Raw genomic sequence first — 57,671 nt, 5'->3', positions numbered from 1 at the left:
GTGGATGAGTACAACAATCTGATTGCTTCGGCTAAGATCGAATTCCAAGGTAAAACCTATAACCTTTCACAAATGCTCCCTCATAACCAATCAACGGACCGGGAGACCCGCAAAGCCGCTCAAAAAGCCATGCTTGGTTTCTTTGAGGCAAACGAAGAAAGCTTCGACCGCATCTACGATGAACTGGTCAAGGTCCGCCATGAGATTGCCAAAACGCTCGGTTTTAAAGACTACGTTGAGTATGGCTACAAGATGATGAACCGCTTCGACTACAACCGTGACATGGTTAAGGTCTACCGTGACGAAATCCGAAAACACGTTGTCCCAGCTGTTCAGAATCTGCGCAAACGCCAAGCTAAGCGCCTTGGCTTAGATGAACTGAAGTTCTACGATATCCCCTTGGAATTTTTAGATGGCAATGCCACACCACAAGGTGATCCAGAATTTATCGTGTCAAAAGCCCAAAAGATGTACCGTGAGCTCTCACCCGAAACAGGTGAATTCTTCGACTTCATGATGGAGCACGAACTCTTGGACCTGGTCGCAAAAGAAGGAAAAGACTCTGGAGGCTACTGTACCTATATTGCAGATTACAAGAGTCCCTTCATCTTCTCGAATTTTAACGGGACAAGCGGTGACATCGATGTCTTGACCCACGAAGCCGGTCACGCCTTTCAAGTTTACCGTTCCCGCTGGATCCAAAGTCCAGAAGTCATTTGGCCAACCTATGAATCCTGTGAAATCCACTCCATGTCCATGGAATTCATCACCTGGCCTTGGATGGAAAATTTCTTTAAGGAACAAGTTGATAAATACAAGTTCAGCCATTTGGCGTCAACCCTTCTCTTCTTGCCATACGGGGTCTTGGTAGACCATTTCCAACACGAAGTATACGAAAACCCAGATATGACCCCAGCAGAAAGAAAGGCCACTTGGAGACAGTTAGCGGACCTCTACCTGCCAGATCGTGATGAAAGCGAATCCGACTTCCTCATGCGAGGCGGCTTCTGGTTCCGTCAAGGCCATATTTTTGCTAGTCCGTTTTACTATATCGACTACACACTGGCTCAAGTTTGTGCCCTCCAATTCTGGAAACGAACACAGGTTGACCAGGACCAAACAGCTTGGCAAGATTACCTCCATATCTGTGACTTGGGCGGAACAAAATCCTTCCTTCAGATTGTCGAAGCTGCCAACCTCCAATCTCCATTTAAAGAAGGAGCCTTGGAATCCACTATCACAGCAGCAACAACTTGGCTCGACCAGGTGGATGACAACAAACTCTAGGCAAAAGAAAAACTCACTGGGCTACAAACCAGTGAGTTTTTTTCATTAACTTTTAATCCGATTGAGGTATTCTTGGTAACTTTCGGTCTCCATCAGGTGTTTGGCATTTTCAACCCGTTCCTTACTAGGTGGCTTGGTCCCCTCTAGTGGATAAGGGCGATTCAATTCCCGCCACTTGAATTCTCCAAGATTGTGGTATGGCAAGACTTCAAAGCGTTCAACATTCTTCAAAGTCTTCACAAATTCCCCCAAGTTTTTTAAATCTTCGTCGTAGTCTGTCAAGTTTGGCACCAAGACATGGCGAATCCAGACAGGTTTTCCGATGTCAGACAAATAACGGGCACATTCTAAAATGGTTTTATTGCTATGTCCTGTTACGACACGGTGCTGGTCAGGATTGATTTCCTTAATATCCAGTAAAACAAGATCAGTCACTTCCATCAAGCGGGAATATTTCTCTAAATAACGTGGTGTGGAGCGGAAGGTCAAGGCACAGGTATCCAAAGTCGTATGGATTCCTTTTTCCTTGGCTAGGGTAAACAGGGCAATCAAAAAATCAATCTGAATGGTCGCTTCCCCACCAGATACTGTAATGCCACCTTCTTTTCCCCAAAACATGCGGTAGCGAAGGGCTTCGTTCAAGACATCTTCAGCTGTTCGCTCTGTCGCATTTGGATTGACCAGTTCCCAAGTATCTGGATTATGGCAATATTGGCAGCGCATATGGCAGCCCTGCATAAATACAACAAAGCGAATTCCTGGACCATCTACTGCTCCAAAACTCTCTGTCGAGTGAATTAAACCGGTTACATTTTTGTAATCTATTTCTTGCATATCCAACACTTCCTTTATATCCCTATTATACAAAAAAATCCCATAAAAAACTAGAGCAAGAGCTAGCTCTACAAAAGAAAAATAGGATATGCTAATCCTATTTTCTATTCTTTTTCTTCTATTTCTTCTTCCAACGGCGACATCAAAACTTTTAATTTGGTAATTCGACCATTTTTAACCTTATCATTCATCATGATCAAGTGGAATGGGCCACTATCTAGTTCATAGGTCTCTTTTTCATCTTGTTTTGGAATCGTTCCGACACCTGTTAGATAGAATCCTGCAATAGTATCGACATCATCACTTTCTAGATTTGTCTCAAAGTAATCATTGAATTCATTTAAGGTCATGGTTCCAGAAACAATATAAGTGTTCTCCCCAATTTCATGAACAAATTGCTCGGCCTTGTCTGTCTCATCATCAATTTCACCAACGATTTCTTCTAGTAAATCCTCCAGCGTTGCCAAACCGGCCACTCCACCATATTCATCTAAGAGGATAGCCATTTGGTTTTGTGTATTGCGCAATTCTCGTAAAAGGTCGTCTACGAAAATCGTTTCGGGAACAAACAATGGTTTTTGCAAAATTTTCCGAAGCGGAATATTGTCAAAACCATTTCGAAAACCAGCATCTAAGAGGCGTTTTGTGTGCAAAATACCAATAATAGTATCACGATCGTCATCATAAACTGGAATCCGAGAGAAATTCTGACGTAGGATTTCTTGGATATTGCTTTGAATATCATCATTGATGTCAATCATGAAAGCATCTGTACGAGGCACCATCACCTCACGCGCCAGCATTTCATCCAAGGCAAAAATCCCTTGCAACATGCCAATTTCTTCGGCATCAAGTGTTTCTTCACTCTTGGTCAAGATGTATTCAATCTCATCGCGGGTCATCTGTTCATCTGCATCGTCAAACTTCATTGGCGTTATCCGACTCAAAAGATTGGTTGAGGCTGATAGGAGCCAAACAAAGGGGCTGACAATTCTTCCCAAACCATTAATAACAGGTGCAGAAAGAATGGCGAGGTTTTCCTTCATGTTCATGGCAATACGTTTTGGATACAATTCACCCAAAACGATGGAAATATAGGTCAAAAAGGCGAGTGCTAACCAGTAACCAACCGTCTGTGCCGTTGCATCATTTCCCATCCATTTTGCCAAAACGGCACCTAAATCAGTTGCTAAACTTGCCCCTGATAAAATTCCAATAAAGGTAATACCAACCTGAATCGTCGACAAGAAATGATTGGGATTTTCCAATACCTTTACCAAGCGAATGTAACGCTTGTCGCCTTCTTCAGCCTTTTGCTCCACACGGGAACGGTTCAACGATACCAAAGCCATTTCAGAAGCTGAGAAAAAGGCGTTTAAGAATGTAAGTCCAAAAAGGACGATTAGTTTAATATAAATGGTCTGACTACCGGGGTCTTCCATGATGATCTCCTCTATTAATTTAAAATAACACTCCTATTATATCATACTTTGTGGTAAAATAATGAAAATACCTTAATAGAAAGAGAAAAGTTATGGTTTTATCCCTTAAAAATATTACCTATCGCCGTCAAGGTAGAAATATTCTGGACACGATCAATTGGGAATGCAAGGAAAATCAACGCTGGGCTATTTTAGGTTTAAATGGTGCAGGGAAATCAACACTACTTCGGATTTTAACTGCTGAATTTTGGAAATCATCTGGAGAGATTGAAGTCTTAGGAGTCCAATTTGGCAAGGGAGACATTCCAAGTCTTCGTCAGAAAATCGGAATTGTGAGTTCTTTTTTAACAGAGCGGTTTCCAACTGATCTTCTAGCTGAACAAATCGTCTTGACTGGAAAGTACAAATCTTCCATTCTCTATCGGGAATATGGTCAAGTTGAACTAGATGAGGCTATCTCGATGCTGAAAAGCATTGATGGTGGTCATTTGATTGGCCGTCCTTACTCCAGTCTCTCACAAGGCGAAAGGCAGCTCCTTCTCATCGCTCGTAGTTTAATGGAAAAGCCTGAGCTCTTGATTTTAGACGAAGCGACTGTTGGCCTTGATTTATTGGCACGAGAAAAATTGCTCAAGCATATCCATCATATTTGCCAGTTACCAGATGCCCCCGCCATTGTCCATGTCACCCACCACGCTGAAGAAATTACGGCTGATTTTACCCATGTCCTTCTTTTAAAGGACGGAAAAGTGCTTGGAAGCGGACCTAAAGAAAAAATCTTAACCGAGGATATTCTTGGTGATTTCTACGGCAACCAAGTGGAGTTGATTTCCCTTGGCGACGACCGCATCTTCATCAAACCGAAATTATAAAAAGAAACCAGATGCTAAGATGACATTATCCTTAGCATCTGGTTTTTTGATTGGCTATCCTATCCAACTAATTTTTCAATCATAATCAAAAATGGTGGGGTATGGATTTGGTTTAAGGGTTGGTAGAGCATGGTGGCATAGTCTTCTTGGGGAAGTTTTTGGACAAATTCAAGAACAGCGTCCTTTTCCATGTCTCCACCTTCATGTCCATAATAAACCATGATGGACACGCGCCCGCCAACTTCCAACAAACCTAAGATTTTTGTCAAGGCTTCAATGGTCGTATGCGGTTTGGTAATCAGACTCTTGTCTGCACTGGGTAAATAGCCTAGGTTAAAAATCGCTGCCCGTATGGGTTCTGTCACAAAGGTATCAACTGTTTCGTGGCCAGACAAATGCAATTCAACATTGAACAGGTCTTCTGTCTCCAAGCGTTGGGCTGTTTTTTGCAAGGCCTGTTCCTGTACATCAAAGGCGTAAACCTTTTTGGCCAGGCGAGCCAGAAATGCTGTGTCGTTGCCATTTCCCATGGTCGCATCCACCACAATGGCTTGATCATCTATGACCTCTGCTAAAAAATCATGCGAGAGGTGAATGGGACGTTTGATCATGGTGTCTCCCTTTCTTCATCTAATTCTAAAAGATGGCCTAATTTCCCGTAATGAAGAATCCGCAAGTATTCTCCCCAAATTCGCGAGCGACCTAATTCGGTTTCCATCCAGTTTTCTCTTGATAAAGAGATGCCTTTGTAGGTCGCATCAAACGGATAAGGGACATAGTTTAGGTGTGTTGGCAAATGCTTGGCCAAGGTGCGCCCTTGTCGCCCCACCACATGGCTTTTGCAGACAAAAAGCACTGACTCGATAGAATCAAAATCAAACACTTCCTTGGCAAACAAGACGTTTTCCAAGGTATTGGTTGAACGGTTTTCATAGACAATCTGGTCTTCAGGAATCCCAGCAGCCAAGAGATAATCTTTCATAACCTCTGCTTCTGGTCGATTATTATGGATCCACTTTGGATTTGGTGTTCCAGTTGGGCTAATCCCTCCCGTCAAGATGATTCGTTTGGCTAAGCCCTTTTGATAAGCTTCAATGGCTTTTTCCCAATGCCCTGAATGCGTTCCGCCAAACACAAAGAGGGCATCACAAGGTCTTGCATCTTCCTTTTCTCCAAAGGTGACTGCGGTCAGAAATTCTATTTCTTCCTGCGTCAACTCTGGCACTTCTGGTGTTTTGGAGATAATGGGTTTCATCATGTGCTCCTCTTACTTTTGTTCGTCAATTTCCAAGGGGCATTTACAGCCTTGGACACTGCCGCGTCTTTCCATTTCCTTGTCGATGGCGTTTAAGACTTCCCATTTATTGAGACTCCACATGGGGCCAATCAACATGTCCCTCGGTGCATCGCCTGTAATGCGGTGAATGACAATGTGCTTGGGAATGATTTCCAACTGGTCACAGATAATGTTGACATACTCTTTTTGACTCAGTAATTGCAGGCGGCCTTCATGGTAGTCCCGTTGCATACGGGTATTGGTCATGAGATGCAGGAGATGGAGTTTAATACCATCGATGTCGTTATCGGTGACACAGCGGCGGACATTTTCCAACATCATCTCATGTGTCTCTCCTGGCAGACCATTGATCAAATGGGACACAATCTCGGCTTTTGGGACCAACTGACGAACCCGCTTGACCGTCTCCACATAGAGTTCATAGGAATGAGCACGGTTAATGAGTTGAGAAGTTTCTTCATAGGTGGTTTGAAGCCCCAACTCAATCGTCACATGCATTCGCTCGGTGAGTTCTGCCAAGTAAGCTAAGGTTTCATCTGGTAGACAATCTGGACGAGTCCCAATATTGATGCCAACGACGCCTGGCTCATTGATGGCTTGTTCATACCGATCCCGAATGACTGCAACATCTTCGTGGGTATTGGTAAAATTTTGGAAATAGACCAAGTATTTTTGGACTTCTGGCCACTTGCGGTGCATAAAATCAATTTCATAGTAAAACTGATCCCGAATCGGAGCATCTGGCGCTACAATGGCATCCCCTGATCCAGAGACCGTACAAAAGGTACAGCCACCATGGGCCACAGTTCCATCTCGATTAGGACAGTCAAATCCAGCATCGATAGGAACTTTAAAAATCTTTTCGCCAAATAGCTTTCGGTAATAATCGTTTAAGGTATTGTATCGTTTCATCTGTATCATTATAACAAAATTTAGGATTTACTTGTTCTTTTCCTAAAGCTTTTTCGAATAAAGAAGTATGAGAATTTTATTATTATTTTTAATGGGAGCCAGTATCGGATCCTTTCTTGGGCTCGTGATTGACCGTTTCCCTCATACTTCCATTGTGTTTCCAGCTAGTCACTGCAATCATTGCAAAAAACAGCTTAAGGCTTGGCATTTGATTCCAGTTTTTTCCCAACTCTACCACCACTCTCGCTGTGCCTATTGCCAGAAGAAAATTCCTATTTGGTATGGTGTTTTTGAGACGATTTGTGGGATTTTATGTCTCTTAGTTGGAAATGGGATTCTCTCTTTTTCAACCTATCTTGTTCTCTTGTGTGGTTTAACCTTAGCTGTCTATGACATCAAACACAAGGAATACCCTATCCTGGTTTGGTTGGCCTTTTTAGTAGGCATTCTTTTTTGCACAGGTTTCTCTTCCCTTTTCTTTGTCTTTTTTACCTTAGCGGTACTAGCCCAACTCCTTCCTTTAAAAATTGGCTCAGGGGACTTTCTTTACTTGGCCCTCATCGCCCTTTCCTTAAACTTGGTCGATTTGTTGTGGATCATCCAAATCAGCTCCCTGTTTGGCATTCTGTTTATTCTCCTTACAAAAAAACAAAGCCAAACCATCCCCTTTATCCCCTTTTTACTCCTTGCCCTTGTCATCTACTTTCCTCTAGCGAACTTTTTATCCTAAACTTTTTCTTGAAAAACTGCCATTACAACCGCTTAAAACCTCTATACCCCATATTTTTAGATAAACAAATTGCAGGAATGTCCAAATGGATATTCCTGCAATTTTCGTTTCTTAAGAGAGTTTTGTCTGATTTTTGTTTTCTAAACAATCTTTCAAGAATAATACTAGATTTTCTATATCTTTTACGGCAAAATCGTTTTTCAAAAGATAAGTCGGATATGATGGTTCACTCGAAAGCACACTTGTGGTAATCATGCAATCATACTCTTTTTTCTCCTCATAGGGAAGAAGTTCAATCATTTGATTGTTCTCTAAGCGCTTTTGTAATAGGAGCACCAGCAACTCTCTCTCCAGTATACAATCACCTGTATGAAGAGCGACCTTTAACGGATGGTGTTTTTCTCTCACCAAGAAAATCAATAATTGCAAGACCTTCCATTGCATTTCAAGCCATTGGTCTTTGGAACTCCCTTCAGGAAGAAGTTGCCTAGTTATGGTTTGGAGTTGAGGAGTAGCATATTCAGCAATCGGGTGCTGTTGAACCTGGTAAGACCACTGGTGTCTCAGTATGCTGCCTTTGAAAAAATACTGTCCAGCCAGCAACTGACCAAGCACATAAATAATCTGTTCATGCCGCTTCTTGTCAATAATACCTTCTTTTTTTATCAGGCGAATGCTATTTGTAATCGCATCAGAAATCGGTCCTCCAAATCCAAAAATGTATTCAATGGTTTGAATAGGAAGTACAAATTGACTAGCCATAAAGGCAAATAAAGCCTGGGCTTCCCCCTCATCAAATTCCATGGCATATTGACTAAAATGGTGAAGGGTCGCACGTTCCAATCGCTGATAAAATACATTTTTCTGGTAAGGCAGCATGGCATCGTTTAAGTGTAGAAAGTCCTTCTTCTTATTGCTAAAATGTTGCTGGGACACCCAGAGCCAAAGCGCTAAATCCTGCTTTTTTTGAGAAGATAAGGGTGCTCCACACAAGCGTTCCAATAATAGGATCATTCTTTTGTGTTCCAGTTTTTCGATTAGATCTTGTTTTTCTCGAGTCGATAAGACTATCTTTTTCAAACGGTAATAAACATAGCGTTTTTGTAATTCCGGCCCCATCAGGCTCCCTTGGGAAATGGCCAAATCAAACTCTGCTAGTATCTGATTTAAGCTTGCTAAGTGGCGGTTCAAGGTTGCCTCACTAACCATCAACTTCAAAGCGAGCTGAGGTATGGAAAAATGAGAATGCTGATACAGGTAACCGAGTATTTGCCATTTCACTGAGTTTTCTAAAAAAACAACAACCAACTCTTCCCATGCCAATTGATTTCCAAGGGCTAATTCGGCCTCTTGTCCGTCTGAAATAATTGAACAGGCCAGTTGTTTCTCCGTCATCTTGTCATTTAAAGCGTCAATGTATTTTAAGAGAGTGACCTTGGAACAGTTCAAATCTTCCATAATCTGTTTGAGATGAAGAGGCTTGTCAAATCGATGTAGATAGGCAATCAATTCATATTGTGCCTGCTCTGCTTTTTCCATTAAAAGAGTGATGTGCATGTCCCTGTCCTCTTTTCAACAATTAACCGACTCGCCTCATGCAAATGATAGTAAACATCCATCTGCCCAATGGTTAAGAGAAAGTCTTGCCGAGCCATCTCTTGATCACTGATTCCCTGGCTCATGGCCATCGCAATCAGCTGAATACATGGGCTGATATCCACTTTAGAAACTGCTTGGGCTCCTAAAAAGTAGCCAGTTTCTGTATCCACAATCAATTTTAAGCGAATGGTCGTCGCATCTAACAGTGACACTGGCTCCTCATAAAGAAGCGTCGTCACATCTTGATACAAGTCCGCCTGTTCCTGTGTCAACCCAACACTGGCACGATACAAGCCAAAATGGGAACTCCCCATCATTTTGGTCGACAAGAGTTTAGGTTGTAAAACGCCATGTAAGGCATACGCAGCCTGTTCCCCAGAACGAATCGCATGACTAATCAGTGGGAAATAACCCATTGATGCTACTTGGTGTTGCAAGATTAGGTCTCCAATGGCATAAATAGTGGGAATACTGGTTTGGCATTGATCATTGACCATTATTGTACCATCTGAATGCCGCTCTACTACCTCTTCTAGCAACTGGCTATTGGGACGAAAATTCACAGCTAACAAAACAGCATCCGCTTGGTATTGACCTTGGTGCGTATGGACAGCAACTTGCTGGCCAACTTGGGTCATCTGTGTGACTCGTTGTCGCATTTCAAGCCTGACCCCAGCAGTTTTCATGGCCTCTACTAGCGGTTGCACCATCTCTTCGTCTGTTTGTTTAAAATCAAGACGATCCGTTGCTTCCAACAAGGTGACCTGTTTGCCTTTTTGCGAAAGAGTGTAGCTCGCATCAATCCCAATCGGTCCGCCTCCAATGACGATGACCTGCTCTGCTTTTTCCAGCAAGGATAGCGAACGTTGGCTATTTGAAAAATCCTTGGTCGTCACCACCAGTTCACAGTCCATGCCTTCAATATAATCAGACTGCGGTCTGGATCCCATTGCACAGACTAGTTTGTCATAAGTTAAAAACTCGCGCTGTTCTTGACAAACCACCACCAAACGCTGATGAGTGGCTTCGATTTTCTCGACACTTGTCTGCAAACGAAGATCAATCTTCCAGTCTCGTAAGTCTTTCTCAGAGTACAAAACGCCCTCATCAATAGACTGTGTCTGACCTTGCAAATACCAGTTTAAGCTATTTGGAACATAGCCCAACTGACGCCCACTTTCAATCAGGACAATTTCGATTTCCTTGTTTAGTTTTCGCAATTGTTTTGCACAAGACAGGCCCGCAAAAGACCCACCGATAATGACTACACGCATTGATTTTTTCTCCATTCTCTGGCTTTATTATACCATAAAGCCATGCAAAAAAATGAGTCGCCACTGCGAAACTCATTTTTCTTTATCAGTCTCTTTTTAAGACAAGCGTTCCTTGAAATCAAGGTAGCCAAAGGACTTGACCAGGGTCAAGTTGTTTTGAGCATCCGCGGCCATAATTGAAGCCAGCGGCATGCCGTTAAAGGTATTGGTCTTGACCATAGAGTAGATGGCCATGTCGCAGAAAATCAAACGGCTGCCAATTTCCAAAGGTTGGTCAAAGCTATACTCCCCAATGTGGTCCCCTGCTAGGCAAGTCGGGCCACCCAGGCGATAGGTATAAGCCTTCTCATTAGCCTCTCCAGTGCCGATGATATGCGGACGGTAGGGCATCTCAAGCACATCTGGCATGTGGCAGGTCGCTGACGTGTCAAGGATAGCATTGAAGACGCCACGGTTTTCCGTGATATCCAATACTTGAGCGACCAAGTAGCCAGCATTTAAAGCGATGGCTTCTCCTGGCTCGATGTAGACTTCAACACCATAGGTTTCCTTGATGCGTTTGACTTCTGAAACCAAGAGGTCCACATCATAATCCTCACGGCTGATGTGATGACCACCTCCAAAGTTGAGCCATTTCATTTGTGACAAGTACTTTCCAAACTTGGCTTCGACAGCCTTGAGGGTCGTCACCAAATCATCAGAGTTTTGCTCACAGAGGGTATGGAAATGCAGGCCATCCAGCCCTGATAAATCTTCGCCCTCAAATTGGCTATCTAGAATTCCTAAGCGAGAACCTGGCGAACACGGGTCATAGATGGCATGGTCGTCTTGGGTCGAACACTCTGGATTGACCCTAAGACCAGCCGATTTGCCACTGGCTAGGACCTGATCCTTGTAACGATGCCACTGGCTAAAGGAATTAAAGACCAAGTGATCACAGATCGGAAGTAACTCCTCGATTTCCTCTGGGCGATAGGCTGGGGAGAAGACATGGGTCTCTCCGCCAAATTCTTCGTAGCCTAGTCTTGCTTCGTGAATGCCACTGGCTGTTGTCCCGTCAAGGTACTCAGCGATTAGGGGGTAAAAGTGAAACATGGAAAAGGCTTTTTGCGCCAAGAGAATCTTGCAGCCAGTTTCTTCTTTAACTCGGGCCAAGATTTCCAAGTTTTTGCGGAGCAAGTTTTCTTCAACCACAAAGGCTGGGGTCGGGACCTTGTCAACCGACCATTTAATTGTCGCCTCTGTCATCTAGTCCACCAAGACAGGGTTAAAGTCTTCTTGCCATGGCAAGCCCCACTCGTTCAAGGCTTCCATGAATGGATCTGGATCCAACTCTTCCACGTTGAAGACGCCTGGTTTTTGCCACTGGCCATTTAACACCAACATGGCACCAATCATGGCTGGTACACCTGTGGTGTATGAGATGGCTTGTGAACCAACTTCAGCGTAACATTCTTGGTGGTCACAGACATTGTAGACATAGTAGGTCACGTCCTTACCGTCTTTCTTCCCTTGGAAGATACAGCCGATATTGGTTTTCCCAACGGTTCTTGGCCCCAAGCTAGCTGGGTCTGGGAGCACCGCTTTTAAGAATTGGAGTGGAATGATTTCCTTGCCTTCATACATGATTGGCTCGATCGAGGTCATGCCGACATTTTCCAAGCACTTGAGGTGGGTCAAGTAGGATTGACCAAAGGTCATGAAGAAGCGGATACGCTTGATGCCCTTGATGTTTTGAGCCAGAGATTCCAACTCTTCATGGTACAGGAGGTACATGTCCTTCTCGCCCACTTGGTCAAAGTCATAAACACGTTTGATTTCCATTGGCTGGGTCTCAACCCACTCACCATTTTCCCAGTAACGGCCATTGGCAGAGACTTCGCGGATATTGATTTCAGGGTTGAAGTTGGTTGCAAACGGGTAGCCATGATCGCCACCGTTACAGTCCAAGATATCGATGTAGTTGATTTCATCGAAGTAGTGTTTTTGAGCATAGGCTGAGAAGACACCCGTCACCCCTGGGTCAAAACCAGATCCGAGGATAGCAGTAATCCCTGCTTCTTCAAAGCGTTTTTTATAGTCCCATTGCCACTTGTATTCAAACTTAGCTGTGTCTTCAGGCTCGTAGTTGGCCGTGTCAAGGTAGTGAGTCTTGGTCGCCAAGCAAGCATCCATGATGGTCAAATCTTGGTAAGGAAGGGCCAAGTTGATGACGATGTCTGGTTGGAAGTCGTTGATCAAAGCGATCAATTCGTCCACGTTGTCAGCGTCCACTTGGGCTGTTGAAATCTTGCAACCTTGGCCATCTAATTTTTCTTTCAAGGCATCGCATTTGGACTTGGTCCGTGAGGCAATACAGATTTCCTCGAATACCTTGTAGTTTTGAACACATTTGTGAACCGTTACGCTGGCAACCCCGCCAGCTCCGATAATAAGGGCTTTACTCATTTTCTTTCCTTTCTGTTCTCTCTATTTGTAGAGATAGAGCATGATTTCACGCAAAAGCTTGCAGGCCAGGGCAGTGGATTGGCCTGATTGGTCATAAATGGGGCAGAGCTCGTTCATGTCTGCTGCGACGATGTTGAGTTGGCTGATTTTTTCAATGGCAGCCATGAGCTCGGTAAAGCGAACGCCTCCGGCTTCTGGTGTGCCAGTCCCAGGAAATTCTGACGGATCCAAAACATCCAAATCAAGGGTAAAATAGACTGGCTTTCCTTTGAGCTGCTCAACCACTTCATCCAAACCGTCAAAGTTGAATTTTTGGAGATGAGTGTGCTCTTTGGCCCATTCAAATTCTTCCTTTTGACCCGAACGGATCCCGAATTGGAAGATACGGCCATCCCCCATCATATCCCAACAACGTTTGATGACACTGGCATGGGATTCACGGACACCCAGATAGTCTTCTCGGAGATCTGTATGGGCGTCAAACTGAATCAAATGCAGGTCAGGGTATTTGGCCAACATGGCCTTAACTGGACCAGCGGTGATAGAGTGCTCGCCCCCAATCATGATCGGCAGCTTGCCATCTCCTGCAATAGTCGCAACCTGCTCTTCCAATTGGCGAAGGGTCTCGACGGTATTACCAAATGGCAATTCCAAATCCCCTGCATCAAAGACTGCAATGTCTTCTAAATCCTTGTCTTGGTAGGGACTGTAAGTCTCGATACCAAAGCTTTCATTGCGAATAGCCGTGCTGGCAAAGCGGGTTCCTGGACGAAAAGAGGTCGTGCTGTCATAGGGAGCACCGAAAAGGACCATCTTGCTCTCGTCATAGCTGGCTTCACAGCCGATAAAGGTGGTTACATTAGGTTTCACTGGTTAACATCTCCTTGATATAGTTGGGCAGGTAAAAAGCCCCGCGGTGAATTTGGTCATTGTAATACTGGGTCTGGATGTCAAATTGCCCCGCCAGGCCTGTGCTCTCCTCAGGGGTAATCCCTTTGGACGAAAAACCGACCAAGAGGTAGCCTGCAGCATAGCTTGGCACGCTGGTAAAGTAGGCCGTGTTGACTGGGAATACAGCCTTGAGGCGATCACTGATGTGGCGAAGGGCCGTCACGTCTTCCTGGTAAAAACCATTGGCATGCTGGTTGATCAGGATGCCATCAGCCGTCAAGGCATTATAGCAATTGCCGTAAAATTCCCTGGTAAAAAGACTCTCGTTAAGTCCAAAAGGATTGGCCGAATCGACGATTATCAGATCATAGGCATTTTCCTTGCGGCGGACAAATTTAAGGGCGTCCTGGATATAGAGGTCGACCCGCTCATCCTGAAAGGCCAGCTTGCTTTGGGGTAGGTATTCTTGGCAGACTTCTACCGCCCGTTGGTCCAGCTCAACCACGTCGATACTCTCGATGGTTGGGTATTTTTCCAACTCAGTCAAAACACCACCATCTAAGCCACCGATGACAAGGACGGACTTAATGTCTGCCTTTGTATTCAGCGGGACATGGACCACCATTTCACTGTAAAAGGATTCGTCTTTTTCGGTTGTAATCAATTCGCCATCTAAGGCCAAAATCCGTCCGTATTCCTTGGACTCTAGTACCGCGATGTGTTGGTACTCACTGTGTTCGCTGTACACTTCTTTTTCCACATTGATGGAGAGTTTGACGCCATCTTGGTGGTATTCTGAAAACCATAAATCCATGTTTTCTTCCTTTCTTTAGGCCTGGTCGCGTTGGACCACATTGATGTGGTTAACGTCAGCATCTTCCGTTCCCATCAGGAAACAGCCCTTGTCCTTGGCATACTGGATGTGCTCGACTACCTCTGCCGTGATTAGCTCTCCTGGTGCTACAATCGGAATCCCCGGCGGGTAGCACATGACCATTTCCCCAGAGATATGGCCCTGACTATCAGCAAGCGGTAGGCTGACTTTTTCAGCAAAGAAAGCTTCTTGTGGAGAGATGATGACATCTGTCTTTGCAATGTCAAAGATGAGGAGACCTTTTTTCTCCCTCTTGAAGCGGCGACGAATTTCAGAGAGGGCACTCACCAAGCGTTCGATATCATGAATGCGGTCTCCGACTGAAATATAAGCGAGGATATTGGCTGTATCGCCAAATTCCACCTGAATATTGTACTCATCGCGCAGCAGATCGTATACTTCAATCCCTGTTAGACCGAGATCCGTCGTCTTGATACAGAGTTTGGTCGTGTCAAAATCATAAATGCCTTCGCGGTCAATGATTTCTGTCGAGTAGGCATAGTAATCGCCAATCTCATTGATCTCATCTCTGGCGTACTGGGCCAAACGCTGGACCGTGTTAAAGATGTCTTCTCCATTGATAACCAGGTTGCGGCGAGCCAAGTCCAAACTAGACATGAGCAAATAGCTGGCGCTGGTCGTCTGGGTCAGGTTGATAATCTGGCGGACATATTCAGGATTGACCTCATTGTTGACAAGGAGAAAAGACGACTGGGTCAGAGACCCCCCTGACTTGTGCATGCTGACTGCGGCCATATCAGCGCCTGCTGCCATTCCTGAAATGGGGAGACCTTTACCAAAGTAAAGGTGGGCGCCGTGTGCTTCATCTGCTAAGACCAAAAGGCCATGGCTATGAGCCAACTCGACAATACGACGAAGGTCTGAACAAATGCCATAGTAGGTAGGGTTATTGACCAAGACTGCCTTGGCATCAGGGTGTTCGAGGATCGTTTTTTCTAGCTCTGCCAATGGCATCCCTGTCGAGATTTCTAAATCAACCTGCAAGGGTGATGCCACATAAACTGGCAGGCCTCCGCACATGACCAAGGCATTGATAACGGATTTATGGACATTGCGGGGTAAGATGACCTTGTCTCCTGCCTTGATGGTCGCAAAAATCATATTTTGCACCGCACCGGTTGTCCCGTTGACCATAAAGAAGGCGTGCTTGGCACCGAAGGCCTCTGCGGCCAACTCTTCTGCTTCTTTGATGACAGATACTGGATGGCCTAAGTTATCCAACATCTTCATGGAATTGGCATCCATAGAGACAGCTTGTTCTCCTAAAAAATTGGTCAACTCTCTACTCGAGCGTCCTCGTTTATGGCCCGGCACATCAAAAGGCACGACCCGTCTTTGTTTCAGCTCTTTTAAGGCCTCTACAATCGGCATTCTGTCTTGATTTCCCACAACTTCTCCTTCCTGAACACAAAAAAACCAAGCATGGCAAGGCACACTTGGAGAATATCGGTTTTCATCTGCTAAAAAGGCGCACCTATTGGCCAGCAAGCCCGGTGTCATCATCTTATTAGTGTAGAACGTTAGAGTCTATATAGCATGTCTTACTTTTACTACTCTTACCAATCGTTTTCACAAGCGCAATGGTTGCCATTACGTTATAAAAAATTTGAGTCGATAGCAAAAGCTATCTCTTCAATGGGCGCGAAGCCCCTCTACTACATCAAACCTGTTTCTTTCACAATGGCTTGGATTTTGACTACTGCTAGTCAGCCACCGTTTATAAAAACAGCAATAAGTTTGGCAAAGTAAAACTCGCCTCTCTCGTTCGCAATCTTAACTGCATTTTTTATGGTAACAGAAAAAGGTCGCTTTCGCAACCTTTTTTTATCATTTTTTTTAAATGTTCGGAATTTCAATAATTGATTGAAACCCTACTGACACACTTTTAGTTAAAGAATGCACCAGCTGCAAGGACAGCTAATAGACCACCAATGATTGGCCCAACAACTGGAATCCAAGCATAGCCCCAGTCAGAATCTCCTTTGTGTTTCAAAGGAAGAAGGGCATGAAGCAAACGAGGACCAAAGTCACGGGCTGGGTTAATCGCATAACCTGTTGTTCCACCAAGTGACAAACCGATACTGATAACTAAGAGACCGACAGCAATTGTACCAAGACCAACTGGCATATCGTAATGACCAAAAGCCAAGATAGCTAGGACAAGAACAAATGTACCGATAATTTCACTAATCAAGTTTGATACAGTATCACGTAAAGCTGGTCCAGTTGCAAATGTTCCAAGCACACCAGCTGTATCTTCTGTCACATCATAGTGTGGTTTGAACATGAGGTAAACCAAGAGTGAACCCAACATGGCACCGATAACTTGAACTGCAATATAGGCAAGCCCTTCTCCAAGAGCTAAATCTCCTTTAAAGACAAAGGCAAGAGTAACAGCTGGGTTGAGGTGAGCTGGCCCCAATAGACCAGATACAAAGGCTGCCATGGCTACTGCTAAGCCCCATCCCATCGTAATAACAATCCATCCTGCGTTGTTGTTTTTAGTTTTATCCAATACCACACCTGCAACAACACCGTTACCAAGTAGGACAAGTAAAGCTGTCCCTAAAAATTCTCCTAAAACTGCATTTGACATTGTATTCTCCTTTTTTCTTTATTATTTCAAATGACTGAGATCATTGGCTTTCAATGCCTGATCCAGTTCTGTTGTTTTGTTTGCTGTTTCTTCTTCTGACCAACCATAGTGACGAGCCATTTCAGCAATAACTGGTTGAATGAGCTCATTCACACCATCGCGTTTGAAGAGGATATGATTGGTTCTTCGAAGGAAGAAATCCACTGGGCTCAAGGCCATTTCAAATTCCATGGCGTAATGAAGCGATAGGGTTTCTCTAAGGGATAATCCTTCTGCTTTTTCAACGGTACGGGCCAAGGCATATACTTTTGGAGCATTCGAGCCATAAAGATTTGCCAAGTAGCGAGCATCATCCATCGAAAGACCGCTAAGTGTTCCTAAATGAGCATAAGCATCGATTTCTGAATCAACATTGGCTGGATTGATTTCTCCACCAGATACAGGGTAGGTTTTCGAGTTAATCAATTTGAAATGACGATCGTGCTCTTCTGCTAGGCTTGGTATGATTTTCTCCAAGGCCCCTTCAGCCATCTTACGGAAGTCTGTAATCTTACCACCTGCAAGCGTCCAAAGGCCATTGTCGTCTCGCTCAAAGCTACTACCTCGAGAGACAGAGGACGGATCCAAGGTTTGTTCAGACGTGCTAGATTGCAAGTGGGTCACAGCTTGTTCCACATCCGAACGAGATTTATCTTTTTCCAAATAACCTTTTACCGTGTCAATCAAGCTCTCAAAACTGTCATCACTAATCTTACCGCTGTTACCGCCGTTGTAATCAGAAGCGCCATTGCCTGAAAGGAGCGGACGAAGACCAGCCCAGCTGGATTCAATATCATCCATGGTTAACCCAGCGTTTGGGAAACGGTTGTTCACCACTTTCAAGAGGTAATCCACATCTTCTTGTGTGACTTGTGGGTTGGCCAAATCACCTGTGTAATCGGTATCTGTGGTACCAAAGTAGGTCTTGTCTTCACGTGGAAGAACAAAGATCATCCGACCATCACCAAGACCAGTATCGAAGTAAACAGGTTGAGACACCTTTAATCTAGTATTGTCCACTACCAAGTGTACCCCTTTAGTTGGCCGTAATTGGTGAATCGGTTGACCGTCACGAGACAGGTTTCTGACCTCATCACTCCATGGTCCAGTTGTATTGATCACTGCACGGGCATGAATGTCGAGTTGCTCACCTGTCAACAAATCAGTTGCCAAGACACCATTTATTTTGCCTTTTTCATCATAGAGGAAGCCTTCTGCTTTCACATGACTGGCAATCAAGGCTCCGTCTCGATTGGCCCGCTTGATATTTTCAATCACAAGACGCGCATCGTTGTTACGGAAGTCAAGATAGACGCCTCCACCCAGCAAGCCTTCTTCTTTTAGGTCTGGTTGGCGTTCCAATACTTCCTTGGCTGTCAAGAGTTTGTTGGCAGCAGGAGTGTTGTTGACACCAGCAAGGAGGTCATAGAGATCCATGGCCACTTTCAAGCGGAATAAATTAAAGGTTGAGCCTTCTTCATCATAGACCGGTAGAAGCATTGGATCTGGTTTTGGAATATGGGGTGCAATTTGCTGCACAACCGCTCGTTCTGAAACAGTATCCGAAACAACTTCTACATCAAAATGCTTGAGGTAACGCAGACCACCATGCACCAACTTGGTTGAACGACTACTGGTTCCTTCTGCAAAGTCCTGCATCTCAATCAACCCCGTTTCAAGGCCACTAGCTGCAGCTTGCAAGGCGACACCTGCACCCGTAATCCCTCCTCCAATAATGAGGAGGTCTAAGGTGCATTCTTTCATTTTTTCAAGGGAGAGAGCCCTTGTCTCTTTTGAAAACTTCATAATTGCCTCTTTCTAAGAGCTTCTTGACTATTCTTCATCTTCTTCTGCAAAGACTTGGGTTGCCTTAACAGCTTTCTTCCAACCTTTGTAGAGTTTTTCTTTACGGGATTCATTCATACTTGGTGTAAAGAGTTGACCTGTTTCGTTTAGTTCTTTGATTTCTTCCAAATCTTTCCAGTAGCCAACTGACAAACCGGCTAAGAAAGCAGCACCAAGTGCGGTTGTTTCTAAGTTTTTCGCACGGGCAATATCAATTCCCAAGATGTCTGCTTGAAACTGCATAAGGAGGTTGTTCATCGCTGCTCCACCATCGACACGGAGTTGCGGAATATCAATGCCAGAATCAATCTTCATGGTGTCAATAACATCACGTACTTGGTAGGCAATGGATTGAAGCGTTGCTTTAACAAAGTCTTCCTTACTGGTTCCACGAGTGAGCCCAAAGACAGATCCTCTAGCATTTGAATTCCAATAAGGTGCACCAAGTCCCGTAAAGGCAGGTACAACATAGACTTCATCATCAGATTGAGAGGCTTCTGCTAACCCTTCTGATTCTGGAGAGGTTTCAATCATCCGAAGTCCATCACGCAACCATTGAATCGCACTTCCTGCAATAAAGATTGATCCTTCTAGGGCGTAGTAGACTTTACCATTGATACCATAACCGATAGTGGTCAAGAGATTGTTTTCAGATAGTTGCACTTCTTCACCAGTATTCATGATGATGAAGGAACCTGTACCGTAGGTATTTTTCACCATGCCTGGTTCAAAAGCTAACTGACCAAAGAGGGCTGCTTGTTGGTCACCGGCCATCCCAGAGATCGGCACTTCTCCTCCATAGAAATGGAACGGTGCTGTCTTACCATAGACTTCAGAGTTGGATTTCACTTCTGGTAACATGACTTTTGGAATATTCAACAGCTCTAAAATTTCGTCATCCCATTTGAGTTCTTTGATGTTATAGAGCATTGTTCTGGCAGCGTTTGAATAGTCCGTCACATGCACGGCTCCGTCTGTTAATTTCCAAACCAACCAAGTATCAATGGTACCAAAGAGCAATTCCCCTTTTTCAGCTCGTTCTTGTGCTCCTGGAACTTGGTCCAAAATCCAACGAACCTTCGTTGCAGAGAAATAAGCGTCAATCACAAGACCTGTCTTTTCATGGAAGAAATCAACATAGCCATCTTTTTTCAACTGATCCGCCAATGGAGCGGTTTGGCGAGATTGCCAAACAATGGCATTGTAAATCGGAAGACCTGTTTTTTTGTCCCAAACAACAGTTGTTTCCCGTTGGTTGGTAATCCCGATTGCTTCAATTTGACCTGGCTTGATGCTACTTTCAATAAAAGCACCAGCAATAACCGATTGAACAGAATTCCAAATCTGATTGGCATTGTGTTCTACCCAGCCTGCTTGTGGGAAAATTTGTGGAAATTCCTTTTGGCTGCTCGCTACTTTTTCACCTTTTTTGTTAAAGATGATGGCCCGAGAGCTGGTTGTTCCCTGGTCAATGGCCATAATGTATTTTTCTTCTGTCGACATAGTCGTCCTCCTATGAATAGTATTTTACCGCTAAATAGAAAGCGGTTTCTTTTCTTCTCTTTTATTATATACAAAACTAGAAACTTTGTCTTATCAAAAAATTTAACCGCTTACAAAAAAACTGATAATATGGAGAAAGGCAGGTTTTGAAACTTGTTTGTGATAACCATAACGTTTTGAACAAAAGTATGCTATACTATTGTCAATATAAAGGAGAAAATGATGTACCAAGACGATAGTTTCACATTACACACAGACCTTTACCAAATCAACATGATGCAGGTCTACTTTGAACAAGGAATCCACCAAAAGAATGCCGTGTTTGAAGTCTACTTTCGAAAAATCCCTTTCAAAAACGGCTATGCTGTGTTTGCCGGTCTAGAACGACTGGTCCGCTATTTAGAAAACCTACGCTTTACCGAAACCGATTTGGCCTACTTGGCCCAACAAGGTTACAAAGAAGACTTTTTAGACTACCTGAAAAATCTGAAGATGGAGTTAACGGTTAGATCCGCCAAAGAAGGAGACTTGGTGTTTGCAAATGAGCCTATCGTCCAAATTGAAGGCCCGCTTGGCCAGTGCCAATTGGTGGAGACGGCCCTGCTCAATATCATCAACTTTCAGACCCTGATTGCTACCAAGGCCGCACGGATTCGGACCGTCATTGATGACGAGCCCTTACTGGAATTTGGAACACGCCGTGCCCAGGAAATGGACGCGGCCATCTGGGGAACACGCGCAGCCGTTATCGGTGGGGCCAATGCGACCTCAAATGTCCGGGCTGGAAAACTGTTTGACATCCCTATTTCAGGTACCCATGCCCATGCCTTGGTCCAAGCCTACGGAAACGACTACGATGCCTTTATGGCCTATGCCAAGACCCATAAAAATTGTGTCTTTTTGGTCGATACCTATGATACCCTGAAAGTGGGAGTGCCAACAGCCATTCGAGTTGCCAAGGAAATGGGAGACAAGATTAACTTCTTAGGAGTTCGCCTCGACTCCGGAGACTTGGCCTACCTCTCTAAAAAAGTTCGCCAACAATTAGATGATGCTGGATTCACAGAGGCTAAAATCTATGCCTCTAACGACTTGGATGAAGACACCATTCTCAACCTAAAAATGCAAAAAGCCAAAATTGATGTCTGGGGCGTCGGAACCAAACTCATCACCGCCTATGACCAACCCGCACTCGGTGCCGTTTACAAGATTGTTTCCATTGAAAATGCGGACGGCATCATGGAAGACACCATCAAGTTGTCCAACAATGCTGAAAAAGTCTCCACCCCAGGCAAGAAGCAAGTTTGGCGCATCACTAGCCGAGAAAAAGGCAAATCCGAAGGGGACTATATTACCTTTTCAGATGCCAATGTTGCAGAGATGGAGGAAATTTTCATGTTCCATCCAACCTACACCTACATCAACAAAACCGTTTCCGATTTTGATGCCATCCCTCTCCTAGTCCCAATTTTTGACAAGGGGCATCTTGTCTACAACCTACCAAATTTGCAGGACATTCAGGCTTACGCCAAAAACGAACGCGAGAAATTATGGGATGAATACAAACGCGTCTTGAACCCGCAAGACTACCCTGTTGATTTGGCCAAGGATGTCTGGGACAATAAGATGGCCTTGATTGACCACATTCGAAAAGAAGTCAAAGAAAAAGGAGGTCAAGCATGAGTTTACAAGAAGACATCATTGCTTACCAGGGCACCAAGCCAAGCATTGACCCGCAAGAAGAAATCCGCCGCTCCATCGATCTCTTAAAAGACTATATGAAAAAACATCCCTTTCTAAAGTCTTATGTGCTGGGTATCTCAGGCGGGCAAGATTCGACGCTGGCCGGCCGGCTTGCCCAACTGGCCATGGAAGAATTACGGGCAGAAACGGGACAGGAAGACTACCAATTCATCGCCGTCCGCCTGCCTTACGGCATTCAAGCAGATGAAGTCGATGCCCAAAAAGCCCTAGACTTTATCGCAGCAGACCAAGTCCTTACCGTTAACATCAAATCCGCTGTGGATGGCCAAGTGCAAGCCCTAACAGATGCCGGATTAGCCATTTCTGATTTCAACAAGGGCAATATCAAGGCCCGCCAACGCATGATCACCCAGTATGCCATTGCCGGACAAACAGCTGGTGCTGTCATTGGTACGGACCACGCCGCTGAAAACTTAACCGGCTTTTTCACCAAGTTTGGAGATGGGGCGGCCGACATCCTTCCCCTCTTTCGCCTCAACAAGCGCCAAGGAAAACTGCTGCTGAAAACCTTGGGAGCAGACCCAGCCCTCTATGAAAAAATCCCCATTGCGGACCTAGAAGAAGAGCGGCCAGGTCTTGCTGATGAAGTGGCACTCGGAGTCAGCTACCAAGAAATTGATGATTACTTAGAAGGCAAGGCCGTTTCTATTGAAGCGCAGACAACCATTGAAAACTGGTGGAAAAAAGGCCAACACAAACGTCACCTGCCTATCACCGTTTTTGATGATTTTTGGAAATAATCAAAAACTCCCTATATCCCCTTGCTTTTTCCCGCTCCATTTTGTATACTAGTTCTTAAAAAATTTGGAGGTGAATACGATGAAAGAAATCGGTATCCAGACACTAGAAGCAGACCGCATTTTACTTAGACCCTTTCGCATAGAGGATGCTGCTGCCATGTACCGCAACTGGGCCTCCCGCACAGACAATATCCAATACGTCCCTTGGTCTGCCCACACCAGTCCAGATTTCACCGAGGAACTGATTCAGGAATGGATTGATTCCTACACTGATCCCAACAGCTACCGCTGGGGGATCGCCTTTAAAGAAAAACCAGATGAGTTGATTGGTGACTTATCCGTTGTCTCTTTGAATCCCAAAACCGAAGCTGTTGAAATTGGCTATATTTTAAGCAAGGATTATTGGGGACAAGGACTCATGACAGAAGCGCTCAAGCGAGCCTTAGCCTTTCTCTTTGATGAGGTGGAAGTCAACCGGGTTGTAATCGGTCATGCCAAAGAAAACGCCGCTTCTGGCCGTGTCATTCAAAAAGCCGGCCTCCACTACGAAGGAACCTTCCGCCAAGCTGTCCTCTTAAAGGGCACCTTGGTCGACTTAGTTTCCTATGCCATTTTAAAAGAAGATTACGACAACCAAAAACCTGCTTGAAACAATCAAGCAGGTTTTCCTTTTAGGTATTTTTGCAGAAGGAGATAGGTCCAAAAAGCCAACAACCCTCCCAAACTATTGGTCCAGAGGTCGTCGATTTCAAAGACCCGTTGGGCATCAAAGAGCCCATCCAGTAGCAACTGCGTACACTCGATAAACAGGCTCATGAAAAAGCTGTTACGTAAAACAATCTTCCAATTTCTCCAACTTGGTTTAAGAAATAAGAGCCCCAGTACCAAGGGATAGAGAAGAAAGACATTACTGACGTTTTGCAAGACGACCCAGAACAAATCGGAAAAGCTATCAATCTTATCCCCGTTGACCAAGGTGTTAAAGGGGGTGGGTAAGAGGTAAAAGCGACCGATTTGGATAATGCCAGGCGTCGGCGTTTCCTTGGGATTGGGAAAGACCCACTGGGGCAAAAAGCACATGAGGCCAATTGCTACTAGATAGAGTCGAACCAGGGCGTTCATCACTAGTTTTCCCTTCTTCCCCAATTCTCCGTTTGTCTCCAACCAGTCGGTCATCACGGTTGCAACTCCACGATACCAGCCTTGGCTTTGGCTGCCACAATCTTGGCACGCGCTGCGGCCCGGTCCCGTTTCATGGTGTTGGAACGCAATTGCCCACAGGCCGCATCGATATCGGTACCATGTTCTTGCCGCACAACACAGTTAACACCATTTTTCTTGAGGCGGTCATAGAAGGCCGCTACCCTTTCTGGCGTCGAACGGCTGTATTGGTCGTGCTCAGAAACAGGGTTATAAGGAATGAGATTGACATAGGACAATTTTCGGATTTTCTTGGTCAAATCCGCTAATTCTTGGGCTTGTTCCACCGCATCATTGACTTCATTGAGCATGATGTATTCAAAGGTTACCCGTCGATTGGTCACCTCGATGTAGTCTTCAATGGCCGCAAACAATTCTTCAATCGGGTAACGGCGGTTAATCCGCATAATGCTAGAGCGAATGTCATTATTTGGAGCATGGAGCGATACCGCAAGATTGACCTGGACGCCTTCACGGGCAAATTCGCGGATTTTTGGTGCCAAGCCAGAAGTTGATACCGTAATATGGCGGGCTCCAATCGCTAACCCCTTGTCATCATTGACCGTACGTAGGAAAGACATGACATTGTCATAATTGTCCAAAGGCTCACCAATCCCCATAACAACAATGTGACTGACACGCTCGCCCTGGTTGCGGTCATCAAAATACTTTTGCACCAACATGATTTGGGCAACGATCTCTCCGCTAGTCAAATCCCGCTGTTTGGGAATCAAACCAGAAGCACAGAAGGTACAACCAATATTGCACCCAACCTGAGTGGTCACACAGACAGACAAGCCATAGTGCTGGCGCATCAAGACAGTCTCAATCAGCATGCCATCTGGCAATTCAAAGAGGTACTTGACCGTGCCATCTTTTGATTCTTGAACAATTCGTTGTTTCAAGGGATTAAAGGCATAGGTCTCTGTCAACTTCTCAATAAATCCTTTTGACAAATTGGTCATTTCTTCAAAGGATTCAACCCGTTTTTGGTAAAGCCATTCCCAAATCTGAGTGGCCCGAAATTTCTTTTCCCCCACTTCTTGGACCCAATCGGTCAACTGCTTGCGGGTCAGGCCATAAATCGATGGTTTCATGTTTACTCCTGTTTCTGTCGTATGACAAAGCTGCGCTTCGTAGCTTGAGCTGGCTTGTCTTGCTTGGTTTTCTTCTGTTCTGCTGGTTTTGGTTTTTCAGATGGTTTTGACCTATCTAAACGACGCTTTTTCTTAAAGCTTGGACTGCTATTTTCCTTACCAGTTTCTTTCTTTCTGGTTTGGTCTTGCCCTCTGCGCTCGCCTTGCGGTTTGCGGTTGTTTCGAGAGCGATTCCGTTTGCGGCGTGGTTTTTCTTCTGGCTCAGCTGGCATTTCCTGCGGATTGTCATTTTCCAAGACAAAATAAGCACAGCCAAAGTTACAAAACTCCGTCAAATAATCGTCCAAGCGGCCAATTTTCAAATCAGACGCCACTTCCTTATCGTCCTTGTAAAATCCCTTTAACCGCAACTGCTCATTGCCCCAATCACCGACAATATAATCAAATTTTAGCATGAGTTGGGAAAAACGTTGGCCAAAAATGGTTTGGTCAAAAGCTTCCTTGTAATTGTCCACGAGGCGCAATTCAATCCCTTCTGAAACCACCTTGTCTCCAACCAAGGCAAAGGCTGGGCCAGGAAATTTATTGTAATTGTATAATTCTGGAGAAACTTCTTTCTTCATCTACGATCCTTTTCTAAAACATACTGTTCTTTTCATTATACCGCATTCTGCCCATTTTTTCTATGAAAGGACCAAATCTGAAAATTTTCAGTCACTTTAAAAACCAAGGAAATGTCATTCCTTGGTTTTTTCAAGATAGGCAATCGCATCTTTGACATTTTTAACAGGGACCACTTCAATGTCTAATCCCTCTTCTTTAACCGTTTGAACAGCCTCATCGTAATTACTGAGAGCTTCCGGATTTTCTTTCAAAATTTCTTTGTCAACAGGATTATTTGGTGCAAAGAATACCGTCGCACCTGCCTTGGCAGCTGAAATCACCTTCTTGTCGACGCCACCGATATCCCCAACAGAACCATCTTGTTCAATGGTTCCCGTTCCTGCAATATCACGACCCGCCCGCAAATCAGGATCCGCCAGCTGGGTATAAATAGCCAAGGTAAACATGAGACCCGCGCTTGGTCCGCCGATATTGGCTGTTTGGAAATCAATCGGAATATCCGTTTTGACTTCTGTATGGTCAACCAAGCCAATGCCAATCCCATTTTTCCCATTATCTAGTTTGATAATTTGACCATCAGCCGTTTCCTTTTGCCCCAGAGTCTGGTAGCCAACTGTGACGTTTGAGCCCAATTTTAACCCGCTAACATACTTGATTAAGTCCGCAGAGCTTTCAAAGGTCTTGCCATTGATACTGGTTACGGTATCGGCGATGTTTAAGACCCCCTTAAAGGTCGAATCATCTGCCACACTGAGAACGTAAACCCCAAAAAAGTCCATATCCACATCTTTTCCAGCCAATGACAATCCTTGGTACTTGGCTAAATTTTGTGAAGTTTCCATGTAAAATTGACTGATTCGAAAATAATCATCATTAGAAGAGCCACCCGTCATTTCCTCTTCCGTGTAAATGTCCACATGTTTGTCAAATTTCGCCGCCAATAACTGTATCAGTGTCGGCTTAAACACTTGAACATAAACAAAATTATAAGATCCATCTTCTGTATCTCCCTCGTTGTTGACGGTCAATACTTCACGGATATCTGATGCTCCACCTGGACTTTCAATATAATAAGGAAGTGGCACTATAACCGAAGCCCAAAGGGCAATGGTAGCCAAGACAATTCCTGCAATCAATCCTATTTTTTTACTTGTTTTCACGTTTTTCTAACTCCTTCACCACCGATTCCGGTACATAATCCGAGATATCTTGTTTGAAATAAATCAACTCCCTCATGCGACTAGATGAGATGTGTTGGTAACCAGCATTTGCCAAGAGGTAAATAGTCTCTACCTCTGGTGCCAAACGGTGGTTAAAATAATCCAAACTCGCTTCGTATTCCAAGTCATGACCATTACGTAAGCCCCGTACCATATGGGTCACCCCATAGTGACGCGCCACATCAACCGCCAATTCATCTGTCGAGACAATAATGGACACATTGTCATACCCTGCAAAGGTCTCTTCTAAAATCGCTCGCCGCTCTTCCAAACTCAACAAGCCCTGCTTGTGAGGGTTGTAAAAGAGACCCACATAAAAATGGTCAAACAAGCCTTGAGCCCGCTTGATTAAATCCAAATGCCCCAAGGTAATGGGATCAAAAGAGCCTGTAAACAGTCCAATTTTTTTCATGCTTTTCACTTTCTTCTCAGCTCGCTCAACGAACATAAACCGTTACTTTGCTTATGCCGTAAACCTTTTGTTTCCAGATACCCAGCTCTGCAATTTCTTCTGGCAAATCAACTGCCTTATCCGTCTCACAGACCACCATGACCTCTTCCGCCAGCAAGTTCCGCTGACAAAGCTCCTCGATGACGCCAACGATTTCTTCCTTGGCATAAGGCGGGTCCAAAAAGACCAGATCAAACGTGCCATGTAGCTGACCCAGAGCCTGCTTGTCTTCCATCTTGAGCAATTGAAACTTGTGGCTCTCCTTGGTCATGGTGATGTTTTCCTGCACAATGGCCTGGGCCTTTCGGTCTTTTTCCACCAAAACTGCCTCATCCATACCACGCGATACCGCCTCGATGGCCAGACCACCACTGCCTGCATAGAGATCCAAGACCCGTCCGCCATCAAAGTAAGGACCAATCATATTAAACATGGCTCCCCGAACCTTGTCCGAAGTCGGTCTCGTTGTTTTTCCATCAAGAGTTTTGAGTGGACGCCCACCATAATTTCCAGAAACAATTCTCATAGCTTTCATTATAACAAAAAGCTAGAAAAAAGGGGGATTTTGATTAACAAATTCCCCCCGTTTTTACACTGTGATTAACTGTTTATTTTCTTCTGAAGTACTTTGACCAGCTCATCTGGCAAGCGTCTGGGCCCACGAACGGTCTTTAGGCCCTTTTCCTGCAAGAAAGCAATGGGAAACTCCGCATCACCAAAGACTGCCAGCAAGCGTAAGCGCATCTGTTTGGGCATTATCCCCTCTTCCACTGCACAAAGGTAGCGAAGAGCCCGAATGGGAGCTGTCATATAAATGACCACAAAGTCGCCTGCTTGAATACTGGCTTTTTGCGGCCAATCCATAATTGGGCTCCGAGCAAAATCCGCATCAATATCATATAGCTTAGGATTAGCAGGAATGACCCACCACTCTAATTGACTGCTTCCTTTGCGCGATTTCCCAGCCACTAAGCCTCTACTCGTCACAACCAAATCCCAGGTGTCCTCATCCGACAAGGAACCGTCCAAGACCACTGTCACCCAATGCTTCTTGTTCATGTGGTAGCTTGGATAAATCCCCCGCTTCTGCGTCAACCTCTCCACTTGCTCTGGCACCACCTTGACATTGAGCACCTCCACTTTTTCTTCCTTTTGCTCCTTGGACCAGACTTCCTGTCTCAGGTCTAATTTTTTACGTTCAATGGTCAAAGCTAGCGCATACCACTTGTCATTGACTGGATTGCGAAAGGCGTAGATATCCGGAAATTTCTCAAAAGGCTGCGCGCCCTTATCGCCAAAGTCCTCTCGAATCCGATGTACCAAGGCTTGCCCCTGTGGAGAAGATAAGCCAACCGTATTAAAACAAGCCACCGCAATCTGCTCCAAAAGCTCTTGGTAACTTTCTCGCACCTCTCCCACAAAGGCCCCTGTCACCCGGGGCAGCCGAAAGGCCGTATACTCTTCACCCAAATCCTTATCAATGATTTGCCCCGCAACTCGACCCTCTTGTTCAAGCCTGATGACCACCTCAAATTGCCCTTTCATCAAGGAGCTTCTGTATACGTGTTTCCCTTCTTCCAGCACAAAACCAAAAGTTTCCAAGGATGTCCAGTTGACCTGCTTTCCCTGAAAAACCACTTCCTCAATTGTCTTCATCTCGTCTCCTTACATGTTCAACCAGCCTCACTTCTACCAGTATAGCATAAATCAACATCAATGAAAAAGAGCATGTTAAAGGCAAAACCAACAAATGTGAATCGAACATCGTTTCAAAAGCTTCTTGACGAATTTGACAGTTTTTATTTGAAAACGCTTCCTAAAAAATGGTAGAATAGAAATACTACATCAAAGGAGGATAACTGATGGCCTATCAAACAACTTACCCTTTTACCAATGAAGTCTTACAGACTTATGACAATTGTTCCGACCAAGCAATTGACAAAGCCCTTGAGACCGCTCATCAACTCTACAAAACGTGGCGCCAAGAAGACAAACTCCAAGAACGCAAAGAGCAACTACATACTGTAGCAGATATCCTTCGAAGAGACTGTGACAAGTATGCTGAAATCATGACCAAGGACATGGGCAAACTCTTTAAAGAAGCCCAAGGCGAAATCAAGCTATGTGCCATGATTGCGGACTACTATGCTGAAAAGGCAGAGGAATTCCTCAAACCAGTTCCAATAGAAACAGATGCTGGAGAAGCCTACTACCTCAAACAAGCAACAGGAGTTCTATTAGCCGTTGAGCCTTGGAATTTCCCATTTTACCAAATCATGCGTGTCTTCGCTCCCAACTTCATGATCGGAAACACCATGGTCCTAAAACATGCTTCCATTTGTCCAGGATCTGCCCAGGTATTTGAAGATTTAGTGGCTGAAGCAGGAATTGCTGACGGAGCCTACAAAAACTTATTTGCCAGCTACGACCAAATTTCAGATATCATCGCCGATCCACGGGTTACCGGCGTGTGTTTGACAGGCTCAGAACGAGGCGGGGCTTCTATCGCTGCTGAAGCAGGAAAAAATTTGAAAAAATCCTCTCTAGAGCTTGGAGGAAATGATGCCTTTCTCATTTTAGAAGATGCGGATTGGGAAGAACTCAAAACCGTCATTCCTGATGTCCGCCTCTACAATGCAGGACAGGTTTGTACCTCATCCAAACGCTTTATCGTCATGGCCAACCAGTACGATGCCTTTCTAGAATTATTGACAGAAGGCTTCAAAAACGCCAAATGGGGAGACCCAATGGATCCAGATACCACCCTTGCCCCACTCTCCTCTGCAGGAGCCAAGGAAGATGTCCTAGAACAAATCCAACTGGCCGTTGACAACGGAGCCCGGGTCGTTTACGGAAACGAACCAATTGACCACCCAGGAAACTTTGTCATGCCAACCATTCTAACGGATATCAGCAAGGACAACCCAATCTATAACCAAGAAATTTTCGGACCTGTGGCCAGCGTCTACAAAGTTGAAACCGAAGAAGAAGCTATTGCCTTAGCCAATGATTCCAGTTACGGTCTCGGTGGGACAGTCTTCTCCAGCGATCCAGAACATGCCGCACGCGTCGCTTCTCAAATTGAGACCGGTATGTCCTTTATCAATTCTGGTTGGGCCTCTCTCCCAGAATTGCCATTCGGTGGAATTAAAAATTCAGGATACGGACGAGAACTCAGCCAATTAGGTTTTGACACCTTCATCAACGAACACCTGGTTTTTACCCCTAAAAAATAAGAAAAGACCTTCTTACAAGTGAATTGTAAGAAGGCTTTTTTATATAAAAGTTTAGAAACTGCAGAAAGGATTATTATCGCTTATCCTTAAACTTGACCACCACGCGCAATTGCCGCTCGGGATGCACCGTCAAATCCACCATCTGAACACGTGCCTCCAAGATAGCACCGTGTCCGTAAAACAACATCCGACTGATCAAGGTATTGCGATCCTTGGGAATATAGCCCAGCTTTTTCCCTTCGTAAAACAAGGCCACAGCCTCTGAATCATACGGATTGGTCGGCTCCGCCACCAAATCCAAATAGGTCCCAATCTTCAACTGATCCACGACCTCAAGACCATCATAATAGGCAAAGGCCGCCAAATGAAAATCTTCCACATTCCGACTCGGCTCATAACCAGTCTGTACCATTGCTACTTCCTCCTTGAAGGTTATTTTGAATATGATAGGTTTATTATAGCAGAAGAAAGAAGGGATTTGAATATATCTTGCCAGAAAATATCAAACCCTTCAATTCTATTGATAACTTCATGAAAGTTATATTTTATAGCAAACAGATAAAGTATTGAACTACTTCTTAGCCACCCAGCCAATCGCATCGTGTGGGGGATTATCAACATCAATCCAAATAAATTCAATCCCTATAACACCATCTTTAAATTTGCTCAGGCGAATGCCGTTGATTTGCAGTTCTTCTAACTTTTTGCCCGTCAAGACTTCACGTTCTTCCAACTGGAAAACCCCACGCAAAATCCATTCTCCTAGAATATCTTGTTTTTCCGTTGATTGAATCGCCTTGCCAGTTTCTTGATTGATATAGGCCTTGATCACATCGCCAGAAGACAAGAATTTCAAATCAAAGGTGCGATTCTCCTTTGGCAGAGCCAGTTTTTTGCTTCCTTTTTCGAAGGTTCCAATATTGACACCAAAGAAATGGGGATTCTGGTCGTGGAAATTTTTAGAATCTGGCAATGGAATGTAGACTTCACTAACTGGTCGGAAAACCAATTTCTCAATTTCTTTGGCTAGGTTTTTCACGCCAGATGACTTCGCAAAAGCAAGTAGCTCCGAACGACGAGCTTTCATTTCTACTTTTTCTTCTTTAGTCGCCCATTTTTTCAACAAAATCGCTTCAAGTGCATCCGTGACATAGGCTCTCTCTTCAGACGACAACTCATCTTTAAAGTGGTCTTGAATCTTTTCAATGCGAGCAATGCGGTCTTTCTTTGCTAATTTCGAGCCACCATCAAAAGCATTAAAACCTGAACTTTCTTCCACATGTCCATGCTTGTCTGTGATGACCCATGAGACTGTTTCAAGAATCTCCGATTCTGTTTTTGTTCCTGTTAATAAATGCAACTGCTCAAAGACCGAAAATGGATCCTCAATATAGTTGACATCCCATTGGTCCACAACAATTTCTTTGTTATTAAAGGTCATGTGAAGCTGGCTATCCGCTGCTGTGTACTTATAGGTATGATTCCCATCTGTAAAGCGGAAATTGGTCGGTGTTTTATGACTTGTAGAGCCTAGAACTTCGAGCTTATCAATCTCAATCGGCAAATAAGAAGTCTCTCCTACAAAAATCTGAGGTGACTGTCCTTTAGCCGTTGGCATAAGAACATGGTACACCGAATCAACCGACACATCATCTGACTTAAATCCTTTGATTTGAGCCTTAGAAGACGCAATGCGTTGATTTCGAAGCAAGGCAATTCGAACAGCTAAGTCCTTATAACGTTCCTTGTTCTCACGATCAGCAGTTTCCTTATCAGGGGCAATATCCGCATAGAACTTAATGGCATTGAGAATATCCGTCCATGACTGAGAATCTTTCTTGAACTGAGCAACTTTCTGATCACCAGAATTGATACCAAAAGATTTAATCCCTACAAGGTACTTGTGGTTATCATCTACAACAACAGACGCATCATAAGAAGTATTGGCAATATCTTCTGCAACTGCATGAAAAGCCTTCTGGAAAACAGTCTCTTGAAACTTGGAGTTTACTATCGGAGCCACATAGTTTGATCCCTCTTTCCCATCTTCTAACTCTGCTTTTTGCGAAAAAGCTTCACTCAAACTGGCAAAATTCGTAATCAGGGTCCGATATTTTTCCTTTTGTTCCGTTTTCAGATTTTCCCACATAACGTTACCTCACTTTATCTTCTTTAGTATACCAAAAAGAGATTAGTTTTTCACTAATCCCTCTAATACTTATTTATTCGTAAAAGCAATGCTATAAAACTCTAAATGGCCACCTTTTTTAACCAATCTGAGATACTCCTCATCTGATAAGATTCCTAAACCATCTTGATAAGCCTCTATTGTTTCAAGGGCTTGCTCATAAGTATCAACAAAGTCTCTCACATAGGACTGTCCTTCAAATTGGCCATTCATCTTTGTATAGATAATGGCAACGTCTCCAGTTCGCTCTACTGCTGACGGGGCAGTAGACTGATTCAAAGCTGTTGCGATGTTTGCCGCAATCCGCTTAATCACAGGTACAACCACGCTATTTCCAGCCTGCTTGTAAAGTTGCCCATTTGAGACATTCTCAGGAATCTTGAAGGTCTTTGGATAGCCTTGAACATTGAAGGTTTCTTTAGGCGTGAGTTTTCGAATCTCTCCCTTATCGGTCAAAATCAGAGGAACATTATGCCCACCAGTCCCCATATTGGCTGTCAAGGTTGGTACAACCCCATTTTTATTCTCACGAACATACTGACGACGCCATTGGTAAACCGTATCTTGACTGGTTACAGCATGTTTTAATTCTTCGTAGAAAGATTGCTTGCCTTCACGGTAGTAATAATTTTCCGTTGGATCTGCACCAAAGTCAATCACATCTTGCAAAGTAGTTGTCAGCTTGATTTCCTCTGGAAATTCAAAGAGGTCATAAGCTTCCTTGTTATCAAAACCAACAATGTAAATCCGCTCACGATTTTGAGGGATATTGCCGTAATCTTTACCGTTTAGCACTTTCCACTTGATAAAATAATTGTTCTCCGTCAAAGCCTCACGAATGACTTTAAAGGTATTTCCGTGATCATGAGAAACCATGTTTTTCACGTTTTCCACAAAAATAGCTTTCGGACGCTTGGCTTCAATCATGCGAAGCAATTCAAAGAACAAATCCCCCCGATCGTCTTCAAATCCCTTACGGTAACCCGCTATCGAAAAGGCTTGGCAGGGGAAACCACCGACAATCACATCGACTGTCTCAGAAGGTATCTCCTCTGCCTCAACCGCGTGAATATCACGCCCATCCAAAAATGTATCGGGGTAATTCAACTGATAAGTCATTCTCGCATACTTATCAAACTCATTGGCATACACCACTCTGAACTCGTTGGTCTGCTCAAAGCCCAACTCAATTCCACCAACACCCGAGAAAAACGCTGCAATCGCATATTTCCCAGACTGTGGAGAACTTACAGAATTTGTCATGTAAGCACCTGCTTTCTAAAAATATCTAACTTAGATAGTATAACAAAAAATACATAGTATTGCAGCTAAATGAGCTATTTTTTTGTACAATGCATTATAATATTCTTATAAATATATTTAGAAGGAGATAAACTTATGCCACATCAAGGAAACCAATTTACTATATCATTGAAATCCACACATATTGGATGGGGAGTCCATCGCTATACAGACTCACGTCCTCTGATTACAGGAGAATGTTATATTCCTATTCCAAGTAAATATGCACACCAATTCGGTATTTACAATTCAAATCAGACCCAAGGTCAAGATATTCTAGGACAAAATATTTTCAAAGCTCAATCTACAGATGGACATTTCCAAGGAATTGTGAAAGCTTCGGGGAACAATAAAGCAAATGATCCTTATGCAAAAAACCTATCTGGTCTAGGGAATCTAAAGGCTTTTAACGATTGGTTTAATAAAATGGGTGTTACAGTTGGCACTCAAATCAAAGTTGAATGGACTAGTCCGACAGATATCTTATTCACTATAATTTAAAATATTCTAATTCAGCAATAAACAGTTATAAAATCACATTCTAAAAAAATGTTGATTTTATGACTGTTTTATTCGGTTAAGTCTAATTATCGCAAACCATCTTCTACACTTGATATGTAAAACAATCTCTATTAAACTCTGTTACTTTAATAGGTTTTGAATTTGACTATCAATATACATTTCATATGCATCGAATTTCTTTTGACTATTATTTTCATCATAATATTTCACCAAAGCAAATGGAACACCATAATCACTAAGTTTTCTACCCGCTTCAGTCAAAGCACTGTATTCTAAGCGTTGTAAAAGAATTTGAATTCCAGAAATATCATCAAATTTTCTGTTATCAATTCTAGATATGTGATATCTATACAATAAATCGAAAACACCTAGATACTTTACAAGATGATATTTGAATGTTGTATACACCAGATTTGCAGTCTCTCTCATCGCGGTGTCTTTGGGCTTATTTTGCTGATTGACATAATATTGAACCATCCCTAAAAAACCATTCTTCAAGTAATTTGATAGCTGTATAACAAGTAAAGATACACTATTTTTCCCTCTTATCTCAATTTCTCTTTCCATTAATCCTTTTAAAAATGAATTATCTACAAAATCTTTACAAATGTTGACAATTGTTTGAAAACCGTCCCAATGTAAATCTGTACCTCTATTATATTGCAACGCTTGTTTTAATTGGTCTATTCTCCGTAACTCAGCAGATGACATATTTCTAATTCTATTGTACATTGATATTTTTTTTAAAGGACTGATTACTTTATAAGATTGGAAAATAAAACTCGGTAATTCTGATTCTTTCTTTAGTTGCTCAATGTTTTCTTTTAAAATCTTATCATTATCTGTTAAAAAATTATCCAGTGTAACTTCTAAATCAATATCCGTTTTATTACGATTTTCATCATAATTTCTATGTTCAATACTATCCTGTTCAGAATCAATGATTGTCACAAAATCTTTAGTTAGGTCAATTACATTACCACTATAATGACTATTAAATCTCCCTGCACGACCAGCAATATTTTTAGCATCAAATTGCTTTAAAGGCTTTGTTCCTTTTTTTACAGATGTTACTATGAGATTCTTAGCGGTTGTATTTACACCTTCAGTAATTGTAGTTGTAGAGAATAAGCAAAATAGTTCTCCTTGATTAAATAAGTTTATAATTTCTTTCTGTATATACTTAGGTATGCCAGAATTGTGGATCCCAATTCTCTTACTAAGTGCCTTAAAAACTATCCAGTCCGATCCAAACGTTCTTTCAATATGTTCTAAAAAAATATTAAAAATCCTACTAGAACTTTGATTTCGCTCCAACTTAGTATTATATGCTTCCTCACCTAATAATTTTTTAGCGAATCTTTCTGTATCATTTTTGCTCGAACAATAAATAATAATACTTCCTTCATTAAATATTAATTGCAGTACTGATTGCACAACCTTTTCTTGCATACTCTTTGTTCCAGCTTTTAGCCTATAAACCGTATTTTCAATTTCAAATTTATTTCTGTCAAGATGCGCTAGCGTTTTAGATACAATTTCAACATCGTTATATTCAATAATATTAAAATCATTAATTGAAACAAAGTTTTGAAAGGATGAAGTCGTCTCTCTCATATCCGATTGAAACTGAATGTATGGTCCAACCAATAACATATCATTACTATTACGACAAGCATATTCTAAGGCTAATCGATAAGCTGTATCTCGCTCGTTTTCTTCCGGTGTATCAGTATCGATAATGAAATCATTATCAATTTTATATATCTCATCTATAAATGTAAATTCGAAATCTCTATCATTATTATCTAAGAATGATAGATACCTCTCAGGGGTATAAATAAATATATTTTTTTCTCCTAATTCCTCTGATTTAATTTCACTTAATGTATGAATTTTATACAATTCAAAAAATTTATCACTTGTTAATTTCATATAATTTTCCGATAACAAGCTAATTGTAGGAAAAATAAGTAAGATGTTAGAGTATTTTATCTTTTTTATTATTTCATACATTAAAAATGTTTTACCAAAAGATGTGGGGGCTGAAAGAACATATCTATTTCGAATTAAACTACTAAACTGATCTAGTATTTCTTTTTGATATTTATGCAACATCTGATTGTTCACAGTTAAACTTGCTTCATTTAAAAATGAACTGACCGATAGCAAATTCATACTAGTCGGAGTAATATAATTTTCCGATTGGTATTTTTTATCTAGTAAATCAAAATACTGTGGGACCCCTGCTTCATTAGCCATATATCTCAAAAAATTTAAGTCACTCTCAGTAAGCTCTTCTACTTTAATTTCATCATAATATTCACAAACTACTTTAACAAAAACTCCTCTTCTACTTGGATCATTCTTGTATAAATTAAATTCCTTGATTAGATTAGAGGTACTTTGGTTTCTATCCATTTAATCACATCTTCCTTTACTAGGTTAGACTGTTCCACTGGTAGTAACATAACAAAAACGCTGACATTAATTTTTATGCTAGGCAAAAAAGGAAATTTATTTAAAGTTTTATTTATTTTAGCAATGCATGAATTAATTGACTGTTCGTAAGAATATGTTGACTGTTTCTGAAATGCTATAAATATCGGATAAACTAATTCTATATTTTCACTAGCTAATTCATCCGCTAGAATTATTTCAGGGTCATTATCCCATTTATCCAATACGGAATCTAACTCTTTATGAGAATGAGAAATATTTGCTCTTTCGTTAATAATAGCAAACATATGCTTTTTCATATACTCATCGGTAATAGAAGCATTCATTTTTTCTATAACTGAAGTTATGCCTGAACTAAACGATTGATGAAATTTGGCTTCTCCAAACCAGAGTTCCAAATTACCATTATTATCTAACAAATGAAAAGCATCAAATCCCTTTGCTTCACTATTTTCCAGAGGAGAATAAAAATACCCTCTCGCTAGAATTACATCTGTACCAAAATATATTCTTAAAATTAAATCTAAAAGCACCTCACCATAAAAACCATATTGAAGTTTTGTTGATGTAGAATCATTTTTATCATACCTTAACTTAGTTAAAATAGCTTTAGTTTGCTCACGGTCCAAACTATCGTAGTTAATTTCAAACTCATTCACGGCAAATTCAATAATGCCATTATAGATAATTTTAGCAATATCACTATCACTACCTTCTAGGCAATACTCATTTTTTCCAGCAGTAGTCAAATCACTAATCTTAATTTCTTCCTCTACTCCATTATTATTAATAAAATTAGTCGGTAGAATATATTTTAAAACTAAACTATTTTTTACTAAATCTTCCAGTTTTTTTCTCAATTTTATCATCCCTCTTCACTTCCATTATACCAAAAACCCCAGCAATCTGCCGGGGTTTCTGCTATTTAATTGTGGTTTATTCAGCTAAAAATAACTTACTTCCCCAACTTCTCCATCTCAGCGATGCGTTCTTTGGTCGCATCGTATTTGGTTTGGTAGTCGGCTTGTTTTTGGCGTTCTTTGTCTACGACTTCTGGTTTGGCGTTTTGGACAAAGCGCTCGTTAGAGAGCTTTTTGCCAACCATGTCGAGTTCTTTTTGCCATTTGGCTAGTTCTTTGTTGAGGCGTTCTAATTCTTCGGCCACGTTTAAGAGGTCTGCCAGCGGCAAGAAGATTTCAGCTCCTGTGATGACGCTGGACATGGCCAATTCTGGCGCTGCAATCGTTGAGCTGATCTCCAAATGCTCAGGGTTGGTAAAGCGTTTGATGTAGTTGACATTAGCTGTGAAGAAGTCTTCTAACTGGCTGTCAGCAGTCTTAATCAGGATGGTAATTGGCTTACTTGGGGCCACGTTTACCTCTGACCGGCTATTTCGCACAGCACGGATCAGGTCCTTCAAGCTTTCCACGCCTTGGTGCGCAGCTTTATTTTCAAAAGCAGGATTCACCACTGGATAATCAGCCGACACAATGCTACCTTCTGAGATTTGGCCAAAGATTTCCTCGGTCACAAATGGCATGATTGGGTGCAAGAGGCGGAGAATCTGGTCCAAGGTGTAGAGGAGGACAGAGCGGGTGATGACTTTCTCGTCTTCGTTGTCGCTGTAAAGGACTTCCTTGGTCAGCTCCACGTACCAGTCCGCAAATTCGTCCCAGATGAAGTTGTACAGCTGATGGCCCGCAATCCCAAACTCGAATTTCTCAAAGGCGTCGGTCACCTTGCCGATGGTTTCATTGAGGTTGTGGAGGATCCACTTGTCGGTCACGTTACCAGCCTGATCAGTCGCTACTTTTGCGACATTGGCCTTGGCATCTGCCAGCGTCAGCCCTTCATTGTTCATGAGGATATAGCGGGAAATGTTCCAGATTTTGTTGATGAAGTTCCATGAGGCGTCCATCTTCTCATAGGAGAAACGGACATCCTGTCCTGGGGCAGAGCCGTTTGACAGGAACCAGCGCAGGGCATCCGCACCGTACTGATCGATCACGTCCATCGGGTCAATTCCGTTGCCCAGAGATTTAGACATCTTACGACCTTGCTCGTCGCGGATGAGCCCATGGATCAGGACGTTTTTAAATGGACGGCGGTCTGTGAATTCCAAGGATTGGAAAATCATGCGAGACACCCAGAAGAAGATAATGTCGTAACCTGTGACCAAGGTTGACGTTGGGAAATAACGGTTAAAGTCAGCCGCCTCTTCGTCTGGCCAACCCATGGTTGAAAATGGCCAGAGGGCAGATGAGAACCAAGTGTCTAAGACGTCTTCGTCTTGAACCCAGCCGTCGCCTTCTGGTGCTTCTTCGCCAACATACATCTCCCCAGCTTCATTGTACCAGGCAGGGATTTGGTGACCCCACCAGAGCTGACGGGAAATCACCCAGTCATGGACATTTTCCATCCATTGGAGGAAGGTGTCGTTGAAGCGTGGTGGGTAGAAGGATACCTTGTCTTCGGTCTCTTGGTTGGCAATGGCATTTTTAGCCAACTGGTCCATCTTAACAAACCACTGCGTGGACAAGCGTGGCTCCACCACGGCACCTGAACGCTCCGAGTGGCCAACAGAGTGAACCCGTTGTTCAATCTTGACCAACTGGCCAAGCTCTTCTAATTTTTTAACCGTCGCTTTGCGGGCGTCAAATCGGTCCATGCCGTCAAATTCCCCAGCCAGCTCATTCATGGTTCCGTCATCGTTCATAACATTGACTTGTGGCAAATCATGGCGTTTGCCGACCTCAAAGTCGTTGAGGTCATGGGCTGGGGTGACTTTTACGACACCTGTTCCAAATTCTGGATCAGCATGCTCATCGCCGACGATTGGAATCGGTTTGTTCACGATTGGTAGGATAACGTTCTTGCCAATCAAGTCTTTGTAACGTGGGTCTTCTGGATTGACTGCAACAGCCACATCCCCAAACATGGTCTCAGGGCGCGTGGTCGCAACTTCAAGGGCACCAGATCCGTCTTCCAAGAGGTAGTTCATGTGGTAGAAAGCCCCTTCGACATCCTTGTGAATCACCTCGATGTCAGAAAGTGCTGTGCGGGCAGCGGGATCCCAGTTGATGATAAATTCACCGCGGTAGATGAGGCCTTTTTTGTAGAGTTCCACAAAAACTTTCTTAACCGCATCTGAGAGGCCATCATCAAGGGTGAAGCGCTCGCGTGAGTAATCAAGGGAAAGTCCCAACTTGCCCCACTGCTCCTTGATGGTAGACGCATACTCGTCCTTCCATTCCCAGACCTTGTCTAGGAACTTGTCGCGACCGAGGTCGTAACGGGAAATCCCCTGCTCGCGCAGGCGCTCCTCAACCTTAGCCTGGGTCGCAATCCCTGCGTGGTCCATCCCTGGCAACCACAAGGTATCATAGCCCTGCATGCGTTTTTGACGGATAATAATATCCTGCAAGGTCGTGTCCCAGGCGTGACCCAAGTGGAGTTTACCCGTCACGTTTGGCGGTGGAATCACGATAGAATAAGGCTTGGCCTCAGCATCGCCTGACGGCGCAAAGCTATCCGCTTCAAGCCACTTCGTATAACGACCAGCCTCAACCTCAGCTGGGTTGTATTTAGGGGAAAGTTCTTTTGACATTAGTTTTGCTCCTTCTTTAAATGATTTGTTTAATTAAACTCATAATATATTCAAGATGTTTGGTATTAACTACCTTTATTTCGTACTCACCATTACCATAGTGACCTATTGTTGAAACGTTACGGGCAAGATCTTTAGGGTCTTCAATTTCTCCAAACTTCGCATTAATAAATAATTTTAATTGTTTATTTTGTATCTCAATATCTACTATATTCCGTTTATTCTGTTTGAAAGCCATATATAGCTTAGTTGCCACTAAATTACTATCTGGTATCAGTTGAAATATAGCCTGCTTAAAGGTTTCATATAATTCAACTATGCCATCTGATTTATTTACTAATAAATCTTCTTCGGAGTATGTCTTTAATTCTTTAGTAACTAATGCCAATTCTGAATTTTCTTCAGATGTGGATGTTTTTATACTTGGGGCATTTTCAGATTTAACAATACCATTCACAACTAATATGTCATTGGTAAAGCGTTTGACTTCCCATAGTTCAATATTTAAATCTTTAAAATCGACAGCTTGTCTTTGAAAAGGTGTAAAATTGGGTGAAACAAAAGCTACTTTACTTTGTGACCAATCAATATCTTTTTTAGTTAGTAATTTTCCTGTTTGTTCTTGGTATTCTAAAACGAAATCAGCTTTATATTTTAATAATGTATTAAGATAAGATACCCCTTGATCTAAAACACTGTTGTTGGTCGATCGCTTGTATTCAATGATAACAAAAGCGTTATTTTCATGGTCAAAAGCTAGGGTGTCTAAACGTTGATTTTGAATGGAAAATTCACTACTTATAAATTCCAAACCTGTAATTATTGTAAGATTTTCTTCAAAAAGATGTTGAAGCTCCCGTTCTAATTTAAAAGTTTTTTCTTCTAGACTAGATAAATTATTTTGATTTATTTTAAACAAATTCATGCATTCGCTCCTCTCTCCCACTCACTCCTAAGCAATCCATACCTCAGATCCGCACAGCGGTTGCCTTGGGCGTCCTTGCGGTCACGAATGGTGGCTTCTAGGGTAAAGCCGAGCTTCTCAGCCAGTTTGCGACTGGCCTGGTTGTAGTCAAAGCACGCTATTTCAATCTTGTGCAGGTTAAGCTGCGTAAAACCGGCCTCTAACAAGGCTTGGCAGGCTTCGGTCATGATGCCCTGTTGCCAAAAATCTGGATGCAGGGTATAGCCCATTTCTAGAACATCGTCCGCATGGCGGTGGTTAAAATCAACTGATCCGATGACCTTGTCCGTTCCCTTGAGGCAAATCCCATACCCAGCTGGCAAATTCTGGTCAGCATTGTGCTTGGGCAGGACGTGTTCTAAGTAATAAACCTCATCTTCCACGGTTGCGACGGGTGGAAAGCCTGCTGGCCAAGTCACCTCAGGCAGACTGGCATAGGCAAAAACAGCTTCTGCGTCTGCCACAGTGCGCTCGCGCAGGTAGAGGCGGTCCGTTTCAAGGTTTGGTAAGTTAGTGTTGATTGGTTGTTCTTGACTCGTAACCATATTAAACCTCCTTGAATTGATAGAAATCAAGAACAATGCCCTCAGGACCTTGAACGATGAGGGAGTATGTCCCCCAGTCAGTAGCCGTTGGTGAGGTTAAAATGGTCTCCCCAGCTGTTTGCAGGGCTTGGTATTTGCCATCCACATCCTCTATTTGGACATGTAGAATGACACCGGATTGGAAATGCTCCAGTGGCACGATGGCCTTATCAGACACCATCAAACAGTGACTGCCAACCGTAAACTGAGCAAAATGATCATCCTTGTAGTCTGCCGACATTCCCAGTAAACGCTCCAATGCCTCACTGGTTTGAGGGACTTCTTTTACAATAATATCCAATTGATTTAAATCCATCAGGCTTTCTCCTTTTTAGATACAAAAATCCCCGCCCAGCATACGCTAGACAGGGACGAATTTCAATACGATTTCCGCGGTACCACCCAGATTCGGGTTTGCACCCGCAACTTTGTTCTTATCACATGATGTCCTCAGCAACCAGTTTTGTCCAACCTGCGGATTTCTCAGCACCACCGCTTTCTGTAAGGTTGTGTTCACAAAACACCTCTGAATGGCTTTATTCTAACAGATTTCACAAGAAAAGGCAAGCAGATTGAGGCATTTTCTGGACAGCAGAAAAACGGATGAACAATCATCCGTTTTCGTATTTTTTACCTTTTTCCCAATAACAGAAGAACAATCGTAGCACACAATGGTGGCACGATGTAGCTCAAAGCAGTCATGTCAATGGGAAATCCAAGCAGGCTCAACACCTTGAAAACCAAGAGATTGCTTAGAAAGAGGCCTAGAAATAAGAAAATGATTTTCAAACTATTTTTAGTCTTATTTGTCATAAATCTCCAATCTGATTCGAATGGCCAACCTATTTCTTCAACTTAATATTCAATTCTTTCAATTGTTTGATGGTAGCTGGACCGATCCCTTTGAGTTCCAAGAGTTCTTTTTCAGTCCATTTGGCAAAGTCTTTGACCGACTGAATCCCTTCTGCATAGAAAGTTTCCAAGCGTCCTGCTGCAACACCTTCCAATGAAGATGCAAAACTCTCAAAATCAGAGGCTGCTTTTTTGGTTTCTTTCTTAACTTTTTCACTTGTCTCTTTTGCCACTGTTTCGGCTTTTTTCGCAACTGTTTTGCCATCTTTCTTGGCTTTTTCAGTCTTTTTGTTAACGTTTTCAACCACGTCGTTGACACGTTCGGTGACAGCTTCGACCACATTTCCAGTTGCTTCAGCGACATTGTCCAAAGCCTCTTGGGTCTTGTCTGCCGCAACACCCACTAAGGATTTGCCTGCTTTTTTCAATTCATTCCATTGTCTCTTTAAGAGTTTTTTCCGATTTATTTTTTTCTTTGCCATTTATTTTCTCCTTTTTGATTTCTTAGTTAATAATGTCTTTGGCCAAACAAGCCGTCTGGTAGGTCGTGAAAGTTCTTTCCAGCCTTGTAGTTTTCAAACTTCCCTTGAATGTACTGATAGGCATCGAGTTTGCTTTCATAGCGGATATAGGCGTCTGCCGCCCGCTCATCCTTGTCTTCTTCCAGCACGCGCCGGCTTTCCTCCATGGCCATTTGATTGACCACGATTTGGGTTTGCACCCATTCTTCAAATTCTTTTAAAAATGTTTGTTCGTAATTCACTCCGTGTCTTCCTCACCAATTCCTCTGTAAAAATCTGTGTCAATGGCCCGGTAAGGGGCAATGTCTTGTACATACTCCAATACACCTTGGAATTCACCATCCTTGTCCCGTAAGGCAGCATAGGTCACATGGACAAATTGCCCACGTGATTCCGAATGAAACCACATCTCAAATTTATCCTTTTTCCCTGTTCGCAAGGCGGTAAATATGGCCTTGACCTTCGGCAGTAACTTGGGCGGGTGACAGAGTTCCACATGTCGTCCGACCTGACTCGGTGTCCGTTTGAAGATCATCTCCTCTGACGGCACCGCATCGTTGTAATACTGGAAGACATCGTCCTTATTGACAAAAGTGATCTCCATGGGCAGATGGTTGAGGATTAAGTTGGCCTCTTCCACCGACAGGACACCATTGCCAAAGGCTTGTGGCGTCGTCCGATCAACCACCTCTTCTTTGGGGGTGAATTGAATGGTCAAACGCCCCTGCGGGGTCTCAATGATCTGGGTATTGGCAGCTAGCTGGTCTGTCGCCCCTTGGGCTAAGTCCTGTTCCTGTACGAACACTTCACGGTGTGGCACCCATTTTTCAGAAGGTCGAATAATGGTGTAGCCATAGACATCGCTCTCAGCAGCAATCTGCAACCAATCATCCTGGGTAAAGCACTCCAATAAAATCATGAGTAAAATAGACTCTTCCTTGAAAATCATGGATTCCAATTCCGTCGCAAAGGCTTCAAAGGCTGTCCGAACAGCTGGCAGATTGTCCTTGTTGAGATGTGCCAGACTATCTTTGGCCTCTCTAAACAAGTCCCGGATTTGGTCATCCACTCCCCACATCACTTTTGGTGGCGAATCGTGGCCGTAGGATTCCATAATTGGGAAAAAGAGTTCTTCTTTTCGTTGGTAGTGGCGGTCAAACTGCCCCACCAACTCTACTTGCCGTTTGAGTCCCTTCTCAATTTCTACCAGCGAAGCCAGATCCATCTCTTCTTCGTAAGAATCAAAGAGCCGTCTAACCCGGATCAAGGCCGCTCGCAAGGCCAGGTTTTCATCCTTAAAAATCCGAACAGGGTGACCCGGGTGGTCCACATCGGCCACTTCCACTCCCTGCACTGCATTTTTAAACAGATTGGCATGGACGTCACACAGCTCCATCACATCTTCAAAGGTAATACCCGCATCGGAGTTCATGAGTTCATGCTCCATGAGGGAAATCTCAATGGCAGAGACACCTGAGAAGGTCGCATCAAAGCGCTCTTGGACGGATTCTGGACTGGCGCCATTGTGTAACTCAATTAAAATATCGCGTAAAACATGAATTCTATCATCTGTCATAGACTGCTACCTATCACCTCATAGCCGTTCCACTCGAGGGTTTTCTTAATGGTTTCGATGTCTATACCCTGCATCTTGGCTCCTTGCTGGAGAGAGACTTTTTTCCCCAGGGTATTGCGCATAATGGGATTGGCCAAGGGTTTGAAGCCAAGTTCCACCAACAAGTCCAATACTTCTGGATGCTGGTCAACCACTTGGGCCACAGGGATTGTGAGATCAATCGTGTTCATAGATTTTCTCCTTCTGTACTTCCCTATTATATCACACTCTCCTGGCATTTGGATATGAAAAAACAGGCCTGTAAAACGAGGCCTGTTGGAAGGAAACAATCTTAAAAAAGAAATTGATAGGAGAAGGAACTCTCATAAGTTTCTCCTTCTTCCAATAAAATCGAACAAAAGCCATCAAGATTACAAGCATCTGGAAAACCTTGGCACTCCAAACTAAAGGCGCCGTGCTTTTCTGCCAGCCCTTCTGGTCCATGATTGTAGGTATAGATGACAACGGCTGGTTGATTACTGCGCATCAAGAGACGAATTTTTTCATCCGGACTGATGACCTCAACTGGCACGTCCACATCTTTGAGTTCCCAAGGATGATCATAGCCACCAACCAACACATTCTGCTCAAAATCCGACTCCAAACCTTGTGCTAGCGGAGCAAATTCCCTAAAGTCAAATGGCGTTCCTACCACAGAAGCAAACTCTCCCGTAGGGAGGTTGCCTTCTCCAAGGGGAACATAGCGGTCCGCATGGATTTTCAACTGGTGATCCGCAACACTGTGGAAGAAGTCACCGCTCAAATTGAAATAGACATGATTGGTCGGATTGAAAACCGTGTCCTTTTCTGATTGGGCTTTAAAGTCTACCTTGACTTCATTTTCATCTGTTAAGGTAAAAGTGGCTGTCAGAGATACTGGACCTGGAAATCCATTGTGTCCGTCAGCAAGGCTCAAGTGAAAACGAACCTGATTATTGGTTTCGTCAACTTCACTCCCCCAATACTGAACGGTTGAGATATCCTCGCCACTATGCAAGGTTTTACCGGGTTCATTTTCTGTGAAATGAACCGTCTCCCCTTTTATCACCGTTTTGGCACCTGAAATCCGACCGACTACCGGAGCCACTGTCGCTCCGACATAGGTATCTTGTTCCAAGTACTCCGTATCAGAAGAAGCTGCCAAACTCACGTTTCGCAAGTGACCATCAATTGGTATGTTCACTTCGACAATTCGAGCACCAAAATTGGTCAGACTCAATTGCATGCCATTTTTATTGGTCAATCGAAAAAGTTTGGCTTGTTTTGTTCCAAATGAACTCTCAATAATGTTTCCCATTTCTTCACCTCACGTTCCTTTTTATTGATACAACTATTTTTCGACACTGTTATCATACCATATTTTATCCCCCAAAAATAGAGAGGGATTGGATAACCACCCAACCCCTCTCTAGGATATTTCAATTACTGACACAAGCTGCTATTCATCTTCATCGTCATCATCAGAAGCCAGCATGGCATTGACATGTTGAATATTATTGGAAGCAAAGTCCACATAATCGACCTCTTCGCCAACTAGAACACCATTTAAGTATCCGATAACCATCGGCATATTCATCCCTGCATAGAGTTGAACAGGTGCACCAGCAAGAATCAGACGAGAAACCACGTTACATGGAGTACCACCAAGCAAGTCTGCAAAGACAACATAATCATCCATATCTGCCACTAAGGCCTCAAATTTCCGTTGGAAATCTTCTGGACCTTCTTCTGGCAAAAGAGCAACTGCGTGAATGCTATCTTGTGGCCCCATAATCATTTCTGTACTCTTTTTTAATTCCTCACAGAAACGACCATGACTGACTAAGATTAGTTGTTTTCCCATTATTTCATACCCAATACAAAGTAACCAAAGGCAGAGCTAGCAATCGCAATCGCAATTAAAATGAAGATTGCTTTTGTAGAAGTCATACCCTTGCGGCCAAGCAACCAGTAAACAAATCCTGTAAAGATAGCTGGCACCAAACGTGGGAAGATTTGGTTCATCAAATCTTGGACATTAATTGTTTTCACACCAGTTGAAATATCTAGTGACAATTCAAAGTTGATCATAGTTGCAATCAAGGCACCGACCATGAAGACACCCATTACAGATGCAGCATCCACAATCGCAGTCAATTGGTCACGCATAGTGGTTACCAATTTTGTACCTTCACGGTAGGCTACTTCCAATTGTTTCCAACGGAAGATGTCATAGGCAATGGCCACTGCAACCCAAAGCAAGATACCGACTGGATTTTTCTCAACCGCCATACCTGCTGCGATAGAACCCATAATCGCTGGCACCAAAGAACCAAAGATAGAGTCACCAATCGGTGCAAATGGTCCCATCAAACCAGTTTTAATACCTGCAACCGCATCTTTAGATGCTACCCCTTCGTTTTCCTCAAGGGCAAGGTCAATACCAGTGATAATGGTGTGGAAGAAGTTTGAAGTGTTGAAGAACTGCGTGTGCATCTTCATCATTTCTTTCAATTCTGGTGTGCCATCTCCATACATTTTACGCAATTGTGGCAAAATGATGTAGAGGTAACCAGAAGCCTGCATCCGCTCGTAGTTCCAACCCCATTGGAAGGTAAACAAGCTACGTTTGTTGATTTGATTAAAATCTGCTTTTGTTAATTTATAATTAGATTTCGTCATCTTCAATTTCCCCGCTTTCTGAAACTTCAGCTTTTACCACTACTGGCGCGTTTTGGCTATTTTTGTAGTGAATAAAGGCAAGACCTGCACCGATAATAGCAATACCAATCATTGGAAGACCTTTGAAAGGTGCTGCATCAAATACAGTTGTTTCCAAACCAGCTTCTCCGATAATACCAGAAACCGCTGCTGCAACAGATGACAAGTTACCATAGACAGTTGTCAACATCGCTGTAATTGCAAATCCTAAACCAAGGTAGTGAAGATTGCGTTTTGTTGGCAAGTAGTGGAGCAAGATTGCAAAACCAAGACCTGGAAGCATACGACCTGCAAGTGTCAAACCATTTGCTAACCATTGTACACTCTCAACAGCATCAGTGAGTGCTTTAACAGCACCTGAACCAAAGGCAAGAGCAATGAAGACTGGAAGTGCACGAGAGAGTGCCCAAGGAATCGCACCCATGAGGTAGTCACGTTCAATTCCTTTGTAGTTGAAGTTTTCAATATGTTTGTCAATGCGGTGTGCAAAGAAAGTAGTTGAGAAACGACCCAAAATATCTGTATAAACCATCAACAAGGCTACTGGAACTGCAATTGTTGCAATAGCTTTTTCTGGATCAATACCTTGTGCAACTGAGAAAGCTGTCGCAAGTACCGCACCAGATGTTGCGTCGATACGAGATGCACCACCGAATGTACCAACACCGAGTACAGTAAGCTGTAAGCTACCACCGATAACCAAACCTGTACCCACATCTCCCATGATCAAACCTGCAATGAAACCTGCAAAGACAGGTGAACCTGCAGATGATACGATGGTCAACTCATCAAGGATTTGATAAGCTGAATACAAGGTTAGTAGTAAAATTTGCCACCATTGAATCATAATGATGTTCCTCCTAAAAATTTTTTATAAAATTGGAAACGAAATTAACGGACTTTTGCCAACAACGGCATAAAGTCTTGAGGGGTATCGCCTGGAACCATTTGAGCAATCAGTTTCACACCTTTTGCTTCAATCGCATCAAAATCAGCGATATCTTTATCCACCACATTGATGGAACGTGTCACAGAACGTGTTTCATCTGATTGGGACATGTTGCCGACGTTCAACTCTGGGAATTGAACACCTGCTTCTAATAATCCTAAGAAGCGATCTGGGCGACGGGCTACAATCAATAAGCGTTGTGAATCGTAGTTACCTGCTAAGATATTGTTTGCCGCTTTTTCAACTGGCAAAATAGAGAGTTTCACGCCTGGAGGTGTCGCCAATTTCAAGGCTGTTTTCTCCAAGTCATTATTGATAATATCGTTGTCCACAACCATGATACGGCTGATGTTTAACTTTGTTGTCCAAAGATTTGCCACCTGACCGTGGATCAAACGACCGTCAATACGTGTAGCAATAATTGCCATAGTATCTACCTCGAATAGAAAATCTATTCTTTCCTTTCTTCTTGTTGTAAATTTTTATAAACTGGTTGAGATGAGAACGAAACACTCTCTCGATACTGACCTTCTGTTTCAAAGACCACAATTTCATTGAGACCTTTCTTTAAGAAACCTTTTGGAAGATAGAGTGAGAGATGAGGCCCTCTCTCCCAGAAACGACCAATATGATGATCATTGACCAGCACCGCACCTTTCCCAAATCCTGTCATATCGAGATAAGTGTCTTCTAATTGATCCAGTTCAAACTGGTAGCGATAGAAGGCAGGTTGCCCCTCTTGCCAACCTTTTGAAAAATCAATTGACTGGCTTTCCTCAAATGGAATCGAGTACATTTCCCAATTGCCGATAAAGTGAAGATCGGCCATGGCTCCTCGTCCCAACCCCTTGGTTTGAGTAGGAGCTGTTAACTTGTGACCATAAGTCACACGCCCCATATTTTCCACCAAAATCGAAATTTCTGAGTGCTTTTCTTTTAATTCCAGTGCAATGTCCTCACCAATTTCATGCTGGTATTGGGTGGCTATCCATTCACCGTCTCGGTAAAGCTGTGCCCGATCCCTAGCATCAATGATGCGGAAGCGTTCTGGCTCCTCCTTGTCTTTTTCGATATGCGTACGATACAAGACATATCCTGTTGCTTGTCCCAGTTCTTCCATATTTTCTGGATAAAAACCAGTAGCAGTTGATCGTTTTTCTTCCAAACTAGCAAAGAGGCTTACTTTATCTACTAATGTTGCAGCAGGATAGCTCCTACTCCCCTTTATCAGTGGCTCTTTGTAATCCCCATCAGGAAACTTTTCTTTTAACTTGTTCTGTAAAGCATAGAATTTCTTAGTCGGATTCCCAGCTTCATCTAAGAGTGCATCGTAATCATAAGAAGTTACTTGTGGCAAGTCTGTTTGCCCACGAGCCGAACAACCATTCATAAAGCCAAAATTAGTGCCGCCATGGAACATGTACAGGTTGACACTCCCCAATTCAATGGCTTCCATAACTGCTTCAACCAATTCATCCGGGTCTCTACGGATAATTTCCTCACCCCAGCGATTGAACCAGCCGTCCCAGAACTCCATACACATGAGAGGCCACTTTTTGCCATATTCATCAAAGAAATCTTGCATCATGGCAAAGTTTTCTTTAGCCCTAGATCCAAAGTTCCCTGTGGTCAAAATATCATCTTCAATCATGCTACCAGCTCGAAGAGTTGCTCTCCACGGGCCATCTGATGTAAAGAATGGGGCCGTTAAGCCATGCTTTCTCATCAACTCTCCAACAGCTCTCAGGTAAGCTTTTTCTTGTCCATAGGAGCCATATTCATTCTCAATTTGGAACATGAGGATATTGCCACCCTTAGAGAATTGGTGTTTGACTAATTTAGGAAGAAGGACCGCATAGTAATCATCCACATGTTTCAAAAAAGCTGGATCACTAGAACGAACACGAACATCTTCATTCATTAGCCAATAAGGTAAGCCTCCCCATTCCCATTCTGCACAAATGTAAGGTGTCGGCCGAACAATAGCATACAAACCTAAATCATGTGCTTGTTGGATAAAGGCTTCCAAATCCAGAATACCTTCAAACTGATACTCACCTTTTTGTGGCTCATGCATGTTCCAAGGAACATAGGTCTCAACTGTATTAAAGCCAAGAGCCTTTAAATTATATAGCGAATGATACCAGTCATCTGGATGAACACGAAAATAATGTATGGCACCGGATAGAATTTTAAATGGTTGTCCATTCAAATAGAACTCTTCTCTTATTTGAAATTCATTCATTTCTTCCTCCTTGTGCAACCGTTTTCTTTTATATCATTATATTAACATAGTTTACTGGTTATGTCCAGTACTTTTTTTAAAAATTTTTTATCTTTTTTCTTAAAATTTTTGTAAACATTTAGTATAATAAGATATATAACATATCAGAAAGGAAGGATTGTATGAAAGTACCTAAGTACCAATTAGTACAAAACGAACTACGCCAGCAAATCATTTCTGGAAAATTTGAAAATGGCGATAAATTTTATACAGAAGCAGAACTAACCAAATTATATAATGTCAGCTCCATCACAGTTATTCGTGCAATGAACGAACTCGTAAAGGATGGTTATTTGGTTCGCCAACAAGGAAAAGGGACCTTCGTCTCTCGCTCTCGCAAAGGCAAATTGGTCGAGTTTTCTGACATCGAATTATTTCCTATGGATGATGACACCGTCACTGTTTTATCCTGTGAAAGAGGGAATTCTCCTGAGATTCTAGCCAAACTCAAATTGGACAAGAGTGAATACTACTATAAAATCGTTCGTGTCAGAACAACCAGTGATACCCCTTATATCTACCACCAATCTTATATTCCAGCCCGCTATATCCAACAAGATGCTGCACCGCTGGACCATTACCAATCCATTTACCAACGTTTTAAATTAGATTTTAATATCCATATGTCAGAAGAACCATTCGTGGAAACCAACGAAGTTGTCTTTCCGACACCTGGCTTTGTAGCAGAACACTTACAAATCGCTACAACAGAACCAACTGTATTCCAAAACCGCATTACTCAAAAAAGCAACAGCGATGAAATTTTAGAATACATCGAAACCTATAAACACTGGAAATTCTTTAAATTTGAAATTGCAGCGAATAAATAAGGACTGAGAATTCCCTCAGCCCTTGTTTTCTTTTTGATTGCATAATGATCTCTTCTGAGCTTGTAAAACCACTATTCATTTCTTAATTTCTTAGCTCGTGAAATCAGGTCCCCCGGACCTCTACTCGCTCTGCTTTTTCTTGGCTCGTGAAAAAGAGGTCCCCCGGACCTCTTTTTTAATCTATCTGTATATGTGAAATGTGGTAACGGAATTGGTCTGCACGCGCAATACTAAATGTGTATTCAATCACCCGATTTTTTGTATTGTAGGTTTTTCTCACTACATGCAGTACCGGATTTCCAATTGCAATATTCAAGTGTTGTGCTTCATTTTCTAAGGCAATGCTAGCATAAAATTCCTCGTCTGCTTGTCGGACAACTTGTCCCAAATCACGAAAAGAATCATATAAAGACCGCTTTTGCAGCATTTCAGCCGTCAGCTCTGCAAACAACGACTGCGGGACATAAGTTCGTTCCACCATCATCGGAATATGGTTGGCCATTCGCAACCGCTCGATTTCAAATACCAATTCTCCCTGTTCTAAGTGCATTTGTTTAGCAATATGCTCGGTTGCTTCAACCGTTTGAAAGGACAAAACCTTGGTTTCAGGATCCTTTCCCATTTTCTTCATTTGCTCTGTAAAACTATACATGGACGATAAGTCCACCATAGAATCTGAAATTTCTGAAACATAGGTACCCTTCCCATGTTTTTTATAGAGCAATCCTCTACTCTCGAGTTCTTTTAAAGCCAACCGCACAGTGATACGGCTAACATTATAAATTTGAGTCAATTCACGTTCGGAAGCCAGCTTCTCATTAGCCGTCATGGTTTCACGTATTTTATTTTCTAACACATCAACCAGTTGTAAATAAAGAGGTTTGTCATTCTCTGTATGAAGCATGTAGCATCTCCTCTCCTTTTCTTAAATTCATTATATTATTTTTAAAATATAAAATCAAGAAGAAACTGGTCATAACCAGTTTCTTCTCATTTTTTCACCAATTTCACAACCGCTTCTGTCCTTGCTGTATGTGGAAACATGTCCACTGATTGAATATACACGACCTCATAGCCCCTGGCCAATTGCTCCAAATCTCTGGCTAAGGTCGAAACATTACAGGAGACATAGACCATTTTCTCAGGCTGGTACTTCAGAATCGTTGCCAATAATTTTTCATCCAATCCTGTCCGAGGAGGATCTACAACCAAGGCATCAGCTCGATAGCCCTCCTTATACCATTTCGGGATGATATCCTCTGCTTTTCCAGCCTCGTAGTAGGTGTTAGCCAAGCCCATGTGCGTAGCATTTTTCCGTGCATCTTCAATCGCTTCAGGGATAATATCCATTCCTCTGACTGATTTGACTTTTTTGGCAAAGGCAAAGCCAATGGTCCCAACCCCGCAATAAGCGTCAATCAAGTCTTCATCTCCCCTGATGTCCAGGGCCTTGACTGCTTCGCTGTATAAAACTTCTGTTTGCTCTGGATTCAGCTGGTAAAAAGCCCGTGGCGAAAGCGAAAAGCTATAATCCAAAACAGACTCTATAATCGTTTCTTGCCCCCAAAGAATTTCCGTCTTATCACCATAAATTTCACTAGATTTTTTTGTATGGAGATTAAAAGCAACCGTCACAATCTCAGGAAATTCAGCCGTCAATTCTCGAATAAAGGATTGAAGATCTAAATGCCTCGAAGCCACCACAATCAACTGAACCTGACCCGTTTGACGGGCCCGTCTCACCATAACTGTTCGAACTCCCTGCTGCTTTCGCTCATCAAAAATTGGAATCTTATGCTTTGTCAGTAAATCAGCCACACGATTGATGATAGCCTGTGTTGTCTGATCCTGCACCAAACAGTCTTGAATAGCCACCAAGCGGTGAGAATTTTCAGCATACAATCCAGCTTTTACCTTGCCCTTGAAGGAACGCGTTTGGAACTGCAACTTTGCCCGGTAATACTGAGGCTCATCCATGCCTAAAGTTGGCCGAATGTCATAGTCTTCAAAACCATTTGGCTGAAATTTTTTTAAAGCCTGTCTCAGCAAATCGGCCTTAAAATCCAACTGCTGGTCATACCGCAAGTGCATGAGCTGACACCCACCACAAGCTTCATAAATCCCACAAGCAGGTTCTACTCGAAACTTCGACTTTTTATTGATTTTTAAAACTTTGGCTTCAACAAAATTCCTCTTCACTGCCGTAATCTGGCAAAAAACCTCTTCTCCTTTTAGGGCACCCGGCACAAACACCAGCGTTTTCTTATAAAAACCAATTCCTTCACCATTGATCCCCATCCGCTTAATTTTCAGCGGAATCCGTTGTTTTACTTGAACATTCATATCCCCATTATACCACTCTTCCGCAACAAGTTTAAATAATATGATACAATAAAGCATATGAAGACAATGCAATTACCCAAACAATTCCCTAAAGAAATCCAATCCTACCTAACCAAGACCGACTGGATTGACTGCTCCGGACACTCTGGAGCTACCGTTCTAAATTTGCAAAATGGCTACTATTTGAAAGTAGATCACCATGGCAAACTAAAAGAGGAAGCAGCCCTCACAAAGTATTTTTCCGATAACAAACTGTCTGCTCCCTTCGTCACCTATTTTTCACAAGATCCCTTTGATTACCTTATTACAAAAGAAGGAAAAGGAAGCCCTGCTCATTTACTATTAGACCATCCCAAACAAGTCTGTCAAACCATCGCCAATTGCCTAAAAGAACTTCACAAACAAAAACCTGATAAGGATCAGATAAGCAATCGCCTTCCTTCCTACCACAACACCGCCCTCAAAAATTATGAAAAAGGGAACTTCTATCAACAAGCCCTCTTGCCACGTTTTAAAATCCAAAGCAAAGAAGAAGCATACAACCTTATCACCAATCCACCTTGTCATTTGGACGCAAATGATTTTATCCACGGAGACGCTTGTCTGCCAAATATCTTATTGAAAGATGCCTCACAATTCTCATCTTTCATTGATCTTGGGCTTGCAGGTTACAGTGACAGACACATTGACCTCTACTGGGTTATATGGTCTCTAAACTTTAATTTAGGAAATGATGATTACGGCGACTATTTCTTAGATTGTTACGGCAGAGAAGAGATAGACGTTGAAAAATTACGGCTGGTTGCAGCCTACGAAGCATTTGGATAGAAAGAAAGACAATGAAAATTACGAAACTAGAAAAGAAAAAAAGACTCTATCTCCTAGAGCTTGATCACAAAGAAACTTGTTACATCACTGAGGATACCATTGTAAAATTCTTTCTGTCAAAAGATAAGGAGGTAGATGAAAAAACGTTTCAACAAATCAAATCCTTTGCCCAATTATCGTACGGAAAAAATCTTGCCCTCTACTATCTCTCTTTTAAGAAACGAACCAAAAAAGAAGCAACCCAATACCTCGAAAAATATGATATCGAATCAACTACCATTCAAAAAATCATCAATGAATTAGAACAAGAAAAATGGATTGATGACTACGACTACGCCCAGACCTATATCCAACAAAATCTTACTTCTGGAGACAAGGGCCCGATGGTCCTTCAGCAAAAACTGGCTCAAAAAGGGATTTCAAAACACATACTTAATCCCCTAATTAGTGAAACAGATTTTTCAGAACAAATCCAAAAAGTAGCAGAGAAAATTCTCAGAAAATACCAAGGGAAATTACCAACCAAAGCCTTGCAAGATAAGATAACACAGCAATTGATAAACAAAGGCTTTACTTACCAAAGCATCAAAACAATCCTGCCTAACCTAGCATTTGAAAAAGATGAAGAGACTGAATTGGAACTTCTTCATAAAGAACTGGACAAACAACATCGAAAATACGCTCGAAAATACGAAGGATATGAACTAAAACAAAGGCTCACACAATCCTTAGCAAGAAGAGGTTACGATTATGATTCCATTAAAAGTGCATTGAGAGACTATCTCTAATCTACCCTATTTTCTAAAAGTATGATATAATGTAGAAGATAAAATTGAAATTGTAGAAAGTTGGTAACAACGTGAAACAGCCGAAAGAAGGCGACTTTATTACAATTCAAAGTTACAAACACAACGGGGAATTGCACCGAACTTGGCGCGATACCATGGTACTAAAGACAACAGAAAATGCCATTATTGGAGTCAATAATCATACCTTAGTCACAGAAAACGATGGACGTCGTTGGGTGACACGAGAACCTGCTATTGTTTACTTCCATAAAAAATACTGGTTTAACATCATTGCAATGATTAGAGAAAACGGTGTCTCCTATTATTGTAATTTGGCAAGTCCTTTTCTCCTTGATAAAGAAGCCCTAAAATATATTGATTATGATTTGGATGTCAAAGTCTTCACAGATGGAGAAAAACGCCTCTTAGATGTTGATGAATATGAAAAACATCGCAAAGAGATGAACTACTCCACAGATATTGATTATATTCTAAAAGAAAATGTCAAAATTTTAGTAGACTGGATCAACAATCAACGTGGCCCATTTTCCCAAGACTATGTCAATATTTGGTACAAACGTTATTTAGAACTACGAAATCGATAAAGTCGCATAACTAAGAAAAACCTGATTAACAGGCTTTTTTCTTATACAGAATAAAAAGGAGGCAAAGATGGCCTTTACACAAACCAAAGGACGTTACGCAAGCTTTGGAATTATTACATCCATACCAGCCAATGTAATAGATTCCATTTGGTATATCATTGATAACTATTTAAAAGAAGTTCTACCTTTAAAGCATATTCTAACATTTAAGCTAAAAAATAATAAAGGAAAAATCTCCATCACATTCTCACAAGAAGGAAATAAGAATATTCTAACTGTTGACTTACAACATCGTTTTGACCCTTTCTACCCTCAAACAATCTTAATAATCGATCGAAAAGGCAAAGAAACAATATTGCTACCTGATGAATTAACAATTATTTAAGTAAAAGCATTCTAAAAATAGAATGCTTTTACTATACAAAAAAAGGACTTTCGTCCCTAAATGATAGTCCGTACGGGATTCGAACCCGTGTTACCGCCGTGAAAAGGCGGTGTCTTAACCCCTTGACCAACGGACCATTATATTAATGGGCACGAATGGAATCGAACCATCGACCTCACGCTTATCAGGCGTGCGCTCTAACCATCTGAGCTACGCGCCCAAACTAATAGTTTGGTAAATTGAATTTTTGAAAAATTCAAAGCGGGTGACGAGAATCGAACTCGCGACAACAGCTTGGAAGGCTGTAGTTTTACCACTAAACTACACCCGCTTATTAATAAAATGGGAGTTAACGGGATCGAACCGCTGACCCTCTGCTTGTAAGGCAGATGCTCTCCCAGCTGAGCTAAACTCCCAATTCGCTAAGCAACTCCCTTATCTCACAGGGGGCAACCCCCAACTACTTCAGGCGTACTAGGGCTTAACTGCTGTGTTCGGCATGGGTACAGGTGTATCTCCTAGGCTATCGTCGCTTAACTATGAATGCG

General features: G+C 42.7%; 57 protein-coding genes, 4 tRNA genes and 1 rRNA gene (1 of these 62 running past the window's edge). 13 read left to right on the top strand and 49 right to left on the bottom strand.

What is annotated here, in order from left to right; translation table 11 throughout:
- On the top strand, positions 1–1,287 hold the 3' portion of the coding sequence (locus ACVR1I_RS08140) for a M3 family oligoendopeptidase (RefSeq protein ID WP_447443523.1). Its footprint begins 411 nt before the window's first position; the window shows 1,287 of its 1,698 coding nt (coding positions 412–1,698); its start codon lies off the left edge, out of view; it ends in the stop codon at positions 1,285–1,287.
- A gap of 45 nt (positions 1,288–1,332) precedes the next feature.
- Here ACVR1I_RS08140 and pflA read toward each other — a convergent pair whose 3' ends face one another.
- Positions 1,333–2,121, bottom strand: coding sequence for a pyruvate formate-lyase-activating protein (pflA, locus tag ACVR1I_RS08135; RefSeq protein ID WP_447443522.1), 789 nt, complete (start codon positions 2,119–2,121; stop codon positions 1,333–1,335).
- A 104-nt stretch (positions 2,122–2,225) separates the two neighbouring features.
- Complete coding sequence (locus ACVR1I_RS08130) at positions 2,226–3,563, bottom strand: hemolysin family protein (RefSeq protein WP_447443521.1); 1,338 nt, start codon at positions 3,561–3,563, stop codon at positions 2,226–2,228.
- A 92-nt stretch (positions 3,564–3,655) separates the two neighbouring features.
- Between ACVR1I_RS08130 and ACVR1I_RS08125 the strand changes: the two genes are divergently transcribed.
- Positions 3,656–4,435 (top strand): ABC transporter ATP-binding protein, encoded by a 780-nt coding sequence (locus tag ACVR1I_RS08125; RefSeq protein WP_447443520.1) that lies wholly within the window; start codon positions 3,656–3,658, stop codon positions 4,433–4,435.
- Positions 4,436–4,494: 59 nt separating this feature from the next.
- On the opposite strand, the gene mnmM is transcribed toward ACVR1I_RS08125, so the two are convergent.
- From mnmM to mnmL, 3 genes are read right to left on the bottom strand one after another with little or no spacing between them, the layout of a single operon-like run.
- Positions 4,495–5,046, bottom strand: coding sequence for a tRNA 5-(aminomethyl)-2-thiouridylate-methyltransferase MnmM (gene mnmM, locus ACVR1I_RS08120; RefSeq protein ID WP_447443519.1), 552 nt, complete (start codon positions 5,044–5,046; stop codon positions 4,495–4,497).
- Positions 5,043–5,690 carry a YdcF family protein gene (locus tag ACVR1I_RS08115; RefSeq protein ID WP_447443654.1) on the bottom strand — a complete coding sequence of 216 codons (648 nt, stop codon included), beginning with the start codon at positions 5,688–5,690 and terminating at the stop codon, positions 5,043–5,045. Before ACVR1I_RS08115 ends, mnmM begins: the two co-directional genes overlap by 4 nt.
- A gap of 12 nt (positions 5,691–5,702) precedes the next feature.
- Entirely contained in the window at positions 5,703–6,653 is a 951-nt protein-coding gene (gene mnmL / locus ACVR1I_RS08110) for a tRNA modification radical SAM protein MnmL/YtqA (RefSeq protein ID WP_447443518.1), read from the bottom strand.
- Positions 6,654–6,711: 58 nt separating this feature from the next.
- On the opposite strand from mnmL, the gene ACVR1I_RS08105 reads away from it, so the two are divergent.
- Entirely contained in the window at positions 6,712–7,374 is a 663-nt protein-coding gene (locus tag ACVR1I_RS08105; protein ID WP_447443517.1) for a prepilin peptidase, read from the top strand.
- Between the two features lie 111 nt (positions 7,375–7,485).
- Here ACVR1I_RS08105 and ACVR1I_RS08100 read toward each other — a convergent pair whose 3' ends face one another.
- The 10 genes from ACVR1I_RS08100 to glpK form a co-directional block, all read right to left on the bottom strand.
- Entirely contained in the window at positions 7,486–8,931 is a 1,446-nt protein-coding gene (locus ACVR1I_RS08100; RefSeq protein ID WP_447443516.1) for a helix-turn-helix domain-containing protein, read from the bottom strand.
- Positions 8,913–10,247, bottom strand: a complete 1,335-nt coding sequence (locus ACVR1I_RS08095) for an FAD-dependent oxidoreductase (RefSeq protein ID WP_447443515.1) — start codon at positions 10,245–10,247, stop codon at positions 8,913–8,915. Before ACVR1I_RS08095 ends, ACVR1I_RS08100 begins: the two co-directional genes overlap by 19 nt.
- A gap of 96 nt (positions 10,248–10,343) precedes the next feature.
- Positions 10,344–11,495 carry a carboxynorspermidine decarboxylase gene (gene nspC, locus ACVR1I_RS08090; protein ID WP_447443514.1) on the bottom strand — a complete coding sequence of 384 codons (1,152 nt, stop codon included), beginning with the start codon at positions 11,493–11,495 and terminating at the stop codon, positions 10,344–10,346.
- A complete protein-coding gene (locus ACVR1I_RS08085; RefSeq protein ID WP_307121873.1) occupies positions 11,496–12,695 on the bottom strand; it encodes a saccharopine dehydrogenase family protein in 1,200 nt (399 codons plus the stop codon). It lies immediately after the preceding gene.
- Between the two features lie 21 nt (positions 12,696–12,716).
- Positions 12,717–13,565, bottom strand: a complete 849-nt coding sequence (gene speB / locus ACVR1I_RS08080) for an agmatinase (RefSeq protein ID WP_447443513.1) — start codon at positions 13,563–13,565, stop codon at positions 12,717–12,719.
- Positions 13,555–14,400, bottom strand: coding sequence for a polyamine aminopropyltransferase (speE, locus tag ACVR1I_RS08075; protein WP_447443512.1), 846 nt, complete (start codon positions 14,398–14,400; stop codon positions 13,555–13,557). Before speE ends, speB begins: the two co-directional genes overlap by 11 nt.
- 15 nt (positions 14,401–14,415) lie before the next feature.
- Positions 14,416–15,852: an aminotransferase class I/II-fold pyridoxal phosphate-dependent enzyme gene (locus ACVR1I_RS08070; RefSeq protein ID WP_447443653.1), complete on the bottom strand. Its 1,437-nt coding sequence runs from the start codon at positions 15,850–15,852 to the stop codon at positions 14,416–14,418.
- A gap of 514 nt (positions 15,853–16,366) precedes the next feature.
- Positions 16,367–17,077 carry an MIP/aquaporin family protein gene (locus tag ACVR1I_RS08065; protein WP_447443511.1) on the bottom strand — a complete coding sequence of 237 codons (711 nt, stop codon included), beginning with the start codon at positions 17,075–17,077 and terminating at the stop codon, positions 16,367–16,369.
- 21 nt (positions 17,078–17,098) lie between these two features.
- Positions 17,099–18,922 (bottom strand): type 1 glycerol-3-phosphate oxidase, encoded by a 1,824-nt coding sequence (gene glpO, locus ACVR1I_RS08060; RefSeq protein ID WP_447443510.1) that lies wholly within the window; start codon positions 18,920–18,922, stop codon positions 17,099–17,101.
- 27 nt (positions 18,923–18,949) lie between these two features.
- Complete coding sequence (gene glpK, locus ACVR1I_RS08055) at positions 18,950–20,464, bottom strand: glycerol kinase GlpK (protein ID WP_447443509.1); 1,515 nt, start codon at positions 20,462–20,464, stop codon at positions 18,950–18,952.
- A gap of 222 nt (positions 20,465–20,686) precedes the next feature.
- On the opposite strand from glpK, the gene ACVR1I_RS08050 reads away from it, so the two are divergent.
- The 3 genes from ACVR1I_RS08050 to ACVR1I_RS08040 all read left to right on the top strand — a co-directional run bounded on the left by ACVR1I_RS08050 (position 20,687) and on the right by ACVR1I_RS08040 (position 23,617).
- A complete protein-coding gene (locus ACVR1I_RS08050; protein ID WP_447443508.1) occupies positions 20,687–22,147 on the top strand; it encodes a nicotinate phosphoribosyltransferase in 1,461 nt (486 codons plus the stop codon).
- Positions 22,144–22,968 (top strand): NAD(+) synthase, encoded by an 825-nt coding sequence (gene nadE / locus ACVR1I_RS08045; protein ID WP_447443507.1) that lies wholly within the window; start codon positions 22,144–22,146, stop codon positions 22,966–22,968. The genes ACVR1I_RS08050 and nadE overlap by 4 nt, the downstream gene beginning before the upstream one ends.
- 79 nt (positions 22,969–23,047) lie before the next feature.
- Complete coding sequence (locus ACVR1I_RS08040) at positions 23,048–23,617, top strand: GNAT family N-acetyltransferase (protein ID WP_447443506.1); 570 nt, start codon at positions 23,048–23,050, stop codon at positions 23,615–23,617.
- 5 nt (positions 23,618–23,622) lie between these two features.
- Here the strand turns inward: ACVR1I_RS08040 and ACVR1I_RS08035 are convergent, their stop codons facing one another.
- From ACVR1I_RS08035 to ACVR1I_RS08005, 7 genes are all read right to left on the bottom strand, one after another.
- A complete protein-coding gene (locus tag ACVR1I_RS08035) occupies positions 23,623–24,144 on the bottom strand; it encodes a VanZ family protein (RefSeq protein WP_447443505.1) in 522 nt (173 codons plus the stop codon).
- Positions 24,144–25,265, bottom strand: coding sequence for a dual-specificity RNA methyltransferase RlmN (gene rlmN / locus ACVR1I_RS08030; protein WP_447443504.1), 1,122 nt, complete (start codon positions 25,263–25,265; stop codon positions 24,144–24,146). The genes ACVR1I_RS08035 and rlmN overlap by 1 nt, the downstream gene beginning before the upstream one ends.
- A gap of 2 nt (positions 25,266–25,267) precedes the next feature.
- Entirely contained in the window at positions 25,268–25,888 is a 621-nt protein-coding gene (locus ACVR1I_RS08025) for a YutD family protein (protein ID WP_447443503.1), read from the bottom strand.
- A 114-nt stretch (positions 25,889–26,002) separates the two neighbouring features.
- The gene (locus ACVR1I_RS08020; protein WP_447443502.1) at positions 26,003–27,049 is read right to left on the bottom strand and encodes a SepM family pheromone-processing serine protease; all 1,047 of its coding nucleotides are present in this window, start codon (positions 27,047–27,049) and stop codon (positions 26,003–26,005) included.
- Positions 27,036–27,521: a pantetheine-phosphate adenylyltransferase gene (gene coaD, locus ACVR1I_RS08015; protein ID WP_447443501.1), complete on the bottom strand. Its 486-nt coding sequence runs from the start codon at positions 27,519–27,521 to the stop codon at positions 27,036–27,038. Before coaD ends, ACVR1I_RS08020 begins: the two co-directional genes overlap by 14 nt.
- A gap of 25 nt (positions 27,522–27,546) precedes the next feature.
- Entirely contained in the window at positions 27,547–28,086 is a 540-nt protein-coding gene (rsmD, locus tag ACVR1I_RS08010; RefSeq protein ID WP_447443500.1) for a 16S rRNA (guanine(966)-N(2))-methyltransferase RsmD, read from the bottom strand.
- A gap of 74 nt (positions 28,087–28,160) precedes the next feature.
- Positions 28,161–29,216, bottom strand: coding sequence for an MmcQ/YjbR family DNA-binding protein (locus ACVR1I_RS08005; RefSeq protein ID WP_447443499.1), 1,056 nt, complete (start codon positions 29,214–29,216; stop codon positions 28,161–28,163).
- Between the two features lie 206 nt (positions 29,217–29,422).
- On the opposite strand from ACVR1I_RS08005, the gene ACVR1I_RS08000 reads away from it, so the two are divergent.
- Positions 29,423–30,796, top strand: a complete 1,374-nt coding sequence (locus ACVR1I_RS08000) for an NAD-dependent succinate-semialdehyde dehydrogenase (protein ID WP_447443498.1) — start codon at positions 29,423–29,425, stop codon at positions 30,794–30,796.
- A 73-nt stretch (positions 30,797–30,869) separates the two neighbouring features.
- Here the strand turns inward: ACVR1I_RS08000 and ACVR1I_RS07995 are convergent, their stop codons facing one another.
- The 3 genes from ACVR1I_RS07995 to ACVR1I_RS07985 form a co-directional block, all read right to left on the bottom strand.
- Positions 30,870–31,208, bottom strand: coding sequence for an HIRAN domain-containing protein (locus tag ACVR1I_RS07995; protein ID WP_447443497.1), 339 nt, complete (start codon positions 31,206–31,208; stop codon positions 30,870–30,872).
- A 159-nt stretch (positions 31,209–31,367) separates the two neighbouring features.
- The gene (locus ACVR1I_RS07990) at positions 31,368–32,945 is read right to left on the bottom strand and encodes a hypothetical protein (protein ID WP_447443496.1); all 1,578 of its coding nucleotides are present in this window, start codon (positions 32,943–32,945) and stop codon (positions 31,368–31,370) included.
- A 69-nt stretch (positions 32,946–33,014) separates the two neighbouring features.
- Positions 33,015–34,247, bottom strand: a complete 1,233-nt coding sequence (locus ACVR1I_RS07985; protein WP_447443495.1) for a DNA cytosine methyltransferase — start codon at positions 34,245–34,247, stop codon at positions 33,015–33,017.
- A 135-nt stretch (positions 34,248–34,382) separates the two neighbouring features.
- Between ACVR1I_RS07985 and ACVR1I_RS07980 the strand changes: the two genes are divergently transcribed.
- Positions 34,383–34,787 (top strand): hypothetical protein, encoded by a 405-nt coding sequence (locus ACVR1I_RS07980; RefSeq protein WP_447443494.1) that lies wholly within the window; start codon positions 34,383–34,385, stop codon positions 34,785–34,787.
- A 141-nt stretch (positions 34,788–34,928) separates the two neighbouring features.
- Here ACVR1I_RS07980 and ACVR1I_RS07975 read toward each other — a convergent pair whose 3' ends face one another.
- The 17 genes from ACVR1I_RS07975 to ACVR1I_RS07895 form a co-directional block, all read right to left on the bottom strand.
- Entirely contained in the window at positions 34,929–37,229 is a 2,301-nt protein-coding gene (locus ACVR1I_RS07975; protein WP_447443493.1) for a DEAD/DEAH box helicase family protein, read from the bottom strand.
- Positions 37,199–38,137, bottom strand: coding sequence for a HamA C-terminal domain-containing protein (locus tag ACVR1I_RS07970; protein ID WP_447443492.1), 939 nt, complete (start codon positions 38,135–38,137; stop codon positions 37,199–37,201). Before ACVR1I_RS07970 ends, ACVR1I_RS07975 begins: the two co-directional genes overlap by 31 nt.
- Before the next feature lie 86 nt (positions 38,138–38,223).
- On the bottom strand, positions 38,224–40,875 hold the full coding sequence (locus ACVR1I_RS07965; protein WP_447443491.1) for a valine--tRNA ligase: 2,652 nt from the start codon (positions 40,873–40,875) through the stop codon (positions 38,224–38,226).
- Between the two features lie 16 nt (positions 40,876–40,891).
- Positions 40,892–41,800 (bottom strand): hypothetical protein, encoded by a 909-nt coding sequence (locus tag ACVR1I_RS07960; protein WP_447443490.1) that lies wholly within the window; start codon positions 41,798–41,800, stop codon positions 40,892–40,894.
- Entirely contained in the window at positions 41,797–42,384 is a 588-nt protein-coding gene (locus ACVR1I_RS07955) for a GNAT family N-acetyltransferase (protein ID WP_447443489.1), read from the bottom strand. Before ACVR1I_RS07955 ends, ACVR1I_RS07960 begins: the two co-directional genes overlap by 4 nt.
- Before the next feature lies 1 nt (position 42,385).
- Positions 42,386–42,739, bottom strand: coding sequence for a VOC family protein (locus ACVR1I_RS07950; protein WP_447443488.1), 354 nt, complete (start codon positions 42,737–42,739; stop codon positions 42,386–42,388).
- Positions 42,740–43,053: 314 nt separating this feature from the next.
- The gene (locus tag ACVR1I_RS07945; protein WP_447443487.1) at positions 43,054–43,236 is read right to left on the bottom strand and encodes a hypothetical protein; all 183 of its coding nucleotides are present in this window, start codon (positions 43,234–43,236) and stop codon (positions 43,054–43,056) included.
- A 29-nt stretch (positions 43,237–43,265) separates the two neighbouring features.
- Positions 43,266–43,757, bottom strand: a complete 492-nt coding sequence (locus tag ACVR1I_RS07940; protein ID WP_447443486.1) for a helix-hairpin-helix domain-containing protein — start codon at positions 43,755–43,757, stop codon at positions 43,266–43,268.
- Between the two features lie 26 nt (positions 43,758–43,783).
- On the bottom strand, positions 43,784–44,038 hold the full coding sequence (locus tag ACVR1I_RS07935) for a DUF1912 family protein (RefSeq protein ID WP_447443485.1): 255 nt from the start codon (positions 44,036–44,038) through the stop codon (positions 43,784–43,786).
- Positions 44,035–45,372 (bottom strand): DUF438 domain-containing protein, encoded by a 1,338-nt coding sequence (locus ACVR1I_RS07930; protein WP_447443484.1) that lies wholly within the window; start codon positions 45,370–45,372, stop codon positions 44,035–44,037. Before ACVR1I_RS07930 ends, ACVR1I_RS07935 begins: the two co-directional genes overlap by 4 nt.
- On the bottom strand, positions 45,369–45,602 hold the full coding sequence (locus ACVR1I_RS07925) for a DUF1858 domain-containing protein (RefSeq protein WP_447443483.1): 234 nt from the start codon (positions 45,600–45,602) through the stop codon (positions 45,369–45,371). The genes ACVR1I_RS07930 and ACVR1I_RS07925 overlap by 4 nt, the downstream gene beginning before the upstream one ends.
- Before the next feature lie 101 nt (positions 45,603–45,703).
- A complete protein-coding gene (locus ACVR1I_RS07920; RefSeq protein WP_447443482.1) occupies positions 45,704–46,708 on the bottom strand; it encodes an aldose epimerase family protein in 1,005 nt (334 codons plus the stop codon).
- A gap of 141 nt (positions 46,709–46,849) precedes the next feature.
- Positions 46,850–47,254 (bottom strand): PTS sugar transporter subunit IIA, encoded by a 405-nt coding sequence (locus tag ACVR1I_RS07915; protein ID WP_447443481.1) that lies wholly within the window; start codon positions 47,252–47,254, stop codon positions 46,850–46,852.
- Positions 47,254–48,072, bottom strand: a complete 819-nt coding sequence (locus ACVR1I_RS07910) for a PTS system mannose/fructose/sorbose family transporter subunit IID (protein ID WP_447443480.1) — start codon at positions 48,070–48,072, stop codon at positions 47,254–47,256. Before ACVR1I_RS07910 ends, ACVR1I_RS07915 begins: the two co-directional genes overlap by 1 nt.
- Positions 48,059–48,958, bottom strand: a complete 900-nt coding sequence (locus tag ACVR1I_RS07905) for a PTS mannose/fructose/sorbose/N-acetylgalactosamine transporter subunit IIC (RefSeq protein ID WP_447443479.1) — start codon at positions 48,956–48,958, stop codon at positions 48,059–48,061. Before ACVR1I_RS07905 ends, ACVR1I_RS07910 begins: the two co-directional genes overlap by 14 nt.
- Before the next feature lie 44 nt (positions 48,959–49,002).
- A complete protein-coding gene (locus tag ACVR1I_RS07900; protein ID WP_447443478.1) occupies positions 49,003–49,488 on the bottom strand; it encodes a PTS sugar transporter subunit IIB in 486 nt (161 codons plus the stop codon).
- 23 nt (positions 49,489–49,511) lie between these two features.
- Complete coding sequence (locus tag ACVR1I_RS07895; protein ID WP_447443477.1) at positions 49,512–51,305, bottom strand: glycoside hydrolase family 35 protein; 1,794 nt, start codon at positions 51,303–51,305, stop codon at positions 49,512–49,514.
- 161 nt (positions 51,306–51,466) lie between these two features.
- Here ACVR1I_RS07895 and agaR point away from each other — a divergent pair, with 161 nt between their 5' ends.
- Positions 51,467–52,174 (top strand): transcriptional regulator AgaR, encoded by a 708-nt coding sequence (gene agaR, locus ACVR1I_RS07890; RefSeq protein ID WP_447443476.1) that lies wholly within the window; start codon positions 51,467–51,469, stop codon positions 52,172–52,174.
- Between the two features lie 175 nt (positions 52,175–52,349).
- Here agaR and ACVR1I_RS07885 read toward each other — a convergent pair whose 3' ends face one another.
- Together ACVR1I_RS07885 and rlmD are read right to left on the bottom strand one after the other, a co-directional pair.
- Positions 52,350–53,078: a GntR family transcriptional regulator gene (locus ACVR1I_RS07885; protein ID WP_447443475.1), complete on the bottom strand. Its 729-nt coding sequence runs from the start codon at positions 53,076–53,078 to the stop codon at positions 52,350–52,352.
- 86 nt (positions 53,079–53,164) lie between these two features.
- Positions 53,165–54,517 carry a 23S rRNA (uracil(1939)-C(5))-methyltransferase RlmD gene (gene rlmD, locus ACVR1I_RS07880; protein WP_447443474.1) on the bottom strand — a complete coding sequence of 451 codons (1,353 nt, stop codon included), beginning with the start codon at positions 54,515–54,517 and terminating at the stop codon, positions 53,165–53,167.
- A gap of 57 nt (positions 54,518–54,574) precedes the next feature.
- On the opposite strand from rlmD, the gene ACVR1I_RS07875 reads away from it, so the two are divergent.
- The 4 genes from ACVR1I_RS07875 (at position 54,575) to ACVR1I_RS07860 (ending at position 57,123) form a co-directional block, all read left to right on the top strand.
- Positions 54,575–55,345, top strand: a complete 771-nt coding sequence (locus tag ACVR1I_RS07875; RefSeq protein WP_447443473.1) for a phosphotransferase — start codon at positions 54,575–54,577, stop codon at positions 55,343–55,345.
- Between the two features lie 11 nt (positions 55,346–55,356).
- Positions 55,357–56,133 (top strand): recombination regulator RecX, encoded by a 777-nt coding sequence (recX, locus tag ACVR1I_RS07870; protein ID WP_447443472.1) that lies wholly within the window; start codon positions 55,357–55,359, stop codon positions 56,131–56,133.
- Between the two features lie 71 nt (positions 56,134–56,204).
- Positions 56,205–56,738, top strand: coding sequence for a nucleoside tri-diphosphate phosphatase (gene ntdP / locus ACVR1I_RS07865; protein ID WP_447443471.1), 534 nt, complete (start codon positions 56,205–56,207; stop codon positions 56,736–56,738).
- Between the two features lie 67 nt (positions 56,739–56,805).
- Positions 56,806–57,123 carry a DUF960 domain-containing protein gene (locus ACVR1I_RS07860; protein ID WP_447443470.1) on the top strand — a complete coding sequence of 106 codons (318 nt, stop codon included), beginning with the start codon at positions 56,806–56,808 and terminating at the stop codon, positions 57,121–57,123.
- 64 nt (positions 57,124–57,187) lie between these two features.
- On the opposite strand, the gene ACVR1I_RS07855 is transcribed toward ACVR1I_RS07860, so the two are convergent.
- The 5 genes from ACVR1I_RS07855 to rrf form a co-directional block, all read right to left on the bottom strand.
- Positions 57,188–57,259, bottom strand: a tRNA-Glu gene (locus ACVR1I_RS07855).
- A 10-nt stretch (positions 57,260–57,269) separates the two neighbouring features.
- A tRNA-Ile gene (locus ACVR1I_RS07850) sits at positions 57,270–57,343 on the bottom strand.
- Between the two features lie 40 nt (positions 57,344–57,383).
- A tRNA-Gly gene (locus tag ACVR1I_RS07845) sits at positions 57,384–57,454 on the bottom strand.
- A 12-nt stretch (positions 57,455–57,466) separates the two neighbouring features.
- A tRNA-Val gene (locus ACVR1I_RS07840) sits at positions 57,467–57,539 on the bottom strand.
- A gap of 5 nt (positions 57,540–57,544) precedes the next feature.
- Positions 57,545–57,660 (bottom strand): 5S ribosomal RNA (gene rrf / locus ACVR1I_RS07835).
- Positions 57,661–57,671 lie beyond the last annotated feature (11 nt).

The sequence above is a fragment of the Streptococcus cameli genome (genome assembly GCF_053207365.1).
The sequence above is the reverse complement of the archived record's forward strand: the minus strand, read 5'-3'. Positions and strand labels throughout refer to the sequence as shown.

Coding starts and splice junctions, on each gene's coding strand:
- pflA (WP_447443522.1), bottom strand. CDS start 2,121: ATGCAAGAAATAGATTACAAAAATGTAACCGGTTTAATTCACTCGACA.
- ACVR1I_RS08130 (WP_447443521.1), bottom strand. CDS start 3,563: ATGGAAGACCCCGGTAGTCAGACCATTTATATTAAACTAATCGTCCTT.
- ACVR1I_RS08125 (WP_447443520.1), top strand. CDS start 3,656: ATGGTTTTATCCCTTAAAAATATTACCTATCGCCGTCAAGGTAGAAAT.
- mnmM (WP_447443519.1), bottom strand. CDS start 5,046: ATGATCAAACGTCCCATTCACCTCTCGCATGATTTTTTAGCAGAGGTC.
- ACVR1I_RS08115 (WP_447443654.1), bottom strand. CDS start 5,690: ATGAAACCCATTATCTCCAAAACACCAGAAGTGCCAGAGTTGACGCAG.
- mnmL (WP_447443518.1), bottom strand. CDS start 6,653: ATGATACAGATGAAACGATACAATACCTTAAACGATTATTACCGAAAG.
- ACVR1I_RS08105 (WP_447443517.1), top strand. CDS start 6,712: ATGAGAATTTTATTATTATTTTTAATGGGAGCCAGTATCGGATCCTTT.
- ACVR1I_RS08100 (WP_447443516.1), bottom strand. CDS start 8,931: ATGCACATCACTCTTTTAATGGAAAAAGCAGAGCAGGCACAATATGAA.
- ACVR1I_RS08095 (WP_447443515.1), bottom strand. CDS start 10,247: ATGCGTGTAGTCATTATCGGTGGGTCTTTTGCGGGCCTGTCTTGTGCA.
- nspC (WP_447443514.1), bottom strand. CDS start 11,495: ATGACAGAGGCGACAATTAAATGGTCGGTTGACAAGGTCCCGACCCCA.
- ACVR1I_RS08085 (WP_307121873.1), bottom strand. CDS start 12,695: ATGAGTAAAGCCCTTATTATCGGAGCTGGCGGGGTTGCCAGCGTAACG.
- speE (WP_447443512.1), bottom strand. CDS start 14,400: ATGGATTTATGGTTTTCAGAATACCACCAAGATGGCGTCAAACTCTCC.
- ACVR1I_RS08070 (WP_447443653.1), bottom strand. CDS start 15,852: ATGCCGATTGTAGAGGCCTTAAAAGAGCTGAAACAAAGACGGGTCGTG.
- ACVR1I_RS08065 (WP_447443511.1), bottom strand. CDS start 17,077: ATGTCAAATGCAGTTTTAGGAGAATTTTTAGGGACAGCTTTACTTGTC.
- glpO (WP_447443510.1), bottom strand. CDS start 18,922: ATGAAGTTTTCAAAAGAGACAAGGGCTCTCTCCCTTGAAAAAATGAAA.
- glpK (WP_447443509.1), bottom strand. CDS start 20,464: ATGTCGACAGAAGAAAAATACATTATGGCCATTGACCAGGGAACAACC.
- ACVR1I_RS08050 (WP_447443508.1), top strand. CDS start 20,687: ATGTACCAAGACGATAGTTTCACATTACACACAGACCTTTACCAAATC.
- nadE (WP_447443507.1), top strand. CDS start 22,144: ATGAGTTTACAAGAAGACATCATTGCTTACCAGGGCACCAAGCCAAGC.
- ACVR1I_RS08040 (WP_447443506.1), top strand. CDS start 23,048: ATGAAAGAAATCGGTATCCAGACACTAGAAGCAGACCGCATTTTACTT.
- ACVR1I_RS08035 (WP_447443505.1), bottom strand. CDS start 24,144: ATGACCGACTGGTTGGAGACAAACGGAGAATTGGGGAAGAAGGGAAAA.
- rlmN (WP_447443504.1), bottom strand. CDS start 25,265: ATGAAACCATCGATTTATGGCCTGACCCGCAAGCAGTTGACCGATTGG.
- ACVR1I_RS08025 (WP_447443503.1), bottom strand. CDS start 25,888: ATGAAGAAAGAAGTTTCTCCAGAATTATACAATTACAATAAATTTCCT.
- coaD (WP_447443501.1), bottom strand. CDS start 27,521: ATGAAAAAAATTGGACTGTTTACAGGCTCTTTTGATCCCATTACCTTG.
- rsmD (WP_447443500.1), bottom strand. CDS start 28,086: ATGAGAATTGTTTCTGGAAATTATGGTGGGCGTCCACTCAAAACTCTT.
- ACVR1I_RS08005 (WP_447443499.1), bottom strand. CDS start 29,216: ATGAAGACAATTGAGGAAGTGGTTTTTCAGGGAAAGCAGGTCAACTGG.
- ACVR1I_RS08000 (WP_447443498.1), top strand. CDS start 29,423: ATGGCCTATCAAACAACTTACCCTTTTACCAATGAAGTCTTACAGACT.
- ACVR1I_RS07995 (WP_447443497.1), bottom strand. CDS start 31,208: ATGGTACAGACTGGTTATGAGCCGAGTCGGAATGTGGAAGATTTTCAT.
- ACVR1I_RS07990 (WP_447443496.1), bottom strand. CDS start 32,945: ATGTGGGAAAATCTGAAAACGGAACAAAAGGAAAAATATCGGACCCTG.
- ACVR1I_RS07985 (WP_447443495.1), bottom strand. CDS start 34,247: ATGACAAATTCTGTAAGTTCTCCACAGTCTGGGAAATATGCGATTGCA.
- ACVR1I_RS07980 (WP_447443494.1), top strand. CDS start 34,383: ATGCCACATCAAGGAAACCAATTTACTATATCATTGAAATCCACACAT.
- ACVR1I_RS07975 (WP_447443493.1), bottom strand. CDS start 37,229: ATGGATAGAAACCAAAGTACCTCTAATCTAATCAAGGAATTTAATTTA.
- ACVR1I_RS07970 (WP_447443492.1), bottom strand. CDS start 38,137: ATGATAAAATTGAGAAAAAAACTGGAAGATTTAGTAAAAAATAGTTTA.
- ACVR1I_RS07965 (WP_447443491.1), bottom strand. CDS start 40,875: ATGTCAAAAGAACTTTCCCCTAAATACAACCCAGCTGAGGTTGAGGCT.
- ACVR1I_RS07960 (WP_447443490.1), bottom strand. CDS start 41,800: ATGAATTTGTTTAAAATAAATCAAAATAATTTATCTAGTCTAGAAGAA.
- ACVR1I_RS07955 (WP_447443489.1), bottom strand. CDS start 42,384: ATGGTTACGAGTCAAGAACAACCAATCAACACTAACTTACCAAACCTT.
- ACVR1I_RS07950 (WP_447443488.1), bottom strand. CDS start 42,739: ATGGATTTAAATCAATTGGATATTATTGTAAAAGAAGTCCCTCAAACC.
- ACVR1I_RS07945 (WP_447443487.1), bottom strand. CDS start 43,236: ATGACAAATAAGACTAAAAATAGTTTGAAAATCATTTTCTTATTTCTA.
- ACVR1I_RS07940 (WP_447443486.1), bottom strand. CDS start 43,757: ATGGCAAAGAAAAAAATAAATCGGAAAAAACTCTTAAAGAGACAATGG.
- ACVR1I_RS07930 (WP_447443484.1), bottom strand. CDS start 45,372: ATGACAGATGATAGAATTCATGTTTTACGCGATATTTTAATTGAGTTA.
- ACVR1I_RS07925 (WP_447443483.1), bottom strand. CDS start 45,602: ATGAACACGATTGATCTCACAATCCCTGTGGCCCAAGTGGTTGACCAG.
- ACVR1I_RS07920 (WP_447443482.1), bottom strand. CDS start 46,708: ATGGGAAACATTATTGAGAGTTCATTTGGAACAAAACAAGCCAAACTT.
- ACVR1I_RS07915 (WP_447443481.1), bottom strand. CDS start 47,254: ATGGGAAAACAACTAATCTTAGTCAGTCATGGTCGTTTCTGTGAGGAA.
- ACVR1I_RS07910 (WP_447443480.1), bottom strand. CDS start 48,072: ATGACGAAATCTAATTATAAATTAACAAAAGCAGATTTTAATCAAATC.
- ACVR1I_RS07905 (WP_447443479.1), bottom strand. CDS start 48,958: ATGATTCAATGGTGGCAAATTTTACTACTAACCTTGTATTCAGCTTAT.
- ACVR1I_RS07900 (WP_447443478.1), bottom strand. CDS start 49,488: ATGGCAATTATTGCTACACGTATTGACGGTCGTTTGATCCACGGTCAG.
- ACVR1I_RS07895 (WP_447443477.1), bottom strand. CDS start 51,305: ATGAATGAATTTCAAATAAGAGAAGAGTTCTATTTGAATGGACAACCA.
- agaR (WP_447443476.1), top strand. CDS start 51,467: ATGAAAGTACCTAAGTACCAATTAGTACAAAACGAACTACGCCAGCAA.
- ACVR1I_RS07885 (WP_447443475.1), bottom strand. CDS start 53,078: ATGCTTCATACAGAGAATGACAAACCTCTTTATTTACAACTGGTTGAT.
- rlmD (WP_447443474.1), bottom strand. CDS start 54,517: ATGAATGTTCAAGTAAAACAACGGATTCCGCTGAAAATTAAGCGGATG.
- ACVR1I_RS07875 (WP_447443473.1), top strand. CDS start 54,575: ATGAAGACAATGCAATTACCCAAACAATTCCCTAAAGAAATCCAATCC.
- recX (WP_447443472.1), top strand. CDS start 55,357: ATGAAAATTACGAAACTAGAAAAGAAAAAAAGACTCTATCTCCTAGAG.
- ACVR1I_RS07860 (WP_447443470.1), top strand. CDS start 56,806: ATGGCCTTTACACAAACCAAAGGACGTTACGCAAGCTTTGGAATTATT.